Origin of the sequence: Prevotella pectinovora (assembly GCF_041323955.1) — a bacterium.
Lineage (GTDB): Bacteria > Bacteroidota > Bacteroidia > Bacteroidales > Bacteroidaceae > Prevotella > Prevotella pectinovora.
Map to the genome: position 1 here is coordinate 1,153,429 of NZ_JBGLIV010000001.1, position 57,671 is coordinate 1,211,099.

The 57,671-nt window shown below is 46.1% G+C and carries 49 protein-coding genes (2 of these 49 only partly in view); 16 read left to right on the forward strand and 33 right to left on the reverse strand.

From position 1 onward, the window contains the following. The 14 genes from ACDC99_RS04540 to uxuA all read right to left on the reverse strand — a co-directional run. On the reverse strand, window positions 1-434 hold the beginning of the coding sequence (locus ACDC99_RS04540) for a DUF58 domain-containing protein (RefSeq protein ID WP_042519654.1). It extends 436 nt beyond the left edge of the window; 434 of the gene's 870 nt are visible here — the first part of the coding sequence; its start codon is at window positions 432-434; its stop codon lies off the left edge, out of view. Continuing rightward, a complete protein-coding gene (locus ACDC99_RS04545) occupies window positions 434-1,429 on the reverse strand; it encodes an AAA family ATPase (protein WP_022316479.1) in 996 nt (331 codons plus the stop codon). The genes ACDC99_RS04540 and ACDC99_RS04545 overlap by 1 nt, the downstream gene beginning before the upstream one ends. 131 nt (window positions 1,430-1,560) lie before the next feature. Beyond that, window positions 1,561-3,069, reverse strand: a complete 1,509-nt coding sequence (locus ACDC99_RS04550; RefSeq protein ID WP_370755980.1) for an HU family DNA-binding protein — start codon at window positions 3,067-3,069, stop codon at window positions 1,561-1,563. Beyond that, a complete protein-coding gene (locus ACDC99_RS04555; protein WP_288574176.1) occupies window positions 3,070-3,357 on the reverse strand; it encodes an HU family DNA-binding protein in 288 nt (95 codons plus the stop codon). It abuts the gene before it with no gap. Between the two features lie 21 nt (window positions 3,358-3,378). Continuing rightward, window positions 3,379-4,719, reverse strand: coding sequence for a 30S ribosomal protein S12 methylthiotransferase RimO (gene rimO / locus ACDC99_RS04560; RefSeq protein ID WP_022316482.1), 1,341 nt, complete (start codon window positions 4,717-4,719; stop codon window positions 3,379-3,381). Then, window positions 4,716-5,669 carry a signal recognition particle-docking protein FtsY gene (gene ftsY / locus ACDC99_RS04565; RefSeq protein WP_022316483.1) on the reverse strand — a complete coding sequence of 318 codons (954 nt, stop codon included), beginning with the start codon at window positions 5,667-5,669 and terminating at the stop codon, window positions 4,716-4,718. The genes rimO and ftsY overlap by 4 nt, the downstream gene beginning before the upstream one ends. 129 nt (window positions 5,670-5,798) lie before the next feature. Continuing rightward, entirely contained in the window at window positions 5,799-5,954 is a 156-nt protein-coding gene (locus tag ACDC99_RS04570; protein WP_022316484.1) for a DUF4295 domain-containing protein, read from the reverse strand. 21 nt (window positions 5,955-5,975) lie between these two features. Next, complete coding sequence (gene rpmG, locus ACDC99_RS04575; RefSeq protein ID WP_022316485.1) at window positions 5,976-6,164, reverse strand: 50S ribosomal protein L33; 189 nt, start codon at window positions 6,162-6,164, stop codon at window positions 5,976-5,978. A 4-nt stretch (window positions 6,165-6,168) separates the two neighbouring features. Further along, a complete protein-coding gene (gene rpmB, locus ACDC99_RS04580; protein WP_022316486.1) occupies window positions 6,169-6,432 on the reverse strand; it encodes a 50S ribosomal protein L28 in 264 nt (87 codons plus the stop codon). Window positions 6,433-6,718: 286 nt separating this feature from the next. Continuing rightward, entirely contained in the window at window positions 6,719-7,378 is a 660-nt protein-coding gene (locus ACDC99_RS04585; protein WP_370755983.1) for an MgtC/SapB family protein, read from the reverse strand. Between the two features lie 307 nt (window positions 7,379-7,685). Next, complete coding sequence (locus ACDC99_RS04590; protein WP_042519658.1) at window positions 7,686-9,434, reverse strand: phospho-sugar mutase; 1,749 nt, start codon at window positions 9,432-9,434, stop codon at window positions 7,686-7,688. An 878-nt stretch (window positions 9,435-10,312) separates the two neighbouring features. After that, window positions 10,313-11,794 carry a tagaturonate reductase gene (locus ACDC99_RS04595; protein WP_022316490.1) on the reverse strand — a complete coding sequence of 494 codons (1,482 nt, stop codon included), beginning with the start codon at window positions 11,792-11,794 and terminating at the stop codon, window positions 10,313-10,315. A gap of 176 nt (window positions 11,795-11,970) precedes the next feature. Next, a complete protein-coding gene (locus tag ACDC99_RS04600; RefSeq protein WP_022316491.1) occupies window positions 11,971-12,783 on the reverse strand; it encodes an SDR family oxidoreductase in 813 nt (270 codons plus the stop codon). Window positions 12,784-12,880: 97 nt separating this feature from the next. After that, complete coding sequence (gene uxuA / locus ACDC99_RS04605; protein WP_022316492.1) at window positions 12,881-14,101, reverse strand: mannonate dehydratase; 1,221 nt, start codon at window positions 14,099-14,101, stop codon at window positions 12,881-12,883. A gap of 240 nt (window positions 14,102-14,341) precedes the next feature. Between uxuA and ACDC99_RS04610 the strand changes: the two genes are divergently transcribed. The 10 genes from ACDC99_RS04610 to mltG all read left to right on the forward strand — a co-directional run bounded on the left by ACDC99_RS04610 (window position 14,342) and on the right by mltG (window position 25,668). Beyond that, a complete protein-coding gene (locus ACDC99_RS04610) occupies window positions 14,342-14,734 on the forward strand; it encodes a DUF1573 domain-containing protein (protein WP_022316493.1) in 393 nt (130 codons plus the stop codon). Window positions 14,735-14,776: 42 nt separating this feature from the next. Further along, on the forward strand, window positions 14,777-16,054 hold the full coding sequence (locus ACDC99_RS04615; protein ID WP_370755986.1) for a DUF3078 domain-containing protein: 1,278 nt from the start codon (window positions 14,777-14,779) through the stop codon (window positions 16,052-16,054). A gap of 585 nt (window positions 16,055-16,639) precedes the next feature. Then, window positions 16,640-17,083 carry a DUF3987 domain-containing protein gene (locus tag ACDC99_RS04620; protein ID WP_370755988.1) on the forward strand — a complete coding sequence of 148 codons (444 nt, stop codon included), beginning with the start codon at window positions 16,640-16,642 and terminating at the stop codon, window positions 17,081-17,083. Window positions 17,084-17,294: 211 nt separating this feature from the next. After that, window positions 17,295-17,546: a hypothetical protein gene (locus ACDC99_RS04625; protein WP_022316997.1), complete on the forward strand. Its 252-nt coding sequence runs from the start codon at window positions 17,295-17,297 to the stop codon at window positions 17,544-17,546. After that, on the forward strand, window positions 17,543-19,849 hold the full coding sequence (locus ACDC99_RS04630) for a putative porin (protein WP_370755990.1): 2,307 nt from the start codon (window positions 17,543-17,545) through the stop codon (window positions 19,847-19,849). Before ACDC99_RS04625 ends, ACDC99_RS04630 begins: the two co-directional genes overlap by 4 nt. Before the next feature lie 142 nt (window positions 19,850-19,991). Then, window positions 19,992-21,197: a pyridoxal phosphate-dependent aminotransferase gene (locus ACDC99_RS04635; RefSeq protein ID WP_042517444.1), complete on the forward strand. Its 1,206-nt coding sequence runs from the start codon at window positions 19,992-19,994 to the stop codon at window positions 21,195-21,197. A gap of 24 nt (window positions 21,198-21,221) precedes the next feature. Continuing rightward, window positions 21,222-22,469, forward strand: coding sequence for an ABC transporter permease (locus ACDC99_RS04640; protein WP_022316994.1), 1,248 nt, complete (start codon window positions 21,222-21,224; stop codon window positions 22,467-22,469). A 56-nt stretch (window positions 22,470-22,525) separates the two neighbouring features. Then, window positions 22,526-23,659: a hypothetical protein gene (locus ACDC99_RS04645; protein ID WP_370755993.1), complete on the forward strand. Its 1,134-nt coding sequence runs from the start codon at window positions 22,526-22,528 to the stop codon at window positions 23,657-23,659. Window positions 23,660-23,746: 87 nt separating this feature from the next. Further along, on the forward strand, window positions 23,747-24,625 hold the full coding sequence (locus ACDC99_RS04650) for a nucleoside phosphorylase (protein ID WP_042517450.1): 879 nt from the start codon (window positions 23,747-23,749) through the stop codon (window positions 24,623-24,625). A gap of 11 nt (window positions 24,626-24,636) precedes the next feature. Beyond that, on the forward strand, window positions 24,637-25,668 hold the full coding sequence (mltG, locus tag ACDC99_RS04655; protein ID WP_370755995.1) for an endolytic transglycosylase MltG: 1,032 nt from the start codon (window positions 24,637-24,639) through the stop codon (window positions 25,666-25,668). Between the two features lie 314 nt (window positions 25,669-25,982). On the opposite strand, the gene ACDC99_RS04660 is transcribed toward mltG, so the two are convergent. From ACDC99_RS04660 to spt, 3 genes are all read right to left on the reverse strand, one after another. After that, window positions 25,983-28,034 carry a M13 family metallopeptidase gene (locus ACDC99_RS04660; RefSeq protein WP_288590673.1) on the reverse strand — a complete coding sequence of 684 codons (2,052 nt, stop codon included), beginning with the start codon at window positions 28,032-28,034 and terminating at the stop codon, window positions 25,983-25,985. An 86-nt stretch (window positions 28,035-28,120) separates the two neighbouring features. Next, window positions 28,121-30,061, reverse strand: a complete 1,941-nt coding sequence (locus tag ACDC99_RS04665) for an ABC-F family ATP-binding cassette domain-containing protein (RefSeq protein ID WP_370755997.1) — start codon at window positions 30,059-30,061, stop codon at window positions 28,121-28,123. 179 nt (window positions 30,062-30,240) lie between these two features. Then, window positions 30,241-31,428 carry a serine palmitoyltransferase gene (gene spt, locus ACDC99_RS04670; protein ID WP_370755999.1) on the reverse strand — a complete coding sequence of 396 codons (1,188 nt, stop codon included), beginning with the start codon at window positions 31,426-31,428 and terminating at the stop codon, window positions 30,241-30,243. A 199-nt stretch (window positions 31,429-31,627) separates the two neighbouring features. Between spt and ACDC99_RS04675 the strand changes: the two genes are divergently transcribed. Beyond that, a complete protein-coding gene (locus ACDC99_RS04675; protein WP_022316987.1) occupies window positions 31,628-32,662 on the forward strand; it encodes a diacylglycerol/lipid kinase family protein in 1,035 nt (344 codons plus the stop codon). A gap of 116 nt (window positions 32,663-32,778) precedes the next feature. Here the strand turns inward: ACDC99_RS04675 and ACDC99_RS04680 are convergent, their stop codons facing one another. The 14 genes from ACDC99_RS04680 to ACDC99_RS04745 all read right to left on the reverse strand — a co-directional run bounded on the left by ACDC99_RS04680 (window position 32,779) and on the right by ACDC99_RS04745 (window position 46,053). Next, the gene (locus ACDC99_RS04680; RefSeq protein ID WP_042517458.1) at window positions 32,779-33,744 is read right to left on the reverse strand and encodes a F0F1 ATP synthase subunit gamma; all 966 of its coding nucleotides are present in this window, start codon (window positions 33,742-33,744) and stop codon (window positions 32,779-32,781) included. Window positions 33,745-33,750: 6 nt separating this feature from the next. Further along, window positions 33,751-35,340, reverse strand: coding sequence for a F0F1 ATP synthase subunit alpha (atpA, locus tag ACDC99_RS04685; protein WP_042517460.1), 1,590 nt, complete (start codon window positions 35,338-35,340; stop codon window positions 33,751-33,753). A 14-nt stretch (window positions 35,341-35,354) separates the two neighbouring features. After that, window positions 35,355-35,888, reverse strand: a complete 534-nt coding sequence (locus ACDC99_RS04690) for a F0F1 ATP synthase subunit delta (RefSeq protein ID WP_370756002.1) — start codon at window positions 35,886-35,888, stop codon at window positions 35,355-35,357. A 5-nt stretch (window positions 35,889-35,893) separates the two neighbouring features. After that, a complete protein-coding gene (gene atpF / locus ACDC99_RS04695) occupies window positions 35,894-36,409 on the reverse strand; it encodes a F0F1 ATP synthase subunit B (protein WP_288767762.1) in 516 nt (171 codons plus the stop codon). 54 nt (window positions 36,410-36,463) lie between these two features. Next, a complete protein-coding gene (atpE, locus tag ACDC99_RS04700) occupies window positions 36,464-36,703 on the reverse strand; it encodes an ATP synthase F0 subunit C (protein WP_287074141.1) in 240 nt (79 codons plus the stop codon). Window positions 36,704-36,792: 89 nt separating this feature from the next. After that, the gene (gene atpB / locus ACDC99_RS04705) at window positions 36,793-37,842 is read right to left on the reverse strand and encodes a F0F1 ATP synthase subunit A (RefSeq protein WP_022316980.1); all 1,050 of its coding nucleotides are present in this window, start codon (window positions 37,840-37,842) and stop codon (window positions 36,793-36,795) included. 10 nt (window positions 37,843-37,852) lie between these two features. Beyond that, window positions 37,853-38,278 (reverse strand): hypothetical protein, encoded by a 426-nt coding sequence (locus ACDC99_RS04710; RefSeq protein ID WP_044075282.1) that lies wholly within the window; start codon window positions 38,276-38,278, stop codon window positions 37,853-37,855. A gap of 16 nt (window positions 38,279-38,294) precedes the next feature. After that, a complete protein-coding gene (locus ACDC99_RS04715; RefSeq protein WP_044075281.1) occupies window positions 38,295-38,537 on the reverse strand; it encodes a F0F1 ATP synthase subunit epsilon in 243 nt (80 codons plus the stop codon). 18 nt (window positions 38,538-38,555) lie between these two features. Beyond that, window positions 38,556-40,082, reverse strand: a complete 1,527-nt coding sequence (gene atpD / locus ACDC99_RS04720) for a F0F1 ATP synthase subunit beta (RefSeq protein ID WP_022316977.1) — start codon at window positions 40,080-40,082, stop codon at window positions 38,556-38,558. A 342-nt stretch (window positions 40,083-40,424) separates the two neighbouring features. Next, entirely contained in the window at window positions 40,425-41,399 is a 975-nt protein-coding gene (gene pfkA / locus ACDC99_RS04725; RefSeq protein WP_022316976.1) for a 6-phosphofructokinase, read from the reverse strand. Window positions 41,400-41,468: 69 nt separating this feature from the next. Further along, the gene (locus tag ACDC99_RS04730) at window positions 41,469-42,875 is read right to left on the reverse strand and encodes an SLC13 family permease (RefSeq protein WP_022316975.1); all 1,407 of its coding nucleotides are present in this window, start codon (window positions 42,873-42,875) and stop codon (window positions 41,469-41,471) included. A 141-nt stretch (window positions 42,876-43,016) separates the two neighbouring features. Continuing rightward, entirely contained in the window at window positions 43,017-43,874 is an 858-nt protein-coding gene (locus ACDC99_RS04735; RefSeq protein WP_042517467.1) for an N-acetylmuramoyl-L-alanine amidase-like domain-containing protein, read from the reverse strand. Between the two features lie 15 nt (window positions 43,875-43,889). Further along, on the reverse strand, window positions 43,890-45,047 hold the full coding sequence (locus ACDC99_RS04740) for a DUF4421 domain-containing protein (RefSeq protein WP_231572936.1): 1,158 nt from the start codon (window positions 45,045-45,047) through the stop codon (window positions 43,890-43,892). A 22-nt stretch (window positions 45,048-45,069) separates the two neighbouring features. After that, window positions 45,070-46,053 (reverse strand): Gfo/Idh/MocA family protein, encoded by a 984-nt coding sequence (locus ACDC99_RS04745; protein ID WP_022316972.1) that lies wholly within the window; start codon window positions 46,051-46,053, stop codon window positions 45,070-45,072. 171 nt (window positions 46,054-46,224) lie between these two features. Between ACDC99_RS04745 and ACDC99_RS04750 the strand changes: the two genes are divergently transcribed. The 5 genes from ACDC99_RS04750 (at window position 46,225) to glgP (ending at window position 54,839) form a co-directional block, all read left to right on the forward strand. After that, a complete protein-coding gene (locus ACDC99_RS04750; RefSeq protein WP_370756008.1) occupies window positions 46,225-47,100 on the forward strand; it encodes a hypothetical protein in 876 nt (291 codons plus the stop codon). Window positions 47,101-47,686: 586 nt separating this feature from the next. Further along, window positions 47,687-49,798, forward strand: coding sequence for an anaerobic ribonucleoside-triphosphate reductase (gene nrdD / locus ACDC99_RS04755; RefSeq protein WP_289064682.1), 2,112 nt, complete (start codon window positions 47,687-47,689; stop codon window positions 49,796-49,798). A 113-nt stretch (window positions 49,799-49,911) separates the two neighbouring features. Next, window positions 49,912-50,385 carry an anaerobic ribonucleoside-triphosphate reductase activating protein gene (gene nrdG, locus ACDC99_RS04760; protein WP_022316969.1) on the forward strand — a complete coding sequence of 158 codons (474 nt, stop codon included), beginning with the start codon at window positions 49,912-49,914 and terminating at the stop codon, window positions 50,383-50,385. 196 nt (window positions 50,386-50,581) lie between these two features. Continuing rightward, complete coding sequence (locus ACDC99_RS04765; RefSeq protein WP_370756010.1) at window positions 50,582-52,249, forward strand: glycosyltransferase; 1,668 nt, start codon at window positions 50,582-50,584, stop codon at window positions 52,247-52,249. 31 nt (window positions 52,250-52,280) lie between these two features. After that, the gene (glgP, locus tag ACDC99_RS04770) at window positions 52,281-54,839 is read left to right on the forward strand and encodes an alpha-glucan family phosphorylase (RefSeq protein ID WP_287074117.1); all 2,559 of its coding nucleotides are present in this window, start codon (window positions 52,281-52,283) and stop codon (window positions 54,837-54,839) included. A gap of 192 nt (window positions 54,840-55,031) precedes the next feature. Here the strand turns inward: glgP and ACDC99_RS04775 are convergent, their stop codons facing one another. Both ACDC99_RS04775 and ACDC99_RS04780 read right to left on the reverse strand, forming a co-directional pair. Beyond that, window positions 55,032-56,558: a DUF4301 family protein gene (locus ACDC99_RS04775; protein ID WP_370756013.1), complete on the reverse strand. Its 1,527-nt coding sequence runs from the start codon at window positions 56,556-56,558 to the stop codon at window positions 55,032-55,034. A gap of 159 nt (window positions 56,559-56,717) precedes the next feature. Next, on the reverse strand, window positions 56,718-57,671 hold the final stretch of the coding sequence (locus ACDC99_RS04780) for a peptidylprolyl isomerase (protein ID WP_287074112.1). Its footprint extends 1,188 nt past the window's final position; only the last 954 of its 2,142 coding nucleotides appear in the window; its start codon lies beyond the right edge, outside the window; the stop codon is at window positions 56,718-56,720.

Genomic DNA, 57,671 nt, shown 5'->3' on the forward strand with positions numbered 1-57,671 from the left:
ATATACAATATGTGTTTTCTTCCTTTCTTGGGCGGGATATACTTTTCTATCTTGTCAGAAAAGAACACTACTCCAATCTTATCGTTATTCTGTATCGCACTGAAAGCCAATGTTGCCGCAATCTCCGTTGCCTTGTCACGCTTTGTCTGCATGCGGGTGCCGAAGTCAAGAGATGCGCTGACGTCGATAAGCAGCATTACAGTAAGTTCTCGCTCTTCTTCATACACCTTCACATATGGTGAATTCATCCTTGCTGTGACATTCCAGTCTATATCACGCACGTCATCGCCATACTGATATGCACGCACTTCGCTAAAGGCCATTCCTCGTCCTTTGAAGGCCGAGTGATATTGACCAGCAAATATATTATTGCTAAGTCCGCGAGAATGGATTTCAATCTTGCGGACCTTCTTCAACAAATCCTGAGCTTCCATCAAGGAACCTCCACTTTATTTAATATTTTACTTATGATCTCCTCTCCTGTCACGTTGTCTGCCTCAGCCTCGTAAGAAAGTCCAATGCGGTGACGCAATACGTCATATGCTACGGAACGTACATCCTCTGGTACCACATATCCTCTGTGATTGATAAATGCATACGCTCTGGCAGCTTTGGCCAGATTGATGCTGGCACGAGGGCTTCCTCCAAAGGTTATCAGAGGTTTGATATTCTCCAATCCATAACGCTCAGGATAACGTGTCGCAAACACGATATCTGCGATATACTGCTCAATCTTTTCGTCGAGATATACTTGATTTACTATTTTCCTGGCATTGAGTATCTCAGACGCTTCAACAACTGGTTTGATATCTGCCTTCAGACCATTGAGATTCTCCCTGATAATCTGCTTTTCCTCTTCGATAGTGGGATAATCAATTATCACTTTCAACATAAAACGGTCTACCTGCGCCTCTGGCAACTGATATGTTCCCTCCTGCTCTATAGGATTCTGAGTTGCCATTACTAGGAAAGGACTTGGCAGGTCAAATGTTGTACTACCGATTGTCACTTGATGTTCCTGCATAGCCTCGAGCAATGCGCTCTGAACCTTTGCCGGAGCACGGTTTATCTCATCTGCAAGAATGAAGTTTGAGAAGACCGGACCTTTCTTCACTTGGAAGCTCTCGGTCTTCTGTGAATATATCAATGTACCAATAACGTCGGCCGGCAACAGGTCTGGTGTGAATTGTATGCGGCTGAATTCCGTGTTGACGAGTTGTGCAAGGGTCTTGATGGCAAGGGTCTTTGCCAATCCCGGTACACCTTCCAGCAATATATGTCCATCGCTCAGCAGACCAATAAGCAGGCTGTCCACCAAGTGTTTTTGTCCCACAATGACACCTTCCATGCCACGCTTGATGCTTGTTATAAAAGCACTTTGCTGTTCAATCAGAATGTTTAGCTCTCTAATGTCTATAACTTCTGCCATGATTTTCGTTGTATATTTTGTTAAAATAAATGTTCCAAATCTCTTTATACCGCAAAAGTAATAATTTTAAATTCGGTTATAAGAGATTTAGAACATAAATAATATTAAAATGAGTTGACAGGCGCTTAATTTTAAGAAACTTTGTTATTCGCAGCTTTCTTCTTGAGTTTAAGTTTAGGAATATTTATAGTTTCCCCAACTTTAACCTCAGATTTGCCGTTATGCACCTGAAGGTAACATTCCATTCCCTCTCCAAGATAACGGCGTGCGAGCACCTTCATCGTTTGACCATCCTTCACTTTCACAGTTCTGTCGGTACCTTCTATCACATATGCCCCTGTCTTGACCATTCTTTTTGCACTTTGGATTTCAGAATTCTCAGTTTCTGAAATATGATCTTGTACATCTTTTATTTCAGCCTTCCCCCCTTTCTCAACATTGTCTTCCCCTGCAATATTCACCTTTGCGGCTATGGTGTCGGCAGCCTTTGATACTGCAGCCTTATGATAACCGCTTTTCTTTGATGGATAAGCCTTTTTGACAACCACAACTTTACTGGCAGGAACACTTCTTTCGTTTTTGCCTCCAAGATACAAACCCGCAACAAAAGCCGATGCAATGCTTGCCAACGCAAGCAACGACAAAAGAACAAGTTTCACATTTCCTGCTTTCTTATGCGCCTTTCTTGTGTCACCTTCAGGAATTCCTGAAGCAACATAAGCCATTTGAGATTGTCCTTGTGCATTTCGCCTCTCTGTTTCATCGCTAACCACGAATGGATCTTGTGACTTTTCCTTGTTGTCCAGGGCATTATTGTCGGAGTCAGGAAATGTCTCGTTGACAACATTCGCGCTATCACCAGCCTGCAGGGCTGACGGTGATGGCTGATTATCACTTGGATCCTTTTCCGTTTCTGATTCTGAATCTGGAGTTTCTCCAGAAACCAACGATAGTTCATCTTCAGTCTTGAAGGAAATGCGAGATTCTGCTTCATTATCAGCATGCACCAGAGCGTCTGTGTTGCCTGATTGTGAATTATGAGAGTCAAGAGTATCGGTTGAATTATTCAATATTACTTCTTCTTCAGTAGCAGCTTCAGATTCGGCTTCAACGATCCCGTCATCCGACCCAACTTCTTTCGCAATGTCTAATTCAGACCCGCAATGGCCATCATTCCCATAATCAACTGATAATCTGGAGTTTTCTCCACTAGCCGAAGTGTTATCGACTGTTGAATTATTCTCAGATTCACTATCCTTATTACCTATATTCCCGTTTTCTGCTTCTACGTTTTCGTTTGGCATACTTCCAAACTCAACTCCATCGTTCAACTCAACGGTTTCGAACTGTGAAAATGGCTTGTTCACCATTTCCTTCAGCGAATTCTCGGGTGTGAAAGTAATTTTCGTATGACCATCGATCAGCACCCTCTCGCCAGTATTCACGTCAACGCTCTCGCGGTCTCTGACTTCTATAAGCTTGAAAGTGCCAAATCCCTTTATCTTCACAAGTTTGTCAGCCTTTAGGCCATCATGGATTACGGCAAAGAAGGCATCAAGATAGTTCTCTGCTTCTGAAATTCGTATGTTCTTCTTTTTCGCGAGCTGACTGGCTATGTCTTTCATCAATATCTTGCCCATTTATTGAAGTCCTCCATTTTTTATTTTTTCTTTTATAGTGGACGAGGGCTTAAAGGAAAGTACCAATTTCGGTGGGACGAGCATTCTCTTCTTTGTGTTCGGCGAGACCATTATACGCTCCATACGTTTCTTGACTTCAAAAGAACCGAAGTTGCTGAATGATACAACGTCACCTTTTTGAAAACACTCGTTCATTACATCTACGAGCGTGTATGCAAACATCTGAGCATCCTCAGGATCCATGCCCGTACGATTAGCCACTTCAGAAATGAAACTTTTGTTGTTCATATAGTTTCTCCTTATACACATTTATGCCCTTCCCAATACGGTGGCATATACATCAAACTCTTCAGAACCGGTGATTTCGACAATGTAGAATCCTCCGATTTCCAATTCCATACCGTCATGGGCCTCGATAAGAACCTCCGGGTCAACCTCTGGTGAGGAGTATTCGCTGCGCGCAATGTAATAATCACCTTCCCTGCGGTCTACAATAACTTTCAGTTCTTTTCCTATTTTCTCAGCTTCGAGCTCAGCACTTATACGCTCCTGCACACGCATAAGTCTGTCAAGACGGCATTGTTTCACGTCGTATGGAACGTCATCTTTATAATGCTCTGCACTATATGTACCTTCTTCCTCAGAATATGCAAAGGCTCCCATTCGTTCGAATCTTGCCCATTTCACGAACTTCACCAGCTCGTCAAAATCCTCATCGGTCTCGCCTGGGAATCCAACCATCAACGTAGTACGGATGCAAATCCCTGGAACAGCCTCTCTGAGTTTCTCAATCAGTTTGTATGTTTCCTGGCTTGACGTGTTGCGCCGCATCGCAGTCAGCATATGGTCAGAGACGTGCTGCAAAGCGATGTCGAGGTAATTGCAGACATTATCGTGGTTTCTAATTACATCCAACAATTCAAACGGGAAGTTGTTTGGATAGGCATAATGCAATCGTATCCATTCCACTCCCTCAACATTTGCCATTCTCTCCACTAGTTCAGCGATGCTTTGCCTGCCATAGAGGTCCACTCCATAATACGTAAGTTCCTGAGCGATAATCTGGAACTCTTTCACACCCTCCTTGACGAGAGTTTCCATCTCTGCAATTATATCTTCCATTGGGCGGCTCTTGTGCTTTCCTGTGATGATAGGTATGGCACAATACGCACAATGACGGTCACATCCCTCACTGATTTTTATGTATGAATAATGAGCTGGTGTGGTCTTTTGTTTAAATGATCCGTCCGCACATGACGATACGGTTGCTTTCTCGCAGACAAATCCCTTTGCGGCTCCCAAATCATCAATCAGATCCTTGAAGTCGAATTTGCCATAAAACTTGTCCACCTGTGGAATTTCCGCAGACAATTCTTCTCTGTAACGCTGTGACAAGCAACCCATTACAAACAATTTATCAAGCAAGCCTTCATCCTTAGCTTGAGCGAATCGGAGAATCATCTCTATGCTCTCCTCTTTTGCGTCGCCTATAAATCCGCATGTATTTATTATAGCAATCTCTCCCTCAGGATGGTCGCAGTCATGGGTACATGTGTAACCGATTCTCTTGAACCGTCGCATCAGGGACTCCGTATCAACAAGATTTTTGGAGCACCCCATGGTTATGAAATCTATCTGATTGCGTATCACTTGTCTGTATCGAATAATGAGTCTACGAATTGTTTCTTGTCAAAAATCTGAAGGTCGTCAACACCCTCTCCGAGTCCTATGTATTTCACTGGCACTTTGAGCTGGTCTGATATTCCTATCACTACGCCGCCCTTTGCAGTACCATCGAGTTTCGTTATGGCCAGGCTCGTAATCTGAGTAACGGCAGCAAACTGTTTTGCCTGCTCAAAGGCGTTCTGTCCTGTAGAGCCGTCGAGCACGAGCATCACCTCGTCCGGTGCGGTCGGTATGAGTTTCTTCAGCACATCCTTTATTTTCTTCAGCTCGTTCATTAGTCCCACCTTGTTGTGTAGCCTTCCTGCCGTGTCAATAAGCACCACGTCAGCATCATTAGCCATAGCAGAGCTTAACGTGTCGTAAGCTACGCTTGCTGGGTCTGCACCCATCTGTTGTTTTACTACAGGCACTCCGACTCTCTCTCCCCAGATGCACAACTGCTCTACGGCAGCAGCCCTGAACGTGTCGGCCGCTCCGAGATAGACTTTCTTTCCTGCGTTTTTGAACTGTTTTGCGAGTTTTCCGATTGTCGTGGTCTTCCCCACTCCATTCACTCCGACAACGAGCACGACGTATGGTTTGCGACCCTCCGGCAGGTTCCAGTCCGTCACATCATTGCTGTCATCGAGGAGCTTTGATATTTCATCTCTCAGAATACCGTTCAGCTCAGAGGTGGAGACATACTTGTCTCTTGCCACACGCTCCTCTATACTGTTTATTATTTTGATGGTAGTGTCTACCCCCACGTCGGAAGTTATCAACACTTCCTCCAGGTCATCAAGCACTTCGTCATCAACCTTAGATTTGCCTGCCACCACATGAGCGAGTTTTGAGAACACGCTCTGTTTTGTTTTTTCGAGTCCTTTGTCAAGGGTCTCTTTATTTTTCTTTGTGAATAGTCCGAAAAATCCCATAATGATATTTTATATTATGCTACAAAATTACGCAAAAAAGCTCATTTCCACAAATAAAAAACCAACAAGCTAACGAAAAAAGGGCTGCAACCTGTAATTGCAGCCCTTAATATCATTTAAGAGATAGATTTATTTGAAGAAATCTTTCACAGCCTCATTGGGAACCATACGCTCATCGAAACAATAGGCACCTGTCTTGGGGCTCTTTACCATCTTTATAACCTTTGTATATGCGCGACCATCGTTTGAACCATCACGAAGGGTGGCGACTGCTTTCTTTGCCATTTTCTAATGTATTTTATTAGATTATTTAATTTCTTTGTGGAGAGTCATTCTCTTGAGAATAGGATTGTATTTCTTCAGCTCCATTCTCTCAGGAGTGTTCTTGCGGTTCTTGGTCGTTACGTAACGACTTGTTCCCGGCATTCCGCTCTCTTTCATCTCAGTGCATTCAAGGATTACCTGAACGCGGTTGCCTTTAGCCTTCTTTGCCATTGTATTATTCTCCTATAACTTTTATATCTTTCCAATCACAATAGCCCTTAGATACAGCCATCTTGAGAGCTGCATCAAGACCAGCCTTGTTAATCAGACGAAGACCTGCAGCACTAATCTTCAGACTAATCCAGCACTGCTCTTCTACATAATAGAATTTCTTATTAAACAGATTTACGTCAAAGCTGCGCTTTGTGCGATGCTTTGAGTGGGATACGTTATTACCCATCTGGGCTTTCTTTCCCGTGATTTGACAAATTTTAGACATTTCTATCTACGTTTTTTGTTGTTTCCTTTTGATACTTATTCCAAACAGGGTGCAAAATTACAAACTTTTTCCGATTTAGCAAAGTTTTCCTACTTCACAGTTATTAAATTAAGTTTTTTTTACGTTTAAACGCTGCTAATCCATAACTATTCAAGTTATCAAGCGATTATAACCATCTGACCGGAATAGTGTCATCATAATATAATGGACAAAGTATATGTCAATATCAGTAGATTGCAGCGCTCCAACTTACTCTTTCAAGCCTGTGCATCACAGGCAAGGAGAATTACACCTCTACCGCGGATATCGTAACGTCGGTAAACTGGTCCATATAATCTATGACGCGCAGTTTGTCGTTCGACCCACGCTTTACTTTAAGGTGAAGGTTTGCCTCTAGGAATTCTCCCTGTGATGTACGCCGCTCCTTTATCTCATACGACCTCACGTCCATGCCGTCGTGCCGCATTTTTGCTATAAGCTGTCGGATGCTTTCTATCGAAGGTGCGGAAAAGGACAGATCAACCACCGTAGAGCCGAGCTGCGGAATCAGGGCATTTATCACTTCGAGACCGAACAGCACCATTACCGTGGCAATGGTGGCGGCCAGATACATTCCCGTACCACAAGCCAGTCCTATGGCCGCCGTCACCCACAAGCCGGCTGCCGTTGTGAGTCCGCGCACCACGTTTTTCTGAAAGATGATTGTTCCTGCTCCGAGGAATCCGATGCCCGACACGACCTGTGCCGCCACACGTGATGAATCCTTCAGGTCGAAGCCGAAACCGAACTGCGACACCACGCAAAACAGCGCACTACCCAACGCCACGAGGAAATGGGTGCGGAATCCTGCCTCCTTGGCTCTATACTCCCGCTCTATGCCTATCGCTCCTCCCAGCACAAGGGCGAACGAAAGACGGATGGTCAAATCTACATATGAAGCTTCCATAGCTAATATCAAGAGTTTATCAAATCAAGGCCTGCCACAATCGACATGGCGAGCATCCAGATGCAAATTTACTAATAATCGGGAACAATACAAACTTTCATGACGTGAAAAAGAACGACACGGTCGAAAAGCGAATCGAAAAAAATGCGTTTCCATCGGCAGGCTGCCAGAGGTTGCTGTTGTCAGAATACCCGATGAAATCAGGCAAAAGCCAATATGTGGCCGAGCATCAAGCATAACCGCATATTGGCTTAAACCATTATATTTCACAATTGTCTGCAGGATTTCGCCTGCAAGTATTGTTTTGTCAATCCAGTCCGAGAGATTTCTTGATTGCCTCTATCTTTTCGTCGGCAGCCTTGCTGCAGCGCTGGTAGCATCCAGCACACTTCATCGTGTCTTTAACTTCAAGATAGAATTTGATTTTAGGCTCTGTGCCGGAAGGACGGACGCTGACCTTTGTCTTGTCGTCGCAGAACCACTGGAGCACGTTGCTTGTGGTCGGCATATCGAGTTTCTCCACGGTTCCGTCTGCCTTCTTTGCCTCCAGTGTCTTGTAGTCTTTCCAGAGCACCACCTTGCTACCTCCGAGCTCTTTAGGAGGATTGTTGCGGAAGTTCTCCATCATCTGCTTGATTTCATCGGCTCCGCTCTTTCCCGGGCGAACCACATTGACTGTGAATTCCTTTGAGAATCCGTATTCGAGATATATCTGCATGAGCAGGTCGTAGAGCGTCTTGCCCTGGTCTTTTGCCCATGCTGCGATTTCACAGATGAGGCATATTGAAGCAGGAGCGTCCTTGTCTCTCACCTTGTCGTAAGGCAGGAATCCGAAGCTTTCCTCTCCTCCTCCGATATAGTCTTGCTTGCCCTCAGAGATGGCTATTTCGCGTGCAATCCACTTGAATCCGGTGTAGCAGTCTCTGAGTTCCACATTGTTCTTCTTTGCTATCTCGGCGATGACTTCTGTCGTCACAATAGTCTTCACGAGATAGTCTGTAGGCTTCAGCTTGCCCAGTTTCTTCTTGTTTTCTATGATGTAATAGCAGAACATCATGCAAGTCTGGTTTCCGTTGATGATCACCCACTCTCCCTTGTCGTCGCGGCATACTATAGCGAGGCGGTCGGCATCAGGGTCGGTGGCCACCACGAGGTCGGCATTGAGCTTTGTTCCGAGTTTCATTCCGAGAGTCATGGCCTCGGAATTCTCCGGGTTTGGCGACACTACAGTGGGGAAGTTTCCGTCTACCACCATCTGCTCCGGCACGACGTTGATATTCTGGAATCCCCATGAGCGCAGGCAGAGAGGCACAATCACCCTACCCGTTCCGTGCATTGGCGAGTATACGATATTGAGGTCTTTCTGTCGGTTGATGACGTCCTGGTCTATCATTGCCGTGTGAACAGCCTGCATGTAGTCATAGTCCATTTCTCCGCCGATTATCTTGATGAGATCCTTGTTGGCTTCTGCCTTCACGTCTTCCATCTTCACTTTGTTCACCTCTTCGATGATTCCTGTGTCGTGTGGCGAGAGCACCTGTGCTCCGTCGCTCCAGTAAGCCTTGTATCCGTTGTACTCTTTAGGGTTGTGGGATGCTGTCACATTCACTCCTGCCTTAGCTCCGAGCTTTCTTATGGCGAAAGATATTTCCGGTGTCGGGCGCAGGCTTTCGAAGAGGTAAACCTTTATACCGTTGGCTGAGAATATTGCCGCCACGGTCTCGGCAAAGAGTCTGGAATTGTTTCTGCAGTCGTGGCCTACCACCACGCTCAGTCCCTCTTCGCCGGGGAATGCTTTCAGGATATAGTTTGCGAATCCCTGTGTCGCCATTCCTACAATATACTTGTTCATGCGGTTTGTTCCGGCTCCCATGATGCCTCTCAGTCCGCCTGTACCGAATTCCAGGTTCTGATAGAAAGCGTCAATCAGCGCCGATTTGTCTTCAGCGTCGAGCATAGCCTTGACTTCTGTGCGTGTTTCTTCGTCGAAAGCCGGAGAAAGCCACTGCTTGGCTCTCTCTTCACACAATGCGATGAGTTCTTTGCTATTTTCCATAATTGCTATTTTGTTTTAGATTATTGTTTTTAGACTGTCTGAAAGTTGCCGTCTCCGAAGAGTGGCTGTAAACATGCCCATTGCAAAGATAGTGCATTTTATCCAAGTAGAAAAACAATTATGCATGCATTATTCAAAAAAAATGCAAAAAGAAAGGGCGCCCCGCATTTCTGCGAAACACCCGGGATGCATCATAGTATATAAAGGTTAGTTTCGTTAAGGCAGCACAACGCTTGTCCTTGGGGCGTCGTCATACGATTCCCTGTTCCGTCATCGCCTTTGCCACCTTCAGGAAAACCAGCCGTTCGATGATATTTGGCCTGTCGAACTCAGGACGCTTGTTATATGCTTGGTTACTGAAAAAAATCTCACTTATATATATGTAGTCATGTCTTTTATAGTGCAAAGATACACTAAATATCAAAAACGCCAAACATTCTTCAAGTATTTCATGGCAATCAACGTGAAAACGTAAGTATATTTGACTGATTTGATAAATTAATTTACAAAGTGCCTTGACAACGTGCCATTTTTCAACTAACCGACGCTAAGAGAAACAGAATAAACTGATTTGACATACAAACAGACGGGGTAAACAAACTGGCGGGAATCAAGACATGAAAAACGCCAGAGAGAGAATAACCAGAGGGCAATGGATAGAAGTAGCCAAGAGACCACCGAAGAGCAGGGACCAGCAGACAACTGACAGAAGAAATAAACAAGCTGGTGGAGAGGACCAGCCAAAGGGGTATTTACGAAAAAAGGACGAGGGGCAAAATAAACGCCCTTCGTCCTTATAGCAAATATAAATTTTCCATGACAGACCTCCACTGTCGCTTGCGCCTGCATGGCACGTCTGTCAGAATCCTTTATCATTCTTACAGAATAGTCTTCACAGCCTCGAGCATACCCTTCTCCTGGATGAGGTCGAGGTCTTTCTTCACGAGCTCTGCAAGTCCTGGAACTGTCTTGTTCAGGTCCTCATGCCAGATGTAGTCGAATGCGAGCACGCCTTCAGCCACCTTCTGTGTGTCACCAGTAGCCCAGAGCTCCTGCAGCTTCTCGATTATCTTAGCGTCATCGTTTGGCTTGATTTCTGCTCCGTCTTCGCGCACTCCACCTTTATAATATGTGATGATGGCAGCCAGACCGAACACGAGTCCCTGTGGGAGTTCTCCCTTTCGTTCGAGGTAAACCTTCACTCCTGGCAGGTCGCGTGTCTCATACTTAGGGAATGAGTTAAGCATGATGCTTGTCACCTGGTGGTCAACGAATGGATTCTCGAAGCGCTCCAGCACGTCAGATGCGAACTGCTGCAGCTCGTCCATAGGCAGGTTTAGAGTCTGCATGAGTTCTTCAAACTGCACTTTGTGTATATACTTGCCGAGCACAGGATGCTCGCAAGCGTCGCGCACGATATTCACTCCGCTCAGATAAGTTACAGGGCTCAACACGGTGTGAGGGCCGTTGAGCAATGTCACCTTGCGCTCGTGGTATGGCTTCTCGTTGTCTGTGATGAGCACGTGGAGTCCAGCCTTGTCTGCCGGGAATTCTTCCTTCATCTGCTCCACGGTCATGTTCTCTGCCTTCTCGATTACCCAGAGGTGGAAGCTCTCAGCCTTCACCACGAGGTTGTCCTTGTAGCACACCTTCTGCTGGATTTCGTTGATGGTGTCGCGTGGGAAACCAGGCACGATACGGTCTACGAGTGTTGCGCATACGAAGCAATGGTCGGTAAACCAAGCTTTGAATCCCTCGTAGTCTGCCCCCATGTCCTCTTTCCAGAGTTCGATATACTGGTAGATGCATTCCTTGAGATGGTGTCCGTTGAGGAAGATGAGCTCGCAAGGCATGAGAATCATTCCCTTTGATGGGTCTCCGTCGAAGAACTTATATCTGTGGAAGAGCAGCTGCACGAGCTTGCCTGGATATGAAGATGCAGGAGCGTCGGTGAATTTGCAGCTGTCGTCGAAGGCTATACCTGCCTCTGTGGTGTTCGAGATGATGAATCTCATCTCCGGCTGCTCAGCGAGAGCCATGAAAGCCTGGTTCTGTGAGTATGGGTTGAGGGCGCGACTGATCACGTCGATGCGCTCGAGTGTGTTTACCGGCTGTCCGTTTTCCTTTCCCTGAAGGTTCACGTGATAGAGGCAGTCCTGACCGTTGAGCCAGTCCACCATACCGCCTGCCAATGGCTGAACCACTACTACAGAGCCGTTGAAGTCTGTCTTCTGGTTCATCTTCCATACGATCCAATCAACAAACGCACGGAGGAAGTTTCCTTCGCCGAACTGGATGATTTTCTCTGGCATTACACTTTTTGGCGCAGTCCTTTTGTTTAAAGCTTGCAATTTCTTCATGATTTGTATTTAGTTAATTGATTATTAGTTTCAGATTAATTGCCGGTTTCAGCTTTTCTTCTTTGAAATCCTTTGCAAATTTAATGTTTTTATAATTGAGCCGACATGGATTTGCAATCTTTTCGTCGAAAAAAATACGAAAAGGTTTGCGCAATCCATGCCGGTCGGCCTTGTCGTTACATGGCAAACACGTTGAAACCTCCGTCTACCACGGCTACCGTGCCCGTGACGAACTTCGCCGCATCGCTCATCAGATAGTGTATCGTGCCGCAGAGCTCCTCGGGGTCGCCCATTCTTCCGAATGGAGTCTGATGTATCACGTCTCTGCCTCGCTGCGTGTATGTTCCGTCGGGATTGGTGAGCAGGTTGCGGTTCTGCTCCGTGATGAAGAATCCCGGGGCTATGGCGTTCACTCGTATTCCCTCTCCGAATTTCTTTGCGCATTCAGTTGCCATGAATTCGGTGAAGTTGCTGATGCCCGCCTTTGCAGCTGCATATCCGCAGACGCGTGTGATTGGTCTGAAGGCTGCCATCGACGAGAAGTTGATGATGGAGCCCTTTCCCTGCTTCACCATCGGCTCGAGGAACACCTGTGTAGGTATGACGGTTCCCGTGAGGTTCAGTTCCAGCACTTTCTGGAAGTCTTCCACCTCGAGGTCGAAGAAGTTTCCTTCTGGCGCTATCACGGCTCCTGCCATGTTTCCTCCTGCGGCATTGAGCAGCGTGTCGATCCGTCCGTATTTTTCGAGTATGTCCTTGCAGTTCTGTTTCACGGTCTGCTGACACATCACGTCGGTCTTCATGAATTCACAATGTCCTCCCTCTGCCGTGATGTCGGCAACGATTTCGGCTCCCACATTTTCCTTTCTGCCGAGGATTATCACTTTCGCGCCTTCTTTGGCGAGATATTTTGCTATGGTGCGTCCGAGCACTCCCGTGCCTCCTGTTATGACCACCACATAGTCTTTGATGTCAAATAGTTTGTTCATGCCTTTGTCGTATTTTATGCTCCTGGCGCCATTACGGCCGGTCTGGAGCTTGATTTGATATAATGATAAGAAATGTCTTAGTCTCCGCTGCTGCGGTTTACCACAATCCCGGCTGTCGGTATTCCTTTCCGAGCTCTCTGTCAACGGTTGCTATGATTCCCTGCACCTGTCCCATGGCGAACATCCGTCCCAGGAAGCTGTATCCGGCGTTGTAGCCCCGGTTTTCGTCGCCGAGCATTGTCATTCCGTGGTCCACTCTCATCGGCAGCTTCCCGATGTTCGGGTTGCCGGAGCGTCTTGTCTCCTCTTTCTCGAAGATGCGCGCCAGTTCTATCAGGTCTGCGCGGCCTCCCAGATGCGAGGCTTCGGTAAAGTCGCCGTTGTCGAACACGTGGCATGAGCGCAGATGTACGAACCACGTGCGTGAACAGTATTTCCTTGCCAGTTCCACCACGTCGTTGTGTTGTCCTGCCGAGAGCGACCCTGCACAGAAGGTGAGCCCGTTGTGAGGATTGTCCACCGCTTCGAGAAACCACCTGATGTCCTCGTCAGAGGTCACGATTCTTGGCAGTCCGAGTATCGGGAATGGAGGGTCGTCGGGATGCACACACATATACATGTCATACTCCTCGCATGTTGGCATTATGGCATTGAGGAAGTATTTCATGTTCTCTCTGAGCTGCTCTTTGGTGATTCCCTTATACAGGTCGAGCAGCTGGCGGAAGAGCTCCACGGGATGTTCGTCGTCCTCCTTTATGTTTCCGCTCACGAAGCCCTGTGTCTTCACTATGATGTTCTCCACGAGCTTGTGGTTGTCTTCAGCGGTCATGGTCTGCTTCATCTTCTCCACCTCTGCCGCCACGTCCTGCCAGTCCTTCTCTGCCCCCTGGCGTTTCAGTATGCAGATGTCGAAGTAAGCAAATTCCGCCCTTGAGAAGAAGAGGTTCGTGGTGCCGTTAGGGTTGGGGTGGCTGAGGTCGGTCCTCGCCCAGTCGAGCACGGGCATGAAGTTGTAGCAGATAGTATGTATGCCCTCGAGCGAGAGGTTCTTCAGGCTCTCCTTGTAGTTTTCTATCAGCCGGTCGCGGTCATCTCCCGCATACTTTATGCTTTCCGACACAGGCAGGCTTTCCACCACCGACCACCTCATGCCGTAGCTTTCGATATATTCTCTGAGGTCTCTGATTTTCTCTCTTGTCCACACCTCTCCGTTTGGCACGTCATGAAGCGCGGTGACGATTCCTTCCACTCCTATCTGCCTGAGCATGTCGAGTGTTATCTTGTCGTTCTTGCCGAACCATCTCCAAGTTCTTTCCATTTTTTGATTATGTTTTAAATTTGCTGAATAGCTATTTTAATATTGGTCAAATAGCGTTTGTGTAAACCATGCCTGACATGGCTGATTATGCATTGCAAAGATAGTGCTTTATTTTCCAACTCCGCCCCGCGAGCCGTTAATAATAGTAAAAATAATGTATAAACTTTGTTCTCTCGAAAAGAAAAGATACCTTTGCATTACAAAACAATAATTCATTTAACAATAAAAACATTTAAAGAGATGAAAAAGCTATTGTTCACAACGATAATGTTGTTTGCGCTTGTCGCCACCGCCTTTGCCCAGAGCGACGCCAGAATAAGTTTTGATGCCACCACCTTCAACTTCGGCACGTTTCCCGAGTCAAAGCTGCAGACCCACGTGTTCACGTTCAAGAACACGGGCACGGCTCCACTCATCGTGAACCAGGCCGTGGCAAGCTGCGGATGCACCGTCGCCACATACACCAAGAAGCCCGTAGCTCCGGGCGAGAAAGGCGAGGTGAAGGTGACCTACAACGGCAAGGGCAAGTTTGAGGGCCACTTCAAGAAGAGCATCACCGTGAGGACAAACGGCACTCCGGAGCTGGTGCGCCTCTACATCGAGGGCAACATGACCACCGACGGAGCGAAATAACCCCCACCGAAGGAGCAAACGCAAGCATACGATTACTTTTTTATGAATATCAGACACATCATTCTCCTTCTCTTCCTCGCCACCTGTGTGGGAGCTTCTGCCCAACACCCCTTCAAGACGAGAAAGAGCAAGGCGAAAGACACCCTTATAGTGAAAAGCTACGCCGACTCGCTGCTCTCGGCCAGGGAGAGGATATATGCCGCCCCCGACAGCTGCACAGAAGCCGACGGACGTCTCTTCCGACTCTTCTCCCCCACAACATTCTATCATTCCGTGGCGGGCGACTATCTCGGCAGCAAACCCATAGACGACCGCGACATGGCTATCGACATGGCGCTGATGAACGTCTACCTTAACAAACCCCGGTTGGTCACAAAGAGTGAACGCTCGCTCAGGCGCATGGGCGAGATACACGAGGAGATGAAGACTCCAATAAGAAAAAAGGAGATGCTCGTGAGCAGAGCCGACGACGACGTGATAGACAACGCCGGCTTAGACCTTCCGCTGGAGATAATCGTGAAGAAACCGAACTTCTGGAAGTATCAGGGCGAATACTACCTGCAGATGCTCCAGAACTACGTGTCGTCAAACTGGTATAAGGGCGGCGAGAGCAACTACTCCATGGTGGCAAGCGCAATAATGCAGGCCAACTACAACAACAAGCAGAAAGTGAAGTTTGACAACAAGCTGGAGATGAAACTGGGCTTCCAGACATCGCGCGGCGACACTCTCCACAGCTTCAAGACCTCGGAAGACCTCATACGCTACACCGGACGACTCGGACTGCAGGCATCCAAGAAATGGTATTACTCACTGCAGCTCATCGCCTACACACAGTTCGCACGCGGATTCAAGAGCAACGACGCCACGGTATATTCCGACATCCTCTCGCCTCTCAACGTCAACGTGTCTGTCGGTATGGACTACAACGTGGTGTGGCTCAACAAACGCCTCACCGGAACCATACAGATGGCTCCGCTGGCATACAACTTCCGCTACGTGGGACGCAAGGCGCTCGCCACACGCTACGGACTGAAAGAGGGCGACCACACGCTCAACGACTTCGGTTCGGAATGCACGATAGACCTCACATGGGCTTTCGCGCCGAACGTCAAGTGGAAGACCCGCCTCTACGGCTACACCACCTACAAGCGAGCCGAACTGGAATGGGAAAACACGCTGATGTTCCAGTTCAACAAATACATATCCTCAAACGTCTTCGTCTATCCCCGTTTTGACGACGGCGCCAAGCGCGATAAAGACCACGGATACTGGCAGCTGAAAGAATATGCATCAATAGGATTCACGTATTCGTTCTGACAAAACGGGCTTGTGAGAGAAGAGGTTACACCCATCTGACAAGTTCCGGATACAACGGCACAGAAAGAGAAGACCCAATCGAGTAGGAGGTAAACACTTATCAAAGGTGTTTATCTCCTACTCTCGTGTTTACCGGCCTTTCACACCACCGCACATGCGGTTCCGCATACGGCGGGTCCTATTTAGTGGTAAAATTTTCAATCCGGAAGAATATCCGGAACACAGAGCTACGACAACTTCATGAAAGGAAACAAGGGAGGAATCACTATCGCAACTTTCTTCCAGATGGCAAGAGATCTGGCAAATGTGGACCTCTAGGAGATGGCAAGGGAAAGAGGGAAAAGAGAGGAAGAAAGTACCAAAAGTACCAAAAGTACCAAAGTACCAAAGTACCATAAGAACAATATAAAATGTAATAAAAAAGATAATATATTGATATATAACAACTTAGACAAAAGTACCATACTCCATTGGAACTTTGGGACTTTGGGACTTTTGGGACTTTCTTGTAAAAACTTTTCTAACGGCTATACATTCTCCGACAAGTTGGATACGGAAGACCTACCTCCCATACTCAATAGAATCATGCAGCTACACGACGACGTGGTGAGCCGCGACAAGATGATAATCGGAACGCTGAACATCGTTTCGGGCCTAATCGGAGCGGCAAGCGGAACGCCGGACATGCCCTCGGGAGTTTACGGACTATACGACGGCAGGAAGGTGTATGCTCCGCTATACAACATACTCTTTGCCAATGCCGGTTCGTCGAAAGGCGACCTGAACTTCTGCCGACAGCTCGCCAAACCGCTGAAAGACGAGATGCGACGGGAATATGAGGGAAAGAAAATGGAATACGAAAGGCTGATGGCGGCATACGAGGCGAAACGGAAGCAGAAAGCGGCGGAACAGAAGCGCAAAACGGCGGGACAGAGAATGCAAACAACAGATTGGCTGACCACAAAACACCTCTTTTTATATGAACAACAACAGCAGACGCCCCTACAAGTCATGCTAAACAAGAATTAACTAACCGACGGGGAATATATTTGTTTTTCTCAAAAATTATGCTTATCTTTGCATTATATAAAGAGCTGCAGAAAGCAGACCGGCGCCACGAGGCTGCATTTGGAATCCCACAACCCCCCAAAGCCCTGTATGCCATAGGAATACAGGAAGACAGGCAATCTCGATGGCTCAGGCATACAAACAACATTTCAAACATATTCCAATAAGCAATATGGACAATAATATAGTCAACAACGAAATCAACAACGAAACCGGCAACGGATTCCCCACCAGAAGGCACAGAAGAGCCCAAGGCAGGGGCAAGTTCTTCATGCTCAGAAACATCCTCAACATAATTTTCATCATAGGGGCAGTGGTCGGAATGCTCTGCTATTTCTTCAAGAACGAAGAGATTGGAATCGTGATCGTACTCGGAGCCATGGCCTTCAAAATGTGTGAATGCGTAATCAGACTGGTGAAATGAAATTGAAAAGAATACTCCCCGCCCTTATGCTCTCGTGCACCTTCCTGACGGCACAGGCGCAAGATCTGCACAGGATAACTGACAACGACAACGCCACGGACGACCCGGCATACAACTTCGGAGGAAGGAAGGACTCGACGAAAGTGAAGGACAAGATCGTGCCCAAGGGTCTGAGCGTGTGGACCGTGGACGAGAGATTCGGCGACAGGACTTCCTGCACGCCCGACACCGCCTCACACATGTTCATGAACACCATCTTCACCTCAGGACTCCGTGGCGAATACAACACCACGGGCAACCTGGGAGCCCCCCGCTACAACCGTATCTTCATAGACAACCCAACGGCAGGACAGTTCCTCTTCACACAGCCTTACAGCTTCTTCAACAAGCCCGTGGGCCAGTTCCTCTTCACCAACACCCTATCCCCCATCACAAACATCAGCTACAACGAGTGCGGCGACAGGTCGAACGGAGAAGATCACCTCAAGGCTCTCTTTGCCGTGAATGCCGGGAAAGACTTCGGGGCAGGCTTTAAGTTCGACTATATCTACGGCCGCGGCTACTACCAGAACCAGAGCACCTCTCACTTCAACTACTCCATGTATGCCTCATACCTCGGAGAGAGATACAACGCACACCTGCTCTTCTCGCTCAACCACCAGAAAGTGACGGAAAACGGAGGAATCACAGACGACCGCTATATAACCCATCCGGAGATGTTCGACGACGACTTCAGCGAGAACGAGATACCGACCGTGCTCGACCAGAACTGGAACAGAAACGACAACCAGCACATCTTCTTCTCCCACCGCTACAACGTTGGCTTCAGCCGCAAGGTGAAAATGACCGAAAGCGAGATTCAGGCAAGGAAATTCGCCATCGAATCGAAGAAGGAAAACGAAGAAAGGGAAAACAACGGAGCTAAGGACGGCAGACTCTCACAAGGCAGGAGCAATGACGACAAGACATTCGGACGCCCCGAAAACTCCACCATAGCAGGCGACGAGCCCTACGAGGAGAAAAAAGGCAACCCGGCGGCTGACAGAATCACCGTGGACGGGAAGGCGGCAGCCGACAGTCTGTCAGCTCTGGAGGCTAAGAGGCAGCAGGAGGAGCAATGGATGAAAGATGAATACGTGCCTGTAACGAGCTTCATCCACACACTCAGCTTCGACAACTACAGGAGGATTTACCAGGCTTACCAGACACCAACAGACTTCTATGCCGACACCTATGACATGGACCTCAGACTGGGCGGCGACTCCATCTACGAAAAGACGCGCCACTACTCGCTGAAGAACACCCTGGCGATTGCAATGCTCGAGGGATTCAACAAATGGGCAAAGGCGGGACTCAAGATATTCGCCACCTCGGAACTGCGCCATTTCTCGCTCCCCGCACCCACAATGGGCACCGACTCATACAACGAGCACAACCTGAGCATAGGGGCGCAGATGAACAAGACACAGGGCAGCTTCCGCTTCAAAGCCACGGCTGAGGCAACGCTCACAGGAACAGACGCAGGACAACTCAAGCTCAACGGACAGACCGACCTGAGGCTGCCGCTACTGGGCGACACGCTAAGAATCGACGCCAAGGCAGGAATGGAAAGACTTGTGCCCACGTTCTACTACAGGCACTATCACTCAAGACACCTGTGGTGGGACAAGACGCTTGACAAGGAAACGAGGGCCAACCTCGAGGGTGTGCTCACCTTCAGCCGCACAAAGACAAGGCTCAGAGTGGCGTTCAGCGACATCAAGAACTACGCATATTTCGCACAGCGATACACGATAACCGAAGGCTACGGACGCACGGGAAACACCGTGGAGCCGCTGCAGCACACAGGAAACATAACGCTGCTCACCTTGCAGCTCGACCAGAACTTCAGGTTCGGACCCGTGTTCTGGGAGAACAACGTGACCTACCAGAAGTCGAGCAACCAGAACGTGCTGCCCGTGCCGGAGCTAAACCTCTACACCAACCTATATCTGAGATTCAAGATAGCGAAGGTGTTGAAGGTGGACCTCGGAGCTGACATGAGATATTTCACCAAATATTTCGCACCAGACTACAGTCCGGCACTCGGACAATTCACCATTCAGGACAACGGAGAGCATAACGTGAAGACAGGCTCCTACCCCATCGTGAACGTTTATGCCAACATGCACCTGAAGCAGACCCGCTTCTTCATAATGATGAGCCACGTGAACGCAACTGACGGAAACGCCTTCCTCACACCACACTACCCCATCAACAAGAGGGTGCTGAGATTCGGACTCTCGTGGAACTTCTTCAACTAAGGAGTCTTGTAGTACTTCTTCAAACAAGAAGCCATGTGGAACTCACCTCAACCGGAATGTCCCGGGGAACGCCTTCAACCGGGAAGCTATACCGACACAGACACAATACGATAAAGAACAATAGAACAAAACAATACAACAAATGCCACAAATATCAGAACGCGGACTGGAAATGCCGGAGTCGCCAATCAGAAAGCTGGCGCCCCTGGCTGCAGACGCAAAAAAAAGAGGAATCAAAGTATACCACCTGAACATCGGACAGCCAGACCTGCCTACACCGCAAGTGGCAATTGACGCGATAAAACACGTGGACAGGAAGATACTGGAATACTCGCCCTCGCAAGGCTACAGAAGCTACAGGGAGAAACTCGTGGGCTACTACAGGAAATACGGCATCAGCGTGACGGCAGACGACATAATAGTGACCTGCGGAGGAAGCGAAGCCGTGCTGTTCGCCTTCATGTCGTGTCTGAACCCAGGCGACGAGATAATAGTGCCAGAACCGGCTTATGCCAATTACATGGCGTTCGCAATATCGGCAGGAGCCAAAATCAGAACCATAACCACCACAATAGAAGAAGGGTTCTGCCTGCCGAAAGTGGAGAAATTCGAAGAGCTCATAAACCCCAAGACAAGGGCAATACTGATCTGCAACCCCAACAACCCCACAGGCTATCTATACACACGCCGCGAAATGAACCAGATCAGAGACATGGTGAAGAAACACGACCTCTATCTCTTCTCCGACGAGGTGTACAGAGAATATATCTACACAGGGTCGCCATACATCAGCGCCTGCCATCTGGAGGGAATAGAGCAGAATGTGGTGCTGATAGACTCCGTGAGCAAGAGATACAGCGAGTGTGGCATCAGGATAGGAGCGCTGATAACGAAAAACAAGGAGGTGAGAAAGGCTGTGATGAAATTCTGTCAGGCGCGCCTCTCTCCGCCGCTGATAGGACAGATAGCGGCAGAAGCCTCGCTCGACGCGCCGGAGGAATACAGCCGCGACGTCTACGACGAATACGTGGAAAGGAGGAAATGCCTTATCGACGGACTGAATAGAATACCGGGAGTGTATTCTCCGATACCGATGGGAGCATTCTATACTGTGGCGAAACTGCCCGTGGACGACAGCGAGAAATTCTGCCGCTGGTGTCTGGAGGAGTTCAGCTACGAGAACGAAACCGTGATGATGGCTCCTGCAAGCGGATTCTACACCACACCCGGAGCCGGCAGAAACCAAGTGAGAATAGCTTACGTGCTCAACAAGGAGGACCTGAGAAAGGCATTGATAGTATTACGCAAGGCACTGGAGCAATATCCGGGCCGGGCAGAAGATGATTGAAACAAGAAAGAAAAAGAATAAAGAATGAATTTCCCGTTATTCATAGCCAGAAGGCTATACTCTGAAAGAGGCGAAAACAACAAGGTGAGCAAGCCTGCTCTCTATATCGCCACGACCGGTGTCGCTCTGGGACTGGCCGTGATGATAATCAGCGTGTGCGTCATCCTGGGATTCAAACACACCATCCGAGACAAAGTGACAGGACTGGGAGCCCACGCCACGGTGGCAAACTTCGTCTCCCTGCATGGCAGCGAGCAAAGGCCGATAGATTATTCTGACAGCATCAGAAACGTGCTGAAGAAAACACCGGGGCTGAAATCCATGCAGAGCTTCGCCATGACCCAGGGAATACTGAAGACGGACAGCGACTTCATGGGAGTGGCATACAAGGGAATTGCAGCCGACTACGACACGGCGTTCATTCACTCCTGTATGACCGAAGGGAGCATACCCAGATTCAGCGACAAGTCGAGCGGGAACAAAATTCTGATTTCCAAAAACATAGCCACAAAACTCAGGCTCAAGACCGGCGACAGGGTGTTCTCTTATTTCATAAACAACGGAGACATAAGGGTGAGAAGATATACCGTGGCTGGTATCTATCAGACCAACATGACGAAGTTTGACGAATCGCTCTGCTTCTGCGACCTCTATTCTGCCGTAAAGCTCAACGGATGGAGCCAGGGGCAGGTGTCGGGAGTGGAACTGCAGCTACACGATATAGCCAACGTGCCGATAGCAGCCAGATATCTGGTGAAGAACGTGAACAGACAGGGCGACAAATACGGAGAGACATATTCGTCGGAAACCGTATATGAAATGTATCCGCAGATCTTCTCATGGCTCGACCTGCTAGACCTCAACGTGTGGATAATCCTCGGACTCATGATCTGTGTGTCGGGCATCACGATAATTTCCGGACTCCTCATCATCATACTCGAGCGCACACGCATGATAGGCACCCTAAAAGCTATGGGATGCAGAAACAGGTCGGTGAGAAACATCTTCATCTGGTTTGCAGCCCTCGTCATCGGGCGAGGACTCATTCTGGGAGACATCATCGCTCTGGGACTCGTGGCGCTGCAGAAATACACCAAATTCGTGAGCCTCGACGCATCAGTCTATTACGTGGACTACGTGCCCGTGGAAATCAACGCGCCATTGATCCTGCTCATAAACGCGGCAACCCTGGCAATATGCCTCCTCGTGTTCATAGGACCAAGCTACATAGTGTCGCACATAAACCCCGTGAAGACGATAAAATACGAATAAGCAAAACGTTTGGTCAATACTGATAAACAAAACGAATAAATACTGATTCAATCAATATGAAAGCACGGACAAGAAATTTCATAATCCTATGCAGTCTGCTCTCATTGGCTGCACAGCCATCAGACGCACAGGTGAAAAGGAGCCAGAAGAACAAACCGGCGCAGAAGCAGAACGCGCTGGCGGTAGCTGACTTCTATCCGTCGGCAGCAAAGCTGATGGTGATAGACAGCGTGGTGGTAGACAAAGAAAACTTCGCAAAGCATATTCCGCTAAGAAAAGAATACGGACAGATAGGGAAATATACAGACATCTTCAATTCTGCCACGCAGACAAGCCATACATCATCAGCATTCCTCAACGGATTCGATGACTTGTGCATCTACAACAAGACCGTGGCAAAGGACTCCACGCTGCTGTTCATGGCAGAGAAAATCGGAAACGAATGGAAGGCAGGAAGAGCGATAGAGGAATTCGCTGATGATTTCAAAGACGTGGACTATCCTTATCTTATGCCAGACGGCGTGACGCTCTATTTCAGTGCCATAAACAAGAAAAACGGGTTCGGAAAGAGAGACATCTTCATCTCAAGGCTCAACACGGAGACGCAGACATTCTACAAGCCCGAAAACCTGGGACTGCCCTACAACTCGGAATTCAACGACTATATGTGTGTGGTAGACGACATCGACTCCCTGGGGTGGCTCGTGACCGACCGACATCAGGAGAGCGGCAAAGTGTGCATCTATACCTTCATACCGTCGGACGAAAGATGGAGCGACGATGAAAACATCTCTGAAGAGAAACTGAAATCCGTGGCTACGCTACGCAGCATAAAAGACACACAATACGACAGGAAACTGCTCGACGAAAGCCTCAGGAGAATGAACACCCACAACTCAAGCGACAAAGCGAGACACGGCTTCAGATTCGTTATAAACGACGATGCCGTATATACTGACATAAACGACTTCAAGTCGGACACGGCAAGAGGACTGTTCCTGAAACTCATGCAGCTGAATGACAGACAGGCTGATATAGAGAAGAAACTTCCTACCCTCAGAAAAGGCTACAGGAGCAAAGGAAAAGGTGTTGACCGCAAGACGATTCTGAAAATGGAAGAAGATTTAGAGAATATTATGATTCAGAAAAAAAATCTTGAGAAGAAAATTCGAAATGCAGAAAATCTGTAGTAAATTTGCATCATATACAGATTGCATGGCAATCCTGCAGAATATGCAGAGATGACAGATGTAAGTATAACTTAAAGCGATTTTATCATGAAAAAGTATTATCCAGAATCAGAACTCATAATCAATAGCGACGGAAGCGTATTCCATCTGCACCTCAAACCGGAATTCCTGGCAGACAAAGTAATACTCGTGGGCGACCCCGGAAGAGTGGCACTAGTGGCAAGCCATTTCGACGAAAAAGAATGCGACGTGGAAAGCAGAGAATTCCACACCATAACCGGAAGCTACAAAGGAAAACGAATAACCGTTCTCTCTACGGGCATCGGATGCGACAACATCGACATCGTGGTGAACGAGCTGGACGCGCTCGCCAACATCGACTTTGAAACAAGAACCGACAAGGATGAATTCAGACAGCTGACAATGGTCAGAATAGGCACCTGTGGCGGACTGCAGGAGAACACGCCTGCCGGAACTTTCATCTGCTCAAAGAAATCCATGGGATTCGACGGACTGCTGAACTTCTATGCCGGAAGAAATGCGGTGTGTGACCTGCAGATAGAAAAAGCATTCCTCAACCACATGGGATGGACAGGAAACATGTGTCAGCCTGCACCATACGTGGTTGAAGCCGACAAAGAACTCGTGGACAGAATAGCCGGCGAAGACATGGTGAGAGGAATAACGATTGCCTGCGGAGGATTCTTCGGACCGCAGGGAAGACAACTAAGACTCCCTCTGGCTGACCCCAACCAGAACAGGAAGATAGAAGAATTTGAATACGACGGTGACAGAATAACAAACTTCGAGATGGAGAGTTCAGCACTTGCCGGACTGTCAAAACTGATGGGACACAAGGCTACGACTTGCTGCATGGTGATTGCAAACCGCAGGGCACAGAAGGCTGACACCGGATACAAGTCGCACATAGACGACTTGATAAAGACCGTACTCGACAGAATTTGAAAAATATAATCATGGCAAAATCATTTATTTCACAAAAAAAGTATATCCTGTCTGCATTGGGATGCCTCCTGATAATAATAGGATTGGTTTACTATTTCTTCTTTTCTGCGCTGTCGGTAAAATCCTCAACACAGTATGTATATATTGACGACGACGACAACATCGACTCCGTATACACGAAAGTGAAGGAAATCTCAACGGACAGAGGCTACATGGCTTTCACCACACTTGCCCGCCATTGGGACCTCGCCGAAAAGATACGGCCTGGAAGGTATGAAGTGACTACAGGCAATGGAGCATTTACCGTGTTCCGCAAGCTCAGGAACGGACTGCAGTCGCCTGTAAACCTCACAATCCCCTCGGTAAGGACTCTCGACAAACTGGCCGACGAGGTTTCAAAGAAACTGATGTTCTCAAAGGATGATTTCCTGAAAGCCGTTTCCGACACGGCAACATGCAGGAAATACGGCTACACTCCGGAGAGCATCGCAGCTATGTTCATACCAAACACCTACTCCGTGTACTGGAACATTTCCGTAGACAAGTTTCTCGACAAGATGCAGAAGGAGAACAAGAAGTTCTGGTCGTTTGAAAGAGAAAACAAGGCGAAAGCCATGGGTCTCTCCCCTATCGAAGTAATCACAATGGCAAGCATCGTGGACGAGGAAACCGCCAACGACCAGGAAAAGCCGATGATTGCCGGAATGTATTACAACAGGCTGAAGGGAGACATGCCTCTGCAGGCTGACCCCACGGTAAAGTTCGCACTCAAGAAATTCGAGCTCAAGCGCATCTACCACAACATGCTCTCCTTTGACAGTCCTTATAACACATACAAATACAAAGGTCTACCGCCAGGGCCAATCAGAATACCATCGGTGGCAGGCATAGACGCCGTGCTGAATTATGTACACCACGACTATCTGTATATGTGTGCGAAAGAGGATTTCAGCGGCACCCATAATTTTGCAAGGACTTATGAGGAACATAAGGAAAATGCAAGGAAATATACCAAGGCGCTGAACGACAGGGGAATAAACTGACAAGTCCGTCATCGGACAGCAAAGACAACATTTACAATCTTGTCACCTGACAGTAAAGACAACATTTACAAGCCCGTCGAAACAGACAACATTTATATACACAGCTAAAACAATAGCCATAAGACTGTATACAAAGATACTTTCTTATGGCTATTTTTTATGCTCGGGCCGAACATACCGAAAATAGGAGGTAAACACCTAAAATTAGTGTTTACCTCCTACTCGATCGTTTATGGATGATTTAAACCAAATGGTCAGTATGCCTTTTAAACTAAACCAATTTTATTTAAGTTAAAACCGAAATCAATCCTGTATTACCAAAGTTTGAGTCTCTGGTCAGCAGGAACGAACAATTTGTCTGTAGGCTTCACATTGAATGCGTCATACCACATGTTGATGTGAGGCAGAGCACCGTTTACACGCCACATACCAAGAGAGTGTGGGTCGCTCTTTGTGCGGTTTCTGATTTCAGCATCCGTGATGTTTGCTGCCCACACCTGAGAGTAAGCGATGAAGAAGCGCTGGTCTGCAGTCAGACCGTCGATTACAGGAAGAGGATTGTTCTTCGTAGCCTCCTTGTATGCCTCGTAGGCAACCATCAGACCTCCGTGGTCAGCAAGGTTCTCACCAAGAGTGAAACGGCCGTTGGCGTTCAGGTCAGGCAATACCTTGATGTTAGAATAGAACTTGGCGTATCCGTCAGCTCTCTCGTTGAAATTCTTGCCATCGTTTTCTGTCCACCAGTCTTTCATGTTGCCGTCTTTGTCATAATGACGACCCTGGTCATCGAATCCGTGAGTCATTTCATGACCGATTACAACACCGATAGCTCCATAATTGAATGCGTCGTCGGCTGTTGGGTCGAAGAATGGAACCTGCAGAATACCGGCCGGGAAGCATATCTCGTTGGTCGTAGGATTGTAGTAAGCATTGACGGTCTGTGGAGACATCTGCCACTCATCCTTGTCTACTGGCTTGCCCACCTTAGTTGCGATAACCCATTTGTTCCAGAATCTGCGACACTCCTCGATATTTGAATAATAAGACTTTGCCGGGTCGATGTTGAGGTCGCTCATGTCTATCCACTTGTCAGGATAGCCAATCTTCACATAGAAGGCATTCAGCTTGTCAAGGGCGTTCTTCTTTGTTTCCTCGCTCATCCAATCCTGAGCCTCGATGCGCTTTGCCAAGGCAATCTGCAAGTTGTGTACAAGAGTCTTCATGCGTTCCTTTGATGAAGCAGGGAAATATTTCTCCACGTAAATCTTGCCCAAAGCCTGGCCCATCTGGCTTTCCACCTGGCTTGTAGCACGCTTCCACAATGGATGGTTTTCTTTTCTTCCACTCATTGTCTTGCCGAAGAAGTCGAAGTTTGCAGCAATTACGTCATCGCTCAAATAAGCAGCCGCACTCATTATCTGGCCCCACTCCATATAGTCTCTGTATTCATCAGGGGTGATAGCAGACAAGAGTTTGTCGGCACCTGCCACGAAGCCAACCTGACCCACTACCAGATCCTTCACGAGATTCAGGTCTACGCCAGATGCGACAAGCACCTTGTCAATATTGATATGAGGATACTTTGCCATGAATTCAGACAAAGCCATCTTGTTGTAGTTAGCCTCAGGGTCACGAAGTTCTGTGTTAGACTTAGACACCTTAGCCAATTCAGTTTCGAGACGCATCACGTTCTCCATCTTCTTCTGGGCAGCCTTGGCATTGAAGCCGAACATCTGGAACATTCTTACGATGTGCTTCTTGTAAGCCTCTCTGATTGCAGTTGTAGCCGAGTCTGTATCCAGGTAATATTCTTTCTGTCCGAGGGTGGTACCGCTCTGCACTACGTTCAGGATATTCTGTTTGGCATTCTTCTCGTCGGCTCCAAAATACATGCCGATGAATTCGCTGTCGCCATAAGGCACAAGCTCCAGCTGAATCTTGAACAAAGCCTCCTTGGTCTTAGCCTTCTCCATCTTCTTCAGGATTGGCATGAGTGGAGAAACGCCATCTGCGTTGCGGCGCTGCTCGTTCATAGCAAGCTTATACAAATCGCTGAGCTTCTTCTCAATGGTGCCTTCACTATAGGTATTCTCAAGCAGTTCCTGCAGAATACCGTTGATGCGCTTGTTGTTATCTTCGCCCAGCACATCGAAGCTGCCATAACGGGAATAAGCAGCTGGCAGCGGATTCTTCTTCATCCAACCGCCACAAGCGTAATGGAAAAAGTCGTCTTGTGGCTTGACGCTGTTGTCCATGTTGGACATGTCGAGACCAGAACGCAATTGCTGAGACTGCGGATTCTGTGCCACAGAGGTCATCGATACTGTGGCCAAGGCCACAATAGGAATAATTGATTTAATTTTCATAGTCTTAATATTTATGTTACTAAATTGATAACTGTATTTCGATTGATATATTGCAGATCCGGTGATAAAACTTTCATTACAGTTAACTATTGGGAAGAAAGCTGCTCGTATTCCTCAGAGAGTTTCTCCCAATTGTCCACTTCTTCATCCAGCTTTGCCTTTATTGATGTATATTCTTCAACAATCTCCATATTTGAGGAGTTTTCCGGTTTCAGAAGCAATTCGTCAAGCTCACCGAGTCTTTTCTCAAGTTCCCCTATCTGGGATTCAGCTTTATCAACGGCTTTCTTCATTTTGTTGAGCTTCTTCTGCAGCTCCTTATGTTCGAGATAGTTCTGCTTGCCTTGTGAGGGTTCAGAAGCGGCCTTCGCATCAGAAGCGGCAGGAGAGGGATTATTGTTGGTGGCAGCATCAATGCTGTCTGTGTGGTGTTTCTGAAGAAAATCATATATTCCTCCGATATGCTCTATCACCTTTCCGTTGCCGAACTCATATACTTTAGTAACCAGACCATCCAGGAACTCGCGGTCGTGGCTTACGACAATGGCTGTACCGTCGAAAGCTTTTATCGCTTCCTTCAACACATCCTTTGAACGCATGTCGAGATGGTTGGTAGGCTCATCAAGAATCAACAGGTTTACGGGCTCGAGCAGAAGGCGGATCATTGCCAGTCTGCTCTTCTCTCCACCGCTGAGAACTGAAACCTTCTTCTCTGAAGCTTCACCGCCAAACATGAAGGCGCCTAATATATCGTTGATTCTCATGCGCACGTCGCCTCTTGCCACGCTGTCAATCGTGTCGAAGACGGTAAGGCTGTTGTCAAGCATCTGGGCCTGGTTCTGTGCAAAATATCCAATCTGCACGTTATGGCCAATCTTGAGAGTTCCGGTATATGGAATCTCATTCAAGATACATTTGACGAGAGTGGACTTTCCCTCTCCATTCCTTCCGACAAAAGCGACTTTCTCTCCTCTCTTGACTGTAAGATTGACATTGCCGAAAACCATGTGGTCTCCATAATCCTTCCTCACGTCTTCGCATATGACCGGATAGTCGCCGCTTCTCATGCAGGGAGGAAATTTCAGATGCATTGAAGAATTGTCAACTTCGTCTATTTCTATCGGAACAATCTTCTCCAGCTGCTTTATTCTGCTCTGCACCTGTACTGCCTTTGTCGGTTTGTAACGGAACCTTTCGATAAAATCCTTGATATCAGCTATCTCTTTCTGCTGATTCTCGTATGCACGTATCTGCTGCTCGCGTCTCTCTTTGCGCAATTCCACATACTGGTCATACTTCACCTTATAGTCTGCTATCTTTCCGCAACTGATTTCCAAAGTCCTGTTCGTCACATTATTAAGAAATGCGCGGTCGTGGCTCACAAGCACGACAGACTTCGCACTTTGGGAAAGGAACTGCTCAAGCCATTGGATACTTTCGATGTCGAGGTGGTTGGTAGGCTCGTCGAGCAACAACACGTCTGGTTTCTGCAGAAGAATCTTCGCAAGCTCAATTCTCATACGCCAACCGCCACTGAACTCCTTGGTGGGTCTGTCGAAATCCGTACGCTTGAAACCTAAGCCGGAAAGAGTCCTCTCAAGATTGGCCTCACAGTTGTCTGCACCTAGAATCTGCAACTTGTCATGAGTGGCAGTAAACCGTTCTACAAGGTCAAGATAGCTCTCGCTCTCATAATCTTCACGCTGGGCAAGTTCGGCATTAAGCCTGTCAAGTTCCGCTTTCAACGAACTTATTCCTGCAAATGCCTTAGAAGCCTCCTCGCGAACAGTGGTGTCATCCTTCAGATTCATCACCTGAGGAAGATAGCCGATTGTTGTGTCGCTCGAAACAGACACATTGCCCGATGTCGGACTTTGCAGACGGTATAGAATTTTCAGCAACGTGGATTTGCCTGCGCCGTTTTTGCCGACAAGGGCTATCCTGTCATTATCGTTTACAACGAAGCTGACGTTACTGAAAAGAGGCTTGACCCCGAACTCAACGCCAATATTATTTACAGATATCATTATTACCGATTATAATATGGATACAAGCCTGTAACCCTAATGGCGGTAAACCGTAATGTTACAGGTATGTCTTGATTACATACTTTTCACACAATATCAACATTTTACAAAATAATGGCAAGCAAGAGGGCTTATTGAATGCAACCTCATGCTTGCCATTTTGTCAATATCGAAGTGCATTATTTGATAATGCCTTGTTCAACAAAAATCTTCTTCAAAGCTTGTACGCCTTTCTCTACCTGCTCCTGAGTATGGGTTGCCATCAAAGCAAAACGTACCAACGTGTCTTGTGGAGCACAAGCTGGAGGAATCACAGGATTTATGAATACTCCTGCATCGAAGGCCAACTTCGTAACGAGGAATGTCTTGTAAGGATCACGCACATATAGTGGGATAATCGGACTCTCGGTTTCTCCTATCTCAAATCCTTCCTCACGGAAACGTTTCAAAGCATAGTTCGTGACATCCCATAGACGAGTGATTCTCTCTGGCTCTTTTCTTATAATATGCAAAGCCTCCATTGCCGCTGCTGTAGCTGCAGGTGTGTTGGATGCGCTGAATATATAAGTTCTACAGGCATGACGCAGGTAATTTATCGTATCCTTGTCGCCTGCGATAAATCCGCCGATGCTGGCAAGACTCTTTGAGAAAGTTCCCATAATCAGGTCAACGTCGTCAATCACACCGAAGTGGTCGCACACGCCACGTCCCTCGCTACCGAAGACACCAAGGCCATGAGCCTCGTCAACCATTACGGAAGCATTATATTTATGCTTCAGTTTGATGATTTCTGGCAAATTAGCCAAATCGCCCTCCATAGAGAACACACCGTCAACGACAATGAGCTTGACAGCTTCAGGACGGCATTTCTTCAACTGCTTCTCCAGGTCTTCCATGTCGTTATGCTTGTATTTCAAGCAAGTGGCAAAAGACAATCTCCTGCCATCTACAATACTGGCATGGTCACGCTCATCGCAAATTATATAGTCTTCTCTGCCACAGATGACCGAGAGGACTCCTGAATTGACGAAAAATCCGGTTGAGAAGCATAATGCCTCATCTTTGTGTTCATAAGCAGCAAGCTCTTTCTCCAACTTCACATGGAGGTCAAGCGTTCCGTTAAGGAAACGGCTACCTGCGCATCCTGTACCATACTGATCTATTGCAGCTTTTGCAGCTGCCTCCACACGAGGATCTCCTGTAAGTCCCATATATGCATTAGAGCCGAACATGAGCACCTCATGCCCATCCATCTGTACTACAGTACCCTGTTTTCCTGTTATCTCACGAAAATATGGGTATATACCAGCCTCCATATACTTCTGAGGCTCACGATATTTCTTGTATTTCTCTTGTAAAAGTCCCATTATAAATATAGGTGTAATAAACCACTGTTGTTTATATTTCTTGCAAAGATACGAAAAATAGGTAAAACAGAGCATTATTTCAAAAGAAATGTTCATTTAGGATTAAAATAATGCGCTACAAACTATAAATAAGATATTATTTACTATATTTGCATATTACAAAGTTAAAATAAAATTATATAGCCAAAGCATTATATTTATGCCCCAGAAGAAGATTGCTTTTATAATGAACCCCATATCCGGCACAGTAAAAAAGGCCGGCATACCTAAGCTCATAGACGAGTATTTGGACAAGGATACCTTCAGTTACTCTATCTTGAACACTGAATACGCAGGACATGCGACCTTGTTGGCGAGGAAAGCCTGTGAGGATAATTGCGATGTGGTAGTAGCTGTAGGCGGAGACGGAACCATTAATGAGATAGGCAGGGCGCTCATCGACACAAATACTGCTATGGGAATCATACCGTGTGGTTCGGGCAACGGACTGGCGCGGCATCTGATGCTACCCATGGACATAAAGAAATGCATAATGATTATCAACAAATGCATGACCCACGACCTTGACTATGGAGTAATTGACGGCCATCCGTTCTTCTGCACTTGTGGCATGGGGTTTGACGCTTACATCAGCATGAGATTTGCCGAGGCAGGCAAACGAGGCCCCGTGACTTACCTTGAAAACATTCTAAAGTCCGGATTGAAATATGAGGCTGAGGAATACACTATTGAAGCCGAAGAGATAGGCACAATACACAAGCGTGCTTATCTCGTGTCGTGTGCCAATGCCTCACAATATGGCAACAATGCATACATAGCCCCACAAGCCTCGATGAGTGACGGATTGCTCGACGTTATTATAATGGAACCTTTCGACATGATTGATGCACCTCAAATTAGTATTGACATGTTCAACAAGACAATTAACAAAAATCCGAAAGTTAAGACTTTCAAGTCGAGCCACATATTGGTACATAGGAAAAATGAAGGGGTAATTCATTACGACGGTGACCCTGTAATTGCAGGAAAAGACATTGACATAACCTTACACCATAAAGGGATAAAAATTGTTGTAAATCCTGAAGCAGACAAGAGCAGAAGAAAGCCCAATATGGTGCAGAACGCCTTTTGTGACTTGTTCAATGACATTTATGCAGTTAGGACAGACATAACGAAACAGGGAAAACACATACAGACAATAAACAAGCTTCTGCTGAAGAAGCTTAATAAATGACATAGACAAACTGATTATTCTATCCAACCAATGAAGTTGGCTGGTAATAAAAAATTTAAGCCGGACTCAAACAAATGGTCCGGCTTAAATTTTAATCATCGGGTATGTTGAACATATTAGTTGTTTACAGAACCACCAACAATATCCAACAATTCATTAGTAATGGCCTGCTGTCTGCTCTTGTTATATTGCAAATTCAACTCTCGCAACAATTCATCTGCATTGTCCGTTGCCGTCTGCATGGCAACCATACGGGCTGCATGCTCGGAAGCTATACTATCCAATAGAGCCGTATACAGCATAAGATGCGCCAACTTGGGAATCAGGAGCTTGAGAACCGTGCTCATGTCTGGCTCTACAATGAAATTGTCATTCAGAGGTACCACATGCTCTTCTTTCTTTTGCTCTTCCTTCTGATTCTCTTTCAGATAGGCTTGCATTTCTGCAGTAACGGTCTTATGCGAGAGATCACGGTTGTTGTCTTGTCCAACACCAGAAGTAATGTCAATAGGCAGGAAAGTCTTGCGCTGCAATATTTGAGAACCGGCACTCTTGAAATGATGATATAGAAGCTCAACTTGATCAATCTCGCCTTCAACGAATTTCTTTCCGAGTTCTTTAGCTATTTCTATACATTCTGAGACATTAGGCTTCTCGGCAAGTCTTGTGAAATCACCAGCTATCGGCAATCCCATTTTCTTTGCCTGTTCCGCAACTTTTCTTCCTATCGGATAGACAACTATGTTCTCTTTACCCAAGGACATGTTCTCTTCTACAACAGAGTGTAGCAGTTTCGCGACATTTGTATTAAAGCCACCACAAAGACTGCTGTTCGACGAATATGCAACGAGTGCTATACGCTTTACCGGGCGAACCTCGCTGAAAACAGTATGTGCATCAGCCTCACTGGCAAGAAAAGTCTTGAGAATGCGCTCAAGCATATTTTCATAAGGAAGCATATTCTCTATCATCTGCTGTGCATGATGAAGTTTTGAAGATGCTACCATTTTCATTGCACTTGTGATTTTGCGCGTACTGTTGACGGAAGAAATTCTACCTTTAATTTCTTTTAGTGACGGCATAAGCAATTACTTTTTATATTGTCCGGAGATGTCGGCCATTACTTCCTCAATCTTATGGCAAACATCATCATTTATAACGCCTGAAGCAAGGACGTCTATGACATCTTGCTGATGTGTAGAACGAAGTTTGTCAAGGAATGTATCCTGACATTTCCTCACATCCTCTACTGGAACATCACGCATCAGTCCATGAGTACCGCAATAAAGAATAGCTACCTGCTCACCAACAGTCATAGGACTATACTGTGGCTGGATAAGCAACTGGTTATTCTTACGTCCTCTGTCCAGAGTCATGGATGTCACAGCGTCCATGTCACTTGAAAATTTAGAGAATGCCTCAAGCTCTCTATACTGGGCCATATCGATCTTCAGCGTACCGGCAACTTTCTTCATGCTCTTTATCTGTGCAGAACCTCCAACACGGCTCACGGAGATACCGACATTGATTGCTGGTCGGAATCCCTGGTTGAAGAGATCACTCTCGAGATAAATCTGTCCGTCGGTAATTGAAATCACATTCGTCGGAATATAAGCAGAAACGTCGCCTGCCTGTGTCTCGATGATCGGAAGAGCTGTCAAAGAGCCTCCACCTTTCACATGTCCCTTCATACACTCTGGAAGATCATTCATCTGTTCTGCAACTTCCTGTTGGTCATTAATTCGTGCTGCACGCTCAAGAAGACGGCTGTGCAGATAGAATACGTCTCCAGGATATGCCTCACGTCCTGAAGGACGTCGAAGAATCAGAGATACCTCACGGTATGCTACGGCCTGCTTTGAAAGGTCGTCGTATACGACGAGTGCAGAATAGCCACGGTCGCGGAAATACTCGCCGATGGCTGCACCGGCAAATGGTGCATAATACTGCATGGCGGCAGGGTCTGCTGCCGTTGCCGATACGATAATAGTATAAGGCAAAGCACCATGCTCCTTCAGATTAGATACGAGGGCAGCCACAGTAGACGCCTTCTGTCCTATGGCAACATAAATACAGTATACAGGTTTGCCTGCATCATAGAAACTCTTCTGATTAATGATAGTATCAATTGCAATGGCGGTCTTTCCGGTCTGACGGTCACCGATGATAAGCTCACGCTGACCACGACCAATAGGAATCATGGAGTCTACAGCCTTCAAACCTGTCTGGAGAGGCTCCTTTACAGGCTGACGGTAGATAACTCCGGGGGCTTTACGGTCGAGCGGCATCTCAAACGACTCAGTAAGATCAAGATCTCCCTTGCCGTCGATGGCTTGTCCCAATGGGTTGATGACGCGACCAAGCATATTGTCGTTCACTCGGATAGACGCGATACGCTTAGTACGTTTCACAACCATGCCTTCTTTGATACCATCAGTAGAACCGAGAAGCACACAACCTACGTTGTCCTCCTCAAGGTTCATAACGATAGCCATAGTACCATTCTCAAACTCCAGGAGCTCGTTGGCTTCGGCATTACGCAATCCGTAGATGCGCGCTACACCATCGCTGACCTGAAGCACAGTGCCCACCTCGTCGAACTGCTCGCCATTACTGATTCCTTTCAGTTGTTCGAGAAGCACCTGGGATACTTCGCTTGGTTTAATTTTATCTGACATATTAATCCTTTTAATTATTTAAGATTCGACAAAATGGTGCTGAGCTGGCGCTTTACGCTGGCGTCGAGTCGATAGGTGTCGTACTCGAGCACGAAACCTCCGATGAGTTCATCATCGACAGAAGTCTTGAACTCAACATTACCATTTGTCTTACTCTCCACTAACTTCCGCAGCTTCGACTCCGTTTCTGGAGTCAGAGCAACGGCAGTTGACAGTTTTGCATGAATCAAGTTATTCTGCTCTCTATAAAGAGAGACAAACGAGTTTGCAATGAATTGCATGATGTTCGCCCTTCCCTCTTTCAATACAAGCCTGATAAAACGGCAGGTCAATTCACACTTTGTACTTCCTGTGGCAGTAATCAGCAATGCTTCTTTCTGCACCCTTGAAAGCATAGGATTAGCTATGGTGACACTCAGTTCTGGCACATTAACATATTCTGCGGCGAGAGTCTGCATGTCAGCATAGACCTGCTCAGACTGCTTCTCCTGGTTGCTTGCCTTGAGCAATGCTCGAGCGTATCTTACCGATATTAATCCTAAATCCATCCTGCTTATTTATTTAAGTTCACTTCATTCAGCATAAGATCTATGTAGTCCATCTGTGCCTTGTCGGTGTCGAGATTCTTTCTCAAGATCTTCTCTGACACCTCAACACTCAATATGGCTACTTGCTTGCGGATATCGCTGATGGCGGCCTGCTTATGCGCTTCAATCTCGGCTTTGGCCTCGCTGATGATGCGCGCACTCTCCTCACGTGCTTTATCCTGAGCTTTCTCCACAATAGCGTCACGTGTGGATGCGGCCTCCTTGAGTATGGTGGCCTGCTTCTCACGTGCTTCCTGCAGGATCGCTTCACTTTCTTGCTTGATGTTTTCAAGCTTCAGAGAAGCCTCATGGGCTTTCTTCAGGCTCTCGTCGATATAGTTCTTCCTTTTCTCCACCATTCCCGTTATTGCCGGGAAACCGAATTTGGCGAGAACAAAGAATACTACAAGGAACGCAAGAAGCATCCAGAAGAGCAATCCTAAGTCAGGAGTTAATATTGATGGCAAACTTGATAAATCCATTTGCGTTAATTTACAAACACCTATTAGTTAAAAACTTCTCCCAAGAAAAGTTCATTAGATAAGGAAGGTACAAGCCACGATTGCGAACAATGCACAACCCTCTACGAATGCAGATGTAAGAATCATGTTTGTCTGGATTTTACCTGATGCCTCAGGCTGACGAGCGATAGCATCCATAGCGCTGCTACCGATCTTACCAATACCCAAACCTGCGCCAATTACTGCGATACCTGCGCCTAAGCTGCAGCCCAGCTGTGCCAGACCTTCAGCAGCCAAAAGTGATGAAATAATCATAATTCCTTAAATTTTAATTGTTATTAATTTTTTGTTTATTCTCTTGTTTAACTCTAATTTTTATTTGTCACACCTCATAAAAGAGGCTTTTACTCCTCCTCCTTGTGGGCAAGTCCGATAAAGACAGCACTCAAGAGGGTGAAGACGTATGCCTGGACGAATGCCACGAGCAATTCCAGAGCATTCATGAAAAGCATCATTATTCCGCTCACGAAGTTGAGTCCTATGCCATAGCCTACTCCCATCGACCATCCGAGGAATATCACACAAGTGAAGCTCAGAATGATTGCGTGGCCTGCCATCATATTGGCGAAGAGACGGACCATCAAAGCGAATGGCTTAGTAAAGACGCCAAAGAACTCTATTACTGGCATAAGCGGTACTGGATATGCTTTCAGGAACACTGGCACTTCTGGCCAGAAAATGTCCTTCCAGTACTCCTTGTTTCCAAAGAGGTTGATTACCACCATTGAACAAAAAGCGAGGAAGAACGTGATGTTTATATTTCCTGTTACATTGGCACCACCAGGGAAGACCGGTAGCAAGCCAAGAAGGTTGGTGGTCAGGATGAAGAAGAACACGGTGAGCAGATATGGTGCGTAAGGACGGAAATGTTTCTCTCCGATGGACGCCTTTGCCACATCTTCGTAAATCATCATCACGAACATCTCCATCATGCCTACGAATCCACCCGGCGCCTCGCTCTTTTCGTCACGATTCTTGTACCAGCGGGCACAGGACAGGAATACGGCTAACATTACGAAGACCACAATCCATATCTGAGCTACAGTCTTGGTGATACTCAGATCGAGCGGACGTTCCGTTGTGCCGTCAGGCATCTTCTCGTAAATCTTGCCATGGTGGGCTTCGTCAAAGAAGAAAGGTTCAGGCAGACTTTCCGCCGTACCTACGAACCAGTCTCCCGTAGCGGAATTCCGCACGATAATCGGCAACGGAATGCTCAAGTGCTTTCCCTCGTAAGTGGCGATATGCCATTCGTAAGAGTCGGAAAGGTGCTCAAGCACGACTTTCGGTATGTCGAGTCCTTCACTTTTCTCTCCACCTTCGTTTGTAGCAAAAGCCAGCAAAGGCATCAAGGCAAAAGCAACGAGGATTAATAATGACCTTAATCGTTTCATATAAAAATGTTTATTTTTCTTTGTCACACTTGGCGTGAGAATTCAATACACGAGTGAAGAACACTGAATGGTGAATAAGAAATACAAAATAGAACGACATGAATACAACGCAGTAAGGCAGCATGGCATCACGCCCCTCAACGAGGTAGCACCCAGTCAGGGTGAACAATGCGAGAAACATGCGTAAGCCCGTAGCTGCGGTGAAAAAATTGTGCAGATTCTCCGTGCCGTGTTTTGCTACAATGCGCAACACCAAAGCTTCTGCAATGCAGACTGTCAGAGAGAATATGTCGGTAATTATCATCGGCGCAATCAAGTTCCACTCTGGAAACTGTATGTATAATGCCACGACTATCAATGAAAGGAACGCTGTAATCAGAATTCCCTGCACGAAATAACGCCGACAAGCCTTTTCCACATCTCTTGTATTCAACATATATTATGCTAGCTTGTTAAAGTTCAACACAAATATTGACGATATTTTTCTGTACTTCCACGAATCCCATTGAGACATTGAGCTCGTGTTCCCCTTCTGAATCGTGATATATCACCCGTCCTTTCTCAAGTGTGGAAATGATGGGAGCGTGGTTTTCAAGAATCTCAAACAGTCCGACGGTGCCGGGCACTATGACTCTATCCACTTTTCCCTCAAACTCCACTTTCTCGGGAGAGACGATTTTTAATTCTAAACCCATATTGCAACATTTTAGCCTTTAGCCTTTAGCAGCCTCAAGCAGTTTCTTACCCTTCTCTATTGCATCTTCTATGGTTCCGACATTGAGGAATGCCTGCTCTGGCAGGTCATCAACCTTTCCGTCGAGAATCATATTGAAGCCCTTTATGGTTTCCTCTATAGGAACCATCACTCCTGGAATACCTGTGAACTGCTCAGCTACGGTAAATGGCTGTGAGAGGAAACGCTGAACGCGGCGTGCCCTGTTTACGGTGAGCTTGTCGTCATCCGACAACTCGTCCATACCAAGAATAGCGATGATATCCTGAAGTTCCTTATATTTCTGGAGAATTTGCTTTACTCTTTGGGCACACTCATAATGTTCCTTGCCAACAATCAGCGGATCAAGTATTCTGGAAGTAGATCCCAACGGATCAACAGCCGGGTAAATTCCCAACTCCGTAATTTTACGGTTCAACTCAGTCGTTGCATCAAGGTGAGTAAATGTTGTAGCCGGCGCCGGGTCGGTCAAGTCGTCTGCAGGCACATAAACAGCCTGGACAGAAGTAATGGAACCTTTCTTTGTAGAGGTAATGCGTTCCTGCATCGCTCCCATCTCACTGGCAAGAGTTGGCTGATAACCTACAGCCGAAGGCATACGTCCCAGCAATGCCGATACCTCTGAACCTGCCTGTGTAAAGCGGAAGATGTTGTCGATGAAGAACATAATATCGGCAGCTTCTCCGTCCTTACCTCCATGGTCACGGAATTCCTCGGCTACTGTCAGTCCGGAAAGAGCAACGGAAGCACGTGCGCCAGGTGGCTCATTCATCTGACCGTAGACAAGGGTTGCCTGGCTTTTCTTGAGTTCCTCCTTGTCTACGAGACTCAGATCCCATTTGCCTTCTTCCATGGCTTTCTTGAATTTTTCGCCATAACGGATAACTCCTGATTCAAGCATGTCTCGGATAAGGTCATTACCCTCACGGGTGCGCTCTCCTACTCCAGCGAACACAGAATATCCATTGTGTCCCTTGGCGATATTATTGATCAGCTCCATGATAAGTACGGTCTTTCCAACTCCTGCTCCACCGAAGAGTCCGATTTTACCGCCTTTCATATATGGTTCAAGAAGGTCGATCACTTTAATTCCCGTAGCGAGCATCTCTTTGTGGGTGGACAAGTTTTCGAACTTAGGAGGTTCGCGATGAATAGGATAGGCTCCGTCCATGTCAAGTGTCTTCATACCATCAATAGGCTGACCTATTACATTCATCATTCTTCCTTTAATCTGCTCACCTGCCGGCATAAGGATAGGTGATCCTGTCGGTATCGCTTCCAATCCTCTCTGCAAGCCATCTGTATTGTCCATAGCCACGGTGCGTACAGTATCTTCGCCGATATGCTGTTGAACTTCGATAACAAGTTCTCTGCCATCCGGACGCTTTACTTTCAATGCATCGTGAATCTTTGGCAACACCTTCTCCGGATCTTCTCCCTTGGTATCGAAATATACATCGATAACAGGTCCGACAATCTGAGAAATTCGACCAATTACTTGTGACATATCTTTATATTTTTAAATATTAGTTTTTCGTTTCCAGAAAGTGCACATAAAGAGAAGCTTAACATCAGAATATGTGTACCTAATTTGTTTTCAAAAAAGTCCTTTCCTTTTTCTCGTCTGCAAAAATAACAAATATTTTTAATCTCACAATATTTTTGGCATTAAATATCGTTTTCTTATTACGTTTAGGGCATTTTCTTTCCTAAACGAATCACGCTATCAAATTAGCGTTTTCGATATAATGCATTTAAAACTAAGATTTTAAAGAATATTCGTTATAGCATACCTCAAGAATTGAATCTTGGGGTATGCCGAATTCATGCCAATAACAAATCTGCAAGTTTATATACTCAACTCATCTAATACTGTTATGAGTTTCTTGTCGAATGGTTTGTCTGAACGGATAGCGTCAAGGAAGGGGACATATACAATCTCGTTGTTTCTGACTCCAACCATAAGATTCCTCTGTCCCTGCATGATAGCTTCTATAGCACCAACACCTGTGCGGCTGGCAAGGATGCGGTCGTGTGCAGAAGGGCTTCCTCCTCGCTGCAAATGGCCGAGTATTGACACTCGCACATTGTAGTCAGGAAATTCCTTATGCACACGGTCTGCATAATACAAAGCTCCGCATTTGGGGCTTTCGCTTACGATTACTATGCAGCTACGCTTGCTCTTTCTGATTCCACGCTCCATGAAACGTGCCAGCTGGTCGACATCCGTTGAGTCTTCAGGAATGATGGCTGCCTCTGCCCCACTTGCGATTGCGCTGTTCTGAGCCAGGAAGCCAGCATCGCGCCCCATGACTTCAACAAAGAAGATACGCTCATGGCTAACGGCGGTATCTCGGATTCTATCCACACATTCCACAATTGTGTTGAGTGTCGTGTCGTAGCCGATTGTGGAATCGGTTCCATACAGGTCATTGTCGATTGTTCCAGGCAGTCCTATGCAACAGACATCATATTCTTCAGCAAATATTTTGGCACCTGTCAGAGAACCGTTACCTCCGATTACGACCAATGCGTCTATGTTATTGCTGCGCATATTCTCGTATGCTTTCTTCCTGCCTTCCGGGGTCTCAAACTCGCTGCTTCTTGCAGTACGGAGGATTGTACCGCCACGATTGATTATGCCACTTACGTTTTCAGTCGTGAAATCTTTAATCTCGTTGTTAATCAAGCCATCATAACCACGGAAGATTCCTTTGATCTTAAAACCATTGCTGATACCGGCACGTGTCACGGCACGTATAGCAGCATTCATACCCGGAGCGTCACCTCCTGAGGTAAGTACACCAATTGTCTTAATCTTCATAACTCAAATATATATACCTATTAAATTTCAAAAGTTTATCTCAATACAAGGAATGTGCAGAACGGTTCTTTAGTATATGAATGTCGTACCCCACATTATTGCCAGTCCTATCAGCCATGCAACAAAGCATATCCAGCCTACGTTTCGCAGATACCAGCCAAGCCGTATCCGTTCCATCTTCATGAGGGCCAGTCCGCTGACAGATCCTATCAGCAGCATATTACCTCCCATAGCACTGCAATATGCTATTATTTTCCAATAGACACCATTTCTGACAAAGTCTCCCACATAATCAGAATCTGCCCACAAGCCAAGGTTTGCCACATCCACTACCGGATGCAATGAAACAAATGACATGGACGTGGCAAAAGTGTCTAACACAGAGCCGAAGAATCCTGAAACGATTCCCAGAATCCAGACGTTATGCACATTGTCGTCTATCCATTGGGCCAATGTTGAAACGGCACCTGTTTCCACTACGACACCGACGGCAAACATGATGCCGAGTACAAAGAGCACCATCTGGATGACGCCATACTGCAACACGCGAGGAATCCTTCTTTGAATCATCTTGTCAACATCCATGAGTCTGCGGTTGAATATTTCGTTCACCACCCACAACAGCGAAAGAACACACAATGCCCCGAGGAACGGACTCAGTTTTGTGATATTATGGAATGTCGGAATAAACCATAATCCCCCTATACCGAGAAACAGCATGAGCATTCGTTGCCATCTGTTCAGATTGGTGTCGTCCCCGCGATAAGGAATGGCAAAGCCTTGTGTTTCGACACGCTCCGGCAACTGTCTTCCCAACCACCATACCGGCAAAGCCATTGACACTAGACACGGCAAGGCGAGATACATGGAAAAATCAGATGCGTCCACAGCTCCTATATTCCATAACACAAGACCTGTCGGATCACCGATCACCGTCAGGGCGCCGCCACAGTTGGCAGCTATTATCACCGCGCTGCCATAAAGCATTCTCTGCCTTCTGTTTGCCAATATCTTGTGAATGATGACCAGCATCATCGTCGTTGTCGTCAAGTTGTCGAGATTTGCCGAAATGACAAAGGTCACGATAGAGATAAGCCACAACATCTTCTTGCTGCTTCTCGTATAAAGCAATTCCGTCAGGAAGTCAAAGCATCCGTTGTTGTTCAGAATCTCCACTATCGACATCGTGGCCAACAGGAACAAGGCTATCTCCGCTCCCCTGCCAACATAGTCAAGAAAAATGTTCTGCGAAATGAAATGCTTCACGTTTTCAGGGTTTGGCGCTACCCCCATAAGGAAATCGGAATATTCACGAGGATGTTGTGCCAACACGAAATCTGTTCCATAACAGATATACAAGACCCACCCGACAGTTCCCATGAACACGGCCACTGCGGCCCTGTTGACATTGGTCATCCATCCTGTGGAAATCAGCACATAACCTATTATAAGAATTGATACTATTACAAGTGTCATATATAATACATTGTTTATTTTGCAAAAATACTAAATATTATTTGTAATTGGAAAAATATATTCCCATTTTAGTCAGGTTTAACCTGTTTTTCACAGTATTGATACCATTTTGCCTGGTCTTGATAAGTTCCTGGCAACAGGTTAATTTTTCAGTCTGATGATTCTGATGCCTGGCATCGTCTTTCGCTTTGCCAGATATGCAGACAGGAGCATCGGCTCTTCAACCACCTTGTGGTGTATACTGGAGGCATTGAGCAGATGCAGTCCGTCCTTATGCCATACAGCGAAGCCGATATGCTGGGTGTCAAGTCCGCTCTTGTTGGTGATTATCGCGATTATATCGCCATTTTTTATAGTTGAGCGCAGCAGTCTAGTGTTCTTCACCTGCGATTTGGGGATATACCTGTAACTCTTGCCGCTTATGGCTTTCTCCATCTTAGATATTCCTGCGCGATTGAAGCTGTTGTTGAACAACATCGGATATTTATCAGAATGCCTTGACATGTAATCAACTCTGACATGCTGTATCATTGTGAACGGAGGATTAGGCGACTGTATTTCCTTGCAGATTCCGAGCCTTGTGTTGTCTTCTATCCATTCTGTAAAATAATGCAGCCTTCCGATATAGCTCACGTCCTTGCCTCCTCTGTATCTCAGCGTCTGAAGTTTTTTGCAGAATTCCCTGAATGTCTTTTTCCCCGACTGGTGGGTCAGCGCCAAAGCAAGCGAATTCTCAACAAATGTAGTGCAGTCGAGTTGTCTGAGATTTACTACAAGCTGCTCCTTCCGGTTCACCTCCAGGGTGCTTGCCACGTATGGTATTCCTATCAGCTTTCTTGCAAAAAACAGTGTGCGCTCTTGGATGTTGTTGAACTTCTGACTATCAGCTTGAAGGAATAGTCTGACTACTTTCAGACTGTCGGCTTTGCTGTATTGCAGTGACAATGCCGATTGGCTGAAGGAGAGAGCCAGCATCAACAGTAATGTTAGTTTTTTCATAATATCAATTGTGTTTTATTTATACTCTCTTTTCTTTCCGAAGTTAACGCCGGCATATATGTTGAACGAACCGAAGTAGCCGTTTGAAGAGAAACGGCTTTTTTTGTAATTGTATGTATGCAACACCGAACTTGCCCCGACATACCATTTCTTGTTGTTCCACACCACTCCGAAGCGACCGATTCCGTCGAGATTGAAGTTGTTGAAATTAAACGCCTTAAGCTTTCCGTCGTCAGCCGAAGACTGGTCGGCCTCAGACTCTTTATATGCTATTGCAAGCGACAGAGACGCCGAGAAGAGACAATTCTTCATAAACACCCAGTTGTAGGCATATCCTCCGGAAACGGAAATGGAACTGTATTTCACATTACGGAACATCAATCCGCTGTCGAGTGCCACTTCATCCTCCGACATGCCGAAATGGGTCTTGCCGTAAGTCTGCAGCGCCTTCTCGAGCTCTTCATAATCAAGTGATATGGAATGAGATGTGTATCCTACTCCCACAAGTGGTGAGCCGCAGCTCCTTTTCTGACATGTACTCTGGCTGAATGCTGCCGGATATGAGAATTTCTTGTGGTTGAAGATATAATACACGTCGAAGCCTTTGATGCTTGAGTTTATTCCGCTGAATGCCACTTTCCTGAACGATTCGCGTCCCTTGTCACCAAACACGTTGGTTGAGATTATCCTGTAATTGTCACCAGACTTGCGATAGTAAAGGTCTAGCCCGAGCAGGGAACTGTACAGACTTAAATCAAACTCCTTCTTGTTGCCGCCTCCGGCAAAGTTGTCCACGTCAAAAGTATAACCGATGAAGAACCACCTCCAGCCAATATACGGACCGACCTTTATCGTCGGTTTAGGAGCGAACGTCACGCTTTGCCCGGATTTGCTCTTCAGTGTGTATTCCTCATAGGTATTCGTGTTCTGCATCATGAAAGTGTAATTGTAATGCTGCGGTTCGATATAAGCCGTATCTATATCATTGAACCCACGGAAGATACGCGTAAAGAAATTGCCTACAGAATGGAGGAAGTCGGTTTTCCTGGCGCTACGCACCGTGTCGCAGGTCCGGCTCAACGAGTCTTGATGCAATGGCACGCCACACTCCGAAGAAGCTTTCATCTTCGAAATGGAAATTGACATAAGTATCATCAGAAACAGTAATCTCATAAGCGCAAGAATCCGTTAGCGTTCAGAATTTACCCAGAATCCTGTCCATCACCCAATTGACGGGCGTTGCTGAAACACTGGTACAAGAACAGACGCCCTTTCCCTGAAGGCTTTCGACTACACATTTCACAAGTGGCTCCTGCACATAAGCAGGATTGACGACGGAAATCGTAGACTCTCCCATTCTGGAGATGAGCGAAATGGGCTTGTAGTCGAAGACCGAAAAGCTCAACGTGCCGTTTTCTCCCACTATCTCAATTCTGTCTTCTTTTGCAGATTCATGACCGACAAAGCACCACGAGCCGCTTCCCGGCAGTCCGTTTTCAAATCTGAAGCATGCGCTTACGCTGTCCTCCGCCTCATACAGGCCGCCCATGTTCGAGCATATGCCATCAGCATCCACTATCACTCCGAATAACTCCTGCAGAAGGTCAAGCTGATGAGGGGCCATGTCATAGAAATAGCCACCTCCTGAAATCTTCGGCTGTATACGCCAGGGCTGTTCTGTGCCCTTTTCCGCATCGAATTTGCGTGGAGGGTTCGATAGTCTTACTTGAACATTGACGATCTTGCCTAATTCACCACTGTTCACTAGTTCTTTCACCTTCTGGAAATATGGAAGATACCTGCGATAATATGCCACATAGCAAGGCACACCAGTCTGCTCGCTCACTCTATTGATGCGGGCGCAGTCGTCGTAGCTTGCGGCAAGCGGCTTTTCCACGTATACTGGCTTGCCTGCATGCATGGCCATGATCGCATATGTGGCGTGGCTCGAAGGAGGAGTGGCAACATAGATGGCATTAACCTCCGGATCGTCGATCAATTCCTGGGCATCAGTATAAAACCTCTTTATATTATGGGCTGATGCGAAAGCCCTCGCCCTTGATGCTGTCCTGCACATTACGGCAACCACTTCCGATCCTTCTATATTACTGAATGCCGGCCCGGATTTCTTCTCGACCACCTCGCCACATCCGATAAAGCCCCATTTTATATGCTTCATAAGAACTAATTTCTGAACTATACTTAATAGTGCAAAGCCAAATACTATATTCAGCCAACAAATCCAAAATTTGATTTTATAATGCAAAGATAATGAATTTTGTCGACAACAAAGAAGCAAATTCTTTGTTATTATTATTACCTTTGCAATAATTAAACATTAAGAAACGATATGAACAACGACAAAGAGTTATACAACGATTTCAAAAGAAGAAGTTACCGTTCTTGTGTATCCGACGCCTTCAGAACCACACGAAAGACCATTTGGCCTCTGACGAAAGCCAACTGGAAACTGTTCTTGTTCCTTGCGTTAATGCAGGGTGCGATTGGAGTATGGACTGAGTATCTGACGCCCGGTGTAATGTATGTCGGCTTTGATTTCCACCCGCTTTCGTTGTTCATGCTGGTCATAGTGGCATTGGCCACCTACCTGACAATCAGCAGCAAGATGTTTGCAACCATAAACGGCAGAGGACTAAGATGGAACTTCACCAGGCAATTGAAGACACTGCCGGTAAGCGCAGGTTTCCTCATCGTCTTTTTGTTGCTGAGCATCCTATGCATATACTTCTGCATTGTGAAGGGCAAAAACCCCGACAGCATTCCGCTTCTAAACGCATTGTCGGTCCCTGTCGCCTTGTCACCGATACTTTTGATATTCTCCCTACCATTGGCATTTGCGTTTACGCAATATATCATGGAACCGGAAAGGAAACTATACAGGTCATTATGGAAATCCTATTCCACGGGATTCCGACGCTGGGGATTCATCTTCACCACCATTGCCCTTGGGGAATTGTGCGTCATAATATTCCAGACTTTCGTATGTCTGCCAAACTATATTCTCACAACAGCTCACAACTACTCCGCAATCGGAGTTTCATCATACAATGACGCACCTGATTTGCCTGCATATTTCTATCCGCTGCTTTTCGGGGTATCCACTTTCAGCGGTATGGTGAAAATATGCGTTACACTCTTTGAGGTATACACATTATATTATATGTATCAGACCATCTGCATAAGACAAAAGGAACGCAAGATGTAATCATTGCCAACACACGGCATCATTCTTCAATCCGGCAGACCATACACCGTCAACCGCATTGGCACAACTGTGGCGACATGTCAGACGAAGAATGCAACATAAGACGACACGAGAGAAATCTCTATAGGGACCAACAGGTTGCACAACTTGCCGTTTACGAAACGAAAGCAAGCCATTTACGTACAAGAAAAGGCTGGTTTACACAACGTAAACAGCATATTTACGAACCTATAATCAAAAGAAAACGATTAAGCCGTTGACAGTCAACAATAAACGGCAACGTGTACAAACGGCCACATCAAATAAAACTCAAGAGCCCGTTTTTTTTATATGAAAAGTCTTTGTCGCCTATACGATTTTTCATATCTTTGCACCACTGAATTCAAAACAAGCAACGGAAAACTTTCTACGTGAGCGATATCTAAAAGTTATCCAAAACGGACAACTTTTACAGCAGGCAAAATAAAAAAGTTATCCAAAACGGAAAACTTCAGGCAAACGTAAGTTTAAAAGCTGAAACAAGAATTCATTGATAAACAGGAAAAAGAACGACAATCATATAAAACAAAATTTCAAACATAACATCATGGAAATCAAGAACTTTACTATCACCAAACGAGACGGGTCCAAAGAAAGATTCAGTCTCGACAAGATAATGAGCGCGATTATCAAAGCGTTCAACTCAGTTAACGAACCTGCAGACCTCGGCTGCATTTCCAAAATAATTGCAAATCTTGATATTCATGAAGGAATCACAGTTGAAGACATCCAGAACCAGGTGGAAGAGTCTCTCATGAAGGAAGGTTATTACAAGGTGTCAAAGAGCTTCATGCTATATAGGCAACGACACACCGAAGACCGCGAGACAATGGACAAACTGAAGTTCCTGTCGGAGTATTGCAAGGCCTCTAATGCCGCAACAGGATCGAAATATGACGCCAATGCCAACGTGGAGCACAAAAACATCGCGACACTCATCGGAGAGCTACCAAAATCAAGTTTCATACGACTGAACAGAAGACTCCTGACCGACAGGATAAAGAAGATGTACGGCAAAGAACTTTCAGACAAGTATATTGACCTGCTTACACACCACTTCATATACAAGAACGACGAAACGAGCCTGGCAAACTATTGTGCATCCATAACCATGTACCCATGGCTTATCGGAGGAACAACATCCATTGGCGGCAACTCCACAGCACCGACCAACCTGAAGTCATTCTGCGGCGGATTCGTAAACATGGTCTTCATGGTGTCGAGCATGCTGAGCGGAGCCTGCGCAACACCGGAATTTCTGATGTACCTGAACTATTTCATAGGGCTGGAATACGGCAAAGACTACTGGAAGGAAGCGGACAAAGTGGTTGACCTCTCATTAAAAAAGCGCACCATCGACAAGATAATCACCGACTGTTTCGAACAGATTGTATACTCCATCAACCAGCCTACAGGCGCAAGAAACTATCAGGCTGTATTCTGGAACATAGCATATTATGACAAACCATACTTCGAGAGTCTCTTCGGAGAATTCTTCTTCCCAGACGGAAGCAGACCTGACTGGAACGGACTAAGCTGGCTGCAGAAACGATTCATGAAATGGTTCAACAAGGAAAGAACCAAAACCGTACTCACATTCCCTGTAGAGACAATGGCTCTTCTTTCCGACGGCAAGGACGTGCTCGACAAGGAATGGGGAGACATCACGGCAGAAATGTATTCTGAAGGCCACTCATTCTTCACATATATGAGCGACAATGCAGACTCGCTAAGCTCTTGCTGCCGACTGAGAAATGAGATCCAGGACAACGGTTTCAGCTACACGCTTGGAGCAGGAGGAGTGTCTACCGGTTCTAAAAGCGTACTGACGATAAACTTGAACAGATGTATCCAATACGCTGTGAACCACAAAATTGACTACAAGGAATATCTTGCCGAAATAGTTGACCTGACACATAAAGTGCAATTGGCATACAACGAGAATCTCAAAGAATTCCAAAAACACGGAATGCTCCCACTCTTTGATGCCGGATACATAAATATGAGCAGACAGTATCTCACTATCGGAGTCAACGGACTCGTAGAAGCAGCTGAATTCCTCGGACTGCAGATTACAGACAATCCAGACTATCTGAGCTTTGTGCAGGGTGTGCTTGGAATCGTGGAAGAATACAACAAAAAGTATCGCACCAAGGATGTGCTCTTCAATTGCGAAATGATTCCAGCAGAAAACGTAGGAGTGAAACACGCCAAATGGGACCGCGAAGACGGATACTTCGTGCCACGCGACTGCTACAACAGCTATTTCTACATCGTGGAAGACGAATCGCTGAACATAATCGACAAGTTCAAGATGCATGGAGCCCCATATATAGAACACCTTACAGGCGGTTCTGCACTACACATGAACCTGGACGAGCATCTCTCAAAAGCCCAATACAGACAACTCCTGCGCGTGGCAGCCAAAGAGGGATGCAACTACTTCACGTTCAACATCCCGAACACCATCTGCAACGACTGCGGATACATCGACAAGCGCTACCTCAAGGAATGTCCACACTGCCATAGCAAGAACGTGGACTACATGACAAGAATCATCGGATATCTCAAGCGTGTCAGCAATTTCTCTGCCGCAAGACAGGAAGAGGCAGGCAGAAGATTCTATGCCGGCAAAAACGCGCTCAGCAAGGAGGACTAAAGGAAATAATCCACAAAACAGCCATAACGTCAGCATCAGTTCTGCAAGCAACAACAACGACGCTTGCAGAATTGATGCGATATAAAGTGAAATCTTATTAAACAAAACAAGCAATGCTGAAATACGTCAACTGCGGAATTGTATTCCAGGAAATCCCCGATGAAGTAACTCTCTCGATAAACATTTCCAACTGCCCCTGCCATTGCCCTGGCTGCCACAGCAACTATCTGTGGACAGACACAGGCACTCCTCTCGACGAAAAAGCCATAGACGGTTTCGTGAAAGAATACGGAAGCGACATAACATGCATCTGCCTGATGGGTGGCGACTCCGAGCCGTCACGCATCAACTCATTGGCAAGATATATCAAAAAGAACCACCACGACCTTCATGTAGGTTGGTATAGCGGAAGGACAAGAATCTCAAGCCAAATAGAAAACCGCCATTTCGACTATATCAAGATAGGTCCATACCTGAAGCATCTCGGCGGGCTGAAAGAGAAGACAACCAACCAGCGGCTTTACAAAATCGACAATGATTTTGAACTCAAAGACATTACAAATGCATTTTGGAAAAAACCGGTATGATATTCATGTCATCTGTTCCGAACACACGAATATGAAGCATTCAGAACAGATAATATGAATAAAGAATTATCACAAATCAATAAAGACACACAAATTACAAATTAGGAAACAATAAAAATTGTAGTTTTGGCACCTTCATGCTATCTTTGCAGAGAATACAATTGCAATTTGAGTATGAATACAAACCAAACAATCTATGAATACAAACCAAACAATCCCTGACTACATTTTTGAGTCAAGCTGGGAAGTATGCAACAAAGTTGGCGGTATCTATGCCGTATTATCGACAAGAGCCAATACTCTACAAAAGAAATTCAAGGACAGAATCATTTTCATCGGTCCTGATTGTTGGCAAGAAAAAACATGTCCTTATTTCAAAGAAGACCTTTCGCTGTTTCCAGATTGGAGAAATGAAGCAGAAAAAGACGGTCTCAGAATCAGAACGGGAAGATGGACAATCCCGGGAAATCCAATAGCCATTCTGGTGGATTTCAACAAATACTACAAAGACAAGAACATCATTTATACACAACTTTGGGAAGATTTCAAAGTGGACAGCCTTCATGCATATGGCGACTATGATGAAGCTTCTATGTTCTCATACGCCGCTGCAAAGGTGGTGGAAAGCTTCTACAACAAATATCTCGGAAAGGAAGACAAGGTAATATACCACGGAAACGAGTGGATGACAGGATTGGGACTGCTATACATAAAGAAGCATCTGCCGCAGATAGCAACCATATTCACTACACATGCCACGAGCATCGGAAGAAGCATCGCAGGAAACAACAAACCACTTTACGATTATCTCTTTGCCTATAATGGAGACCAGATGGCAGAAGAACTGAACGTTCAGAGCAAGCATTCCATAGAGAAGCAGACGGCACACAACGTAGACTGCTTTACAACAGTAAGCGAGATAACCGGCAAGGAATGCGAAGAACTTCTCGACAAGCCCGCGGATGTCATACTGCCTAACGGCTTCGAAGACGACTTCATACCCAAAGGGGCAATTTTCACAAAGAAACGGGCTGCAGCACGCAAGAAAGCCCTACAGGTAGCAAACGCCCTACTCGGCACTCAACTTGACGACGATACGCTGATTGTATCGACAAGCGGAAGATATGAATTCAGGAACAAAGGCGTTGACGTTTACATAGAAGCATTGAACAGACTTCTGAGGGACAACGGCATGAAGAAAACCGTTGTTGCCTTCATAGAAGTTCCGGGGTGGTGTGGAGAACCAAGACAAGACTTGATAGAACGGTTGGAATCGGGAAAGAAATATGACACACCGCTGGATGTGCCGATGATTACCCATTGGCTACACAACATGAGCCACGACAATGTGTTGGGAATGCTGAAATATCTCGATATGCAGAACAGAAATGAAGATAAAGTGAAGCTTATCTTCTTGCCATGCTATTTAGACGGCAATGACGGAATATTGAACATTCCATACTATGACATCATCCTCGGAAACGACTTGTGTATCTATCCATCCTACTATGAGCCATGGGGATATACCCCTCTTGAGGCCATAGCATTCAAAGTGCCATGCATAACAACAGATCTTGCAGGCTTCGGACTTTGGGCTAATGCAGAAAAAGGCAGATACTGCGAGATTGAAGATGGTGTGAAAGTAGTACACAGAACTGACTACAACTACTCTGAAGTAGCAGACCGCATAAAGGAAACTATAATCAAATTCTCTAATTTCACTCCGGCAGAAGTAAACAAAGCAAGGTCAAACGCATACAATCTTTCCAAAAAGGCCCTTTGGAAGGAATTCATAGAGAATTATTATATCGCGTATGACTTCGCACTCAATAAAGCAGAACAAAGGAAAAATAATTTGAATTAAATAAACAGATTAGAACCTAATATTAACTAAAATGAAAATTAAAGCAGATCATGTCAATGCTCCCCAGTGGAAAGAGGTGACAGTGAAATCAAAACTCCCTGAGCAACTGAAATGCCTGGACGAGTTGGCTCATAACATGTGGTGGGCATGGAACTACGAGGCACGCGACTTGTGGAGAAGCCTTGATGAAGAACTTTATGAAGAAGTTGGACACAATCCTGTATTGCTTCTTGAGCAGTTGAGCTACGAGAGGAAAGAAGAGATTGTGAAAGACAAGGCTCTGATGAAGCGTGTGAAGGACGTTTATGCGTTGTTCCACAAATATATGAACGTAAAACCAGACAGCAAACGTCCGTCAGTTGCATATTTCTGCATGGAATTCGGTATCAACCAGGTACTGAAAATCTACTCTGGCGGTTTGGGAATGCTTGCCGGTGACTATATGAAAGAGGCTTCCGACAGCAACGTCAACATGTGTGGTGTTGGCTTCCTCTACAGATACGGATACTTCAAGCAGTCGTTGAGCATGGACGGACAGCAGATTGCAAATTATGACGCACAGAACTTCAATTCTCTGCCTATCGTACGTCAGCTCGACGAAAACGGAGAACCGTTGGTAATTGATGTGCCTTATATGAATTACAACGTTCACGCCTATGTATGGAGAGTAAACGTCGGCCGCGTGCCTTTGTATCTCCTTGATACAGACAATGAGCTGAATTCTGAATTCGACCGCCCTATCACCCACTCACTCTATGGTGGCGATTGGGAGAACAGACTGAAGCAGGAGATTCTCCTGGGTATGGGTGGTATCCTTTTGCTGAAGAAACTTGGCATCAAGAAGGACATCTACCATTGCAATGAAGGCCACGCTGCCCTCTGTAACCTGCAGCGCCTTTGCGACTACGTGAAAGAAGGACTGACATTCAACCAGGCCATGGAACTCGTAAGAGCTTCTTCTCTTTATACTGTTCACACACCAGTACCGGCAGGACACGACTATTTCGACGAGGCTCTCTTCGGAAAATATATGGGCGGCTATCCACAGCTGCTAGGCATAACATGGGATGAGTTCATCGGTATGGGACGCAACAACCCTGATGATCACAGCGAGAGATTCTGTATGTCTGTGTTTGCATGCAACACATGTCAGGAAGTGAACGGTGTGAGCAAACTGCACGGATGGGTAAGCCAGAAGATGTTCAACAACATCTGGAACGGATACTATCCGGAAGAGAATCATGTGGGATACGTTACAAATGGTGTACACTTCCCTACATGGGCAGCTACAGAATGGCGCAAGCTTTATGCCCAGTACTTCGACGAGACATTCATGAGCGACCAGAGCAACGAGAAAATCTGGCAAAATATCTACAACGTGCCGGATGATGTGATCTGGGGTACCCGCATGGCTTTGAAGAAGAAGCTTACAGACTATATCCGTTCGAAGTTCCGTGAAACGTGGCTGAAGAACCAGGGTGACCCATCAAGAGTGGTATCACTTCTGGAGAAAATCAACCCTAATGCTCTGATGATAGGATTCTGCCGCCGTTTCGCCACTTATAAACGAGCACACTTGTTGTTCACAGATCTTGACCGCCTTTCAAAGATTGTCAACGACCCTGAGCACCCGGTACAATTCCTGTTCTCTGGTAAAGCTCATCCGGCAGATGGTGCAGGACAGGGACTTATCAAGAAAATCTACGAGATTTCGCAGCGCCCAGAGTTCTTGGGCAAAATCATTTTCCTCGAAGACTACGACATGCGTCTGGCTAGACGACTCGTATCCGGTGTTGACATCTGGATGAATACTCCAACCAGACCACTTGAGGCATCTGGCACCTCTGGAGAGAAAGCAGAGATGAACGGAGTCGTAAACCTTTCCGTCCTCGACGGCTGGTGGCTTGAAGGCTACAGAGAAGGTGCAGGATGGGCTCTCACAGAGAAGCGCACATACAAGAACCAAGGCTATCAGGATCAGCTCGATGCTGCCACTATATATGGTCTTCTTGAGAACGAAATCATTCCTCTGTACTACAACAAGGGAGAGAAGAACTACAGCGAAGGCTGGATAAAAGTAATCAAGAACTCTATCGCTCAGATTGCTCCTCATTACACAATGAAGAGACAGCTTGACGACTATTACGACAAGTTCTACTGCAAGGAGGCAAAGCGTTTCCACAAGCTTGAAAGCAACAACTACAGTCTCGCCAAAGAGATTGCCCAGTGGAAGGAAACCGTGGCCGAGCGTTGGGATTCTATCAATGTAGTTTCAAAAGAAACCGACATCCCATCAACAGGAATGGTTACCGGCGAGACATATAAAGTAAGATATGTCATTGATGAGCAGGGTCTTAATGACGCTGTCGGATTGGAGGTCGTTGTTGTAAAGACAAACAATAACGGAGAGGAATATGTTGTTAACAAGCATCCTTTCAACATAATTGGCAAGGACGGCAACAACTATATCTTCGAAGCAACGATAGAAGCTGACGAAGCCGGCTCTTTCAAGACCGGTGTCAGAATGTATCCAAAGAATGAAAACCTTCCACACAGACAGGATTTCTGCTATGTGAAATGGCTTGGATAATGAGCAAATGAAAACGATTAGGAGGTAAGAACAATTCATTGGTGCTTATCTCCTATTTTAGTTATGATCAGATAAGGGGATGCATCACATTTCTGATGCATCCCCTTAATAATAATGGTGTGTCTGAGATATCGTATCGCGACACACCATTATTGGTTTCATTGTAAAAACAGTATTGTATTTTTCGGATTATTATCCCTGATGCTGCTCACGCAACAGATCGTTTACCGTCTTCACAGGATTGAATGTTGACAGAGGTACTTCAACAAATACAGTATTCCAATCACTCATTGCACCATTCCACAATCCCGGTAGTTCCAATGCTTTAAGTTCCTTTCCGTTCTTGCTTTTGCTGCTGATAAAACCTGTGGAACGGTCAACGAAATCAGGCAAATTAAATTTATCCCCATTGTAATCCTTTGTCGCACAAACCAAATCAACAGGATTGAAATGCGTACCCTCTGTGAACATCTTCGTATAGTCAGAATTATCTTTGTCTATCTGGCTGCTCTCGAGTATCTGCAGGCTGACGGTACCATCACTATTATAAGCAAGGAAAGGTCCGCCACCTGGTTCGCCAACATTCTTCACTACTCCACATACACGCATCGGGCGATTAAGCTTCTTCTTAAGATATGCCACAAGTTCTGCGCCTTCCAAGTCGTTTATTCCTGGTTTATGGCAACATAGTTCTTGCTCGAGGAACCTTACAATTTCTTTCAACGTGTCATCATCAAATTGTCCGCTCTCAAGAAGTCTAAGATACTCAAACGCCCTTGTCTGAAGAGATACGAGCACTCCTGCAAGTAACTGTTTGTATGTAACGGTATCTTCCTTGAACTTATCGAGGACTACATTGTCTATATTCTTGATGAAAACGATATCAGCATCAACATCATTAAGATTCTCTATCAATGCTCCGTGACCACCTGGACGAAAAAGAAGGCTTCCATCGGAATTACGGAATGGAGTGTTGTCCGGATTTACAGCAATAGTATCCGTAGATGGTTTCTGAACGGAGAAAGAAACACAATATCTGACATTGAACTTCGATTCGTATTCTCCTTTTACATGATTGACGCAGTCTTCAAACAAGTTCTTGTGTTCTGGACTTACCGTATAATGTAGATGTACCACACCATTACAGTTGGCGTAAAGTGCACCTTCAACGAGATGTTCTTCCAACGGAGTTCTCTGAGTGCCGACATATTTGTGGAAGAGCAGCAATCCTTTCGGCAACTGACCGTAACCGAGCCCCTTGTCATTCAGCAGGTAATCAACCACAGTCTTGTAGCAGCCTTTCTCCATCAACTCATGAATACTGCAATTCTCTTTCTCTTTACAAACTTTATCTAAGACGTTATAGAAAGCGAATTTCTCAATATTGCTGAAGAAAGCTTTCTCGAAATCTGTTTCCGGAGCGTCATATTCGGCACTAAGAAAGGCGAAAAGATTCTTGAACATCCTGCTTGCAGCTCCACTTGCAGGTACGAACTTCAGTATCTTCTTGTCTCCCATCTTGTATTGATTCCACAAATCAATATATTTGGAGATGTCACCAGCAGCAATTGACTTTATTCCTTTGCCTACACTTGCTGCAGCTTCCAACTTAAGATATGGGAAACCTGTCTTAAACTCGTCCAATTGTCTTTCGATCTTGGACTGGGTAATTCCTTTTTCTGAGATTTGCTCTAAATCCTTAGGAGAAAATGTCACCATAAGTATTTGTTTTAAAGATTATATAATAGTTATCGATATTCTAAAGTAAGATTACCCTACAAAATTACAAAAAAACTTCATATGAAAAGACTTTAAACGAAAAAAAATGGCATACGAAACAATATCGTATGCCATTTTTATCGGATTTATATCTTTTATTTAGAAGAACAAGTATCTGTTGTCTACTACATTAGCCTTGAAATAAAGCTCCTGCATGAAATTGCCAGCATATTGCATTGCCTTCTGCTTGAGACGCTGCTCATACTCTTTCTCATTGAACTTGCCTGGGCGGTTGCTCTTGCTTATAACCTGGAAGAGATAAACACCAGCCTGACCTTTTACAGCGTGGTTGACAAACTTACCCTTTGCTGTAGCTGCAACAGCTCCGCTCAATGCCGGTTCGCTCGAACCTGTAAGGGTTACGAATGCTGGAGAAGCAAATGTCACCTGATTGAGTTCTACAACCTTGGCACCCTTTGCCTTTGCAGCAGCAATGCTGTTCACTCCTTTCACCTTGGCGATGATCTGCTCAGCCTTCTTGTCTCTGAGGACTTCCTGCTTCAGATATTCCTTCACCTTGCTGTCATCGAATGAACGATAACCCTTCTCGTGAGTCTTTGTCAGAGCCAATACCAACAGGTGGTCATTGTCTCCACACTCATATAATGGAGAAATCTTTCCGTCTTCTGAATCAAACAGCCATTTCATTGCATCACGGGTTCCATGGATGCCAGCGACGAAATGTTCCTGTGTAGAAACATCGTTGCGCTCCTGCAACTGGTATCCATACTTAGCGGCATTCTTCTCGAGAGCCTGAAGTGTCTGACTTTCGCTGACGAACTGGCTGAACTTGTTGAATGCTGTGCTGTATGTATTCTTAGAGAACTTGATCTCCTTCTTGATTACAGCGGCAACATACTTAGAAGTCATTGCCTTGCGGTCTGTAACCTGAACGATCAAACTGCCCTGCTGCAATGATATGTTCTTGATTGCATTCACTCCAAGAGTGTTGAGGGTGTTAATGTAGTTCTTTGTATCTGCATCCATAGAAGGCGCATTCTGATACTGTGCTGAAGTTATCCATTGCTTCTCACCAGTCTGGTTATATTTCTT

Bases quoted from the DNA above. Each gene is read 5' to 3' on its own strand.
- ACDC99_RS04680 (WP_042517458.1), bottom strand. From the start codon at position 33,744: ATGCCGTCACTAAAAGAAATTAAAGGTAGAATTTCTTCCGTCAACAGT.
- ACDC99_RS04715 (WP_044075281.1), bottom strand. From the start codon at position 38,537: ATGGGTTTAGAATTAAAAATCGTCTCTCCCGAGAAAGTGGAGTTTGAG.
- ACDC99_RS04645 (WP_370755993.1), top strand. From the start codon at position 22,526: ATGAAAGCACGGACAAGAAATTTCATAATCCTATGCAGTCTGCTCTCA.
- ACDC99_RS04625 (WP_022316997.1), top strand. From the start codon at position 17,295: ATGGACAATAATATAGTCAACAACGAAATCAACAACGAAACCGGCAAC.
- ACDC99_RS04745 (WP_022316972.1), bottom strand. From the start codon at position 46,053: ATGAAGCATATAAAATGGGGCTTTATCGGATGTGGCGAGGTGGTCGAG.
- ACDC99_RS04615 (WP_370755986.1), top strand. From the start codon at position 14,777: ATGAATATCAGACACATCATTCTCCTTCTCTTCCTCGCCACCTGTGTG.
- ACDC99_RS04600 (WP_022316491.1), bottom strand. From the start codon at position 12,783: ATGAACAAACTATTTGACATCAAAGACTATGTGGTGGTCATAACAGGA.
- ACDC99_RS04635 (WP_042517444.1), top strand. From the start codon at position 19,992: ATGCCACAAATATCAGAACGCGGACTGGAAATGCCGGAGTCGCCAATC.
- ACDC99_RS04620 (WP_370755988.1), top strand. From the start codon at position 16,640: ATGCAGCTACACGACGACGTGGTGAGCCGCGACAAGATGATAATCGGA.
- ACDC99_RS04590 (WP_042519658.1), bottom strand. From the start codon at position 9,434: ATGGAAAATAGCAAAGAACTCATCGCATTGTGTGAAGAGAGAGCCAAG.
- ACDC99_RS04775 (WP_370756013.1), bottom strand. From the start codon at position 56,558: ATGGTGACATTTTCTCCTAAGGATTTAGAGCAAATCTCAGAAAAAGGA.
- ACDC99_RS04710 (WP_044075282.1), bottom strand. From the start codon at position 38,278: ATGTTGAATACAAGAGATGTGGAAAAGGCTTGTCGGCGTTATTTCGTG.
- ftsY (WP_022316483.1), bottom strand. From the start codon at position 5,669: ATGGGATTTTTCGGACTATTCACAAAGAAAAATAAAGAGACCCTTGAC.
- ACDC99_RS04650 (WP_042517450.1), top strand. From the start codon at position 23,747: ATGAAAAAGTATTATCCAGAATCAGAACTCATAATCAATAGCGACGGA.
- nrdG (WP_022316969.1), top strand. From the start codon at position 49,912: ATGCTGAAATACGTCAACTGCGGAATTGTATTCCAGGAAATCCCCGAT.
- ACDC99_RS04750 (WP_370756008.1), top strand. From the start codon at position 46,225: ATGAACAACGACAAAGAGTTATACAACGATTTCAAAAGAAGAAGTTAC.
- ACDC99_RS04595 (WP_022316490.1), bottom strand. From the start codon at position 11,794: ATGAAGAAATTGCAAGCTTTAAACAAAAGGACTGCGCCAAAAAGTGTA.
- atpD (WP_022316977.1), bottom strand. From the start codon at position 40,082: ATGTCACAAGTAATTGGTCGAATTTCTCAGATTGTCGGACCTGTTATC.
- atpE (WP_287074141.1), bottom strand. From the start codon at position 36,703: ATGATTATTTCATCACTTTTGGCTGCTGAAGGTCTGGCACAGCTGGGC.
- pfkA (WP_022316976.1), bottom strand. From the start codon at position 41,399: ATGAAGATTAAGACAATTGGTGTACTTACCTCAGGAGGTGACGCTCCG.
- glgP (WP_287074117.1), top strand. From the start codon at position 52,281: ATGAAAATTAAAGCAGATCATGTCAATGCTCCCCAGTGGAAAGAGGTG.
- ACDC99_RS04765 (WP_370756010.1), top strand. From the start codon at position 50,582: ATGAATACAAACCAAACAATCCCTGACTACATTTTTGAGTCAAGCTGG.
- ACDC99_RS04735 (WP_042517467.1), bottom strand. From the start codon at position 43,874: ATGAAAAAACTAACATTACTGTTGATGCTGGCTCTCTCCTTCAGCCAA.
- ACDC99_RS04555 (WP_288574176.1), bottom strand. From the start codon at position 3,357: ATGAACAACAAAAGTTTCATTTCTGAAGTGGCTAATCGTACGGGCATG.
- ACDC99_RS04640 (WP_022316994.1), top strand. From the start codon at position 21,222: ATGAATTTCCCGTTATTCATAGCCAGAAGGCTATACTCTGAAAGAGGC.
- mltG (WP_370755995.1), top strand. From the start codon at position 24,637: ATGGCAAAATCATTTATTTCACAAAAAAAGTATATCCTGTCTGCATTG.
- ACDC99_RS04630 (WP_370755990.1), top strand. From the start codon at position 17,543: ATGAAATTGAAAAGAATACTCCCCGCCCTTATGCTCTCGTGCACCTTC.
- atpA (WP_042517460.1), bottom strand. From the start codon at position 35,340: ATGTCAGATAAAATTAAACCAAGCGAAGTATCCCAGGTGCTTCTCGAA.
- ACDC99_RS04610 (WP_022316493.1), top strand. From the start codon at position 14,342: ATGAAAAAGCTATTGTTCACAACGATAATGTTGTTTGCGCTTGTCGCC.
- ACDC99_RS04550 (WP_370755980.1), bottom strand. From the start codon at position 3,069: ATGGGCAAGATATTGATGAAAGACATAGCCAGTCAGCTCGCGAAAAAG.
- uxuA (WP_022316492.1), bottom strand. From the start codon at position 14,101: ATGGAAAGAACTTGGAGATGGTTCGGCAAGAACGACAAGATAACACTC.
- spt (WP_370755999.1), bottom strand. From the start codon at position 31,428: ATGGGACTTTTACAAGAGAAATACAAGAAATATCGTGAGCCTCAGAAG.
- ACDC99_RS04665 (WP_370755997.1), bottom strand. From the start codon at position 30,061: ATGATATCTGTAAATAATATTGGCGTTGAGTTCGGGGTCAAGCCTCTT.
- ACDC99_RS04585 (WP_370755983.1), bottom strand. From the start codon at position 7,378: ATGGAAGCTTCATATGTAGATTTGACCATCCGTCTTTCGTTCGCCCTT.
- atpB (WP_022316980.1), bottom strand. From the start codon at position 37,842: ATGAAACGATTAAGGTCATTATTAATCCTCGTTGCTTTTGCCTTGATG.
- atpF (WP_288767762.1), bottom strand. From the start codon at position 36,409: ATGGATTTATCAAGTTTGCCATCAATATTAACTCCTGACTTAGGATTG.
- ACDC99_RS04545 (WP_022316479.1), bottom strand. From the start codon at position 1,429: ATGGCAGAAGTTATAGACATTAGAGAGCTAAACATTCTGATTGAACAG.
- ACDC99_RS04660 (WP_288590673.1), bottom strand. From the start codon at position 28,034: ATGAAAATTAAATCAATTATTCCTATTGTGGCCTTGGCCACAGTATCG.
- ACDC99_RS04675 (WP_022316987.1), top strand. From the start codon at position 31,628: ATGCCCCAGAAGAAGATTGCTTTTATAATGAACCCCATATCCGGCACA.
- ACDC99_RS04690 (WP_370756002.1), bottom strand. From the start codon at position 35,888: ATGGATTTAGGATTAATATCGGTAAGATACGCTCGAGCATTGCTCAAG.
- ACDC99_RS04570 (WP_022316484.1), bottom strand. From the start codon at position 5,954: ATGGCAAAGAAAGCAGTCGCCACCCTTCGTGATGGTTCAAACGATGGT.
- nrdD (WP_289064682.1), top strand. From the start codon at position 47,687: ATGGAAATCAAGAACTTTACTATCACCAAACGAGACGGGTCCAAAGAA.
- rpmG (WP_022316485.1), bottom strand. From the start codon at position 6,164: ATGGCAAAGAAGGCTAAAGGCAACCGCGTTCAGGTAATCCTTGAATGC.
- ACDC99_RS04730 (WP_022316975.1), bottom strand. From the start codon at position 42,875: ATGACACTTGTAATAGTATCAATTCTTATAATAGGTTATGTGCTGATT.
- ACDC99_RS04740 (WP_231572936.1), bottom strand. From the start codon at position 45,047: ATGAGATTACTGTTTCTGATGATACTTATGTCAATTTCCATTTCGAAG.
- rpmB (WP_022316486.1), bottom strand. From the start codon at position 6,432: ATGTCTAAAATTTGTCAAATCACGGGAAAGAAAGCCCAGATGGGTAAT.